We start from the raw sequence: 57,671 nt of genomic DNA on the forward strand, positions 1-57,671 counted from the left end.
TCAAAAGTAACTTCTTGACCTTCTTCTAAAGACTTGAATCCTTCGCCTTGAATAGCTGAGAAATGAACGAATACATCGTCTCCGCCTTCAACTTCGATGAATCCGAAACCTTTGTCAGCGTTAAACCATTTTACTTTACCGTTTTGCATGAAAAAAATCCTCCTAAAATGTACCTTTATGTACATATCCATTTTCACCATTTCACTAACAATCCAAAAGGCGTTAAAAAACTGCAACCTCTGAGAAGATTTAACATTGCTATCCCCTACTGAAGTTACAGCTTATTTAAATCTCTATGGTATTAAAAGTAAAATGGTTTAAATCCACTATATCACGTTACGAACATAAAAGCAAAGCATGTCAGTCATAATTTTATAGTTATAATCAACTGCTTATATTAACGTAACATGAATTGCTCAACACTTCAAACATCTTCCATCTCTTTGACAGCGCCAACGGTAGCCCCCGTTCGCTCTTTGAAGCAGAATATTGCCTAAATACGATCAAGCATGTCATCTTCTGAAATTTCTTTGTCACCTATGAGAGTCTGAATTTTACGTTGGAAAATATATCTATCATCTCGCTTGCTATTTATTCTTCTACCTGTTATGCTTAGGAAGAATTATTTTTGTTCGGTTTGTAAGATAACAAGTGTAAAAATGATTTTTCGTCTTGGTATTTTCGGAGAGCAAGGATAGTATTACATTGTGTGTGATTGCACACTAGGAGGTAACAACATGTTACAAGGTACAGTTAAATGGTTTAATGCAGAAAAAGGTTTCGGCTTCATCGAACGCGAAGGTGGAGACGATGTATTCGTTCACTTCTCCGCTATTCAAGGCGACGGCTTCAAATCTTTAGAAGAAGGTCAAAAGGTTACATTTGAAATCGTTCAAGGCAACCGTGGCGATCAAGCTTCTAACGTACAAAAAGCTTAATTAAAGCTGTGTGAAAAAGGCTCTGAAAATCAGAGCCTTTTTTTATTTGGAAAGGATTTTTCACAGTCAAAGGATTGCTGCTTCGGGAAAGAAATACTGAATGCTTGTTTAGTCCTTTTTCATTTACTATATCGTTTCTTCTTTACAATCCATCTTTTTCAGTATGCGGGTTCATGCTTGAAGCATACTATAGGCATGAACGAGATAAATAACCCGGATTTTAGTTCTATTGCTGCATTTGCGGCTGGTCAGGACCATGATCTCTTTAAACTGCTCTTCGGGACAAATGAATAAGGAAGGATGATATCATTGGCAGAAACAACATTATTTGTGCAAGAAGCAAAGTCCGCTCCCGCCATTCAGTCATTAGAAAGTACTTTAATTGACATAGCGGGCGTTGAACGAGCGTTAGCGGATGTAGAAGGAGGAAAAGTAAAGATTCAATTTGATGAAACAAAAGTTTCTGAAGAACGGATTGTCCTCACTCTTCAAGAGCACGGCTTCCATATTCATTCTCAAGAATAGAAATAATGCAGAATGGAATACCCAATCATCATTCTTTTCATGGACACTAGCAAAAGATATCTTGTTTGGCTGCATTTAACTGTTGAGATAAAGATCATAAAAGTATAGAATAGCTGTATTGAAACATAATGTAAGTCGATTCTTCATCATTCAAACTTCAGTTTGACATACATTATTCTTTATACTATAATAAAATCCTTGCGCTAAATTAAAGAAGCTTACATACCTGCGATGTGCGTATGCTCCTTGATGTCTCAAACCTATAAACATTTTTCGGGAATTCAATAATGCTGTTTTGCCAACATGCCTGCTTAGACAGGACTTTGAAAAAACAGCTGCGAATGCCCACCTGCGAGAGCGGGTTTTGAGACACCAGAGTTACGGCAGAGCGGGGAATTCATTTTACATATATAGGAATTTGAATGAATTCCTTTGGCAGATAAACTAGAAAACCCGCCTCTTTAGCAGGCGGGTTTTCTAGTTCAATCCATGTTCATTACATCCAAACGAAACTGATCTATCGGAACTTGGGCAAATGTTATTCTGCTATCCGCTTCATTCCCTTGCGGATCTTCTATTTGCGCCACTCTTTCAGTTGTATTCAGCCTGTTTTTCGTTTCTTGCTCCTGCTTGTTCATTTGTACATCTCCTTTTATTGTGCTCTTCCTAGTATGCACAAAAATAAGAAAAGACAGTAAGAAATCATATTTTTAAATATCTTCCTCCTGTAAAAACAGCAGAAACTGCCGCCACTGCTCCTCGGTAAAATATAATTCTTCTGTTATGCCAAACACGACTTCTCCCAGAAGAGAGAACCTACAATCCAGAAAGGAAAAACGAAACTCCTTTGGTATATAACCGCATTTATATAGTGAAGGGTCATCTAATAAGCCGTCCACTTCCCGTTCACAAATACCCCGAACCAAATAGTCCATTCGCAGCAGCGCTCTTTCCCGTTCAAATTCTTTCACCCGTTTCATCCATTCACTGCCTTTTTGTACATATAGAAAAAACACATCATCATTTCTCCCAAACCGTTCAGCCGCTTTCTGATAAAGCGCTTCTTTCCGCACCATTGCGCCTCCTCTCTTTTTATATTTCTTTACAGATATTATATATTGACAGATGTGTGCGCTGAAAACGCAAATATCTCAGATCCGTCCACATTCCCGATTACACCAACAACTTTCCCATATCGCGATAACTCTCCATACACATCCAAATTCCGCCAATCCCTGGCATGCATAATCAAATCAGCTATTTCCAAACCTAAAATGAGCCGCTTGGCAGTGTTTTGGCTCTTTTCGCATATGTGTGTCGGATAATACGATAATTTTCATATGCAATCATCACTTTTTTCATATTTGAACTACCCACCACTTACTCGCTAACGCTCCTTGAAGTGGGGGATTCCTAAGAACACTAGCCTATCGACCAGTTATGGATTAGGCCACCCCCGTCGCTCCGACGGTTGAGAGACGAATCGCTTCGTTTCTAAGATTCTGTCCTGCGTTCAAATCTCGATCGTGATGGGTTTCGCAAGATGGGCATGTCCACTCACGCAAATTGAGATTCTTCACGTCTTTATGTTTGTAGCCGCAACAGGAGCATAACTGGCTGCTTGCAAATGTCTTGGACACAGCGACGATTTGCTTGCCGTACCATTGGGCTTTGTACGCCAACATCGTGCGGAATTGCGACCAGCTTACTTCACTGATGGCTTTTGCAAGGTTGCCGTTCTTCAGCATGTTCGACACCTGCAAATCTTCTATCCCGATGAGATCATGGTTTTCGACCACATAGGTAGAGATTTTCTGCAAGTAGTCTGTTCTGGCATTCACAATACGTTCATGCATACGCGCAACTTTGATGCGTTGTTTGTTCCAATTGGCAGAGCCTTTTTTACGTCTGGATAGAATACGCTGGGCTTTCGCCAATTTGACTTCCAGCGTACGAAACCATTTTGGATTCGAGAATATTTCTCCTGTACTGAAAATGGCAAAGTCCTTGATTCCTAAGTCGACGCCAACGCTTGATCCCGTTTTCTGTTTGGGTTGTACCTCTACTTCTGCCAAGAGGGATACAAAGTATTTGCCAGATGGATTTCGTCTTACTGTGGCGCTCAGAATACGGCCTTCCACTTCACGGCTTTTGGCAAATCGAACAAGGCCCAGCTTAGGGAGCTTGATGTAATTGCCCTCTACCGCAATGTTTCCATTTGTATGCTTTGTGATATAGGATTGGACTTTATTTCGTTTGCTTTTGAAGCGCGGCGCGTCATTTTGTTTTTTGAAAAAGCGTTTAAAGGCATCGTCAAGGTTCTTGAGGGAAGATTGCAAGGCAACGCTGTCTACTTCTTTCAGCCATGGCACTTCTTTTTTAAGCGCTGTGAGCTGTTTCGAGCAAGAGTTGTACGTCAAACCTTCACCTGTTGCCTTGTAGGCATCATTCCACGCTGCAAGGAAGCGATTGAATACAAAGCGGCTGCACCCGATTGTTTTATTGATGAAGGTGGATTGTTCTTTATTTGGGTAGATACGGAACTTGTATGCCTTGTTGACTAACATGGTACTTCACCTCCTTTTTCCATATAGGTAGTATAACATGTACACACTGGAAAAATAAGGTAAATAAAAGAAAAAAACAAACGAATGTTCCGTTCGTTGCAAACACACGATTGGAAATCTACAAAGAACAGAAAGAGTTTGGCACTTGTGCACAAATGATACGGTATCTTCTGCAGATCGCACTCGAACAGTCGGACAAGGGATGGCATATAGCCATCCCTTGTCCGAGGGCGATTCATCCCCACCCTACTCATTGGGCTGTGCCCTTCCCATTCCTTGAGGATGGGGTCTTCTCGCCTACAAAAGATAAAAATATTTTTTTATAAATTTTCTTACTTTTCTAACTTTACAACAATGCATGATTGTTGTACAATCTATTCATATCACAACAAGATTCGACATTTTTTTTAACGGAAGGAGAGCATCATGAGCTTGTTCAGAAAAAAATCAATTCAAAAGCTTATTAGAGAATCTAGCGGCAGCGGCACTTCTCTGAAAAAAGACTTAGGGGCATTCGATTTAACAATGCTCGGTATCGGTGCCATCATCGGTACAGGAATTTTTGTATTAACAGGGGTTGCAGCAGCAGAGCATGCAGGTCCAGCACTTATTTTATCCTTTATTCTTTCTGGTTTTGCCTGTGTATTTGCGGCACTTTGTTATGCGGAGTTCGCATCCACAGTACCTGTATCCGGCAGTGCTTACACATACAGCTATGCAGCGTTCGGTGAGATTTTCGCCTGGATTCTAGGTTGGGACTTAATCCTGGAATATGGGCTTGCCTCTTCCGCAGTTGCGGCGGGCTGGTCCGGTTATTTCCAAGGGCTTCTTGCAGGCTTTGGCATTAAATTTCCGACAGCTTTAACAAGCGCGTATGACGCGGCAAAGGGTACGTTTATTGATTTACCGGCTGTCATTATCATTTTCATCATTACGTTCTTACTAACACGCGGTGTGAAAAAATCCGCTCGCTTTAACTCTATCCTGGTAATCATTAAATTAGCTGTAGTTCTATTATTTATCGGTGTTGGCGTTTGGTATGTAAAACCTTCGAACTGGACACCGTTCATGCCGTTCGGTTTCTCTGGCGTAGCGACTGGCGCGGCAACTGTATTCTTTGCTTACATCGGATTCGATGCAATTGCTACAGCTGCAGAAGAAGTTCGCAATCCGAAACGAAACATGCCGATTGGTATTATCGCTTCCTTAGCTGTATGTACAATTTTATATATCGTTGTTTCTTTAATTTTGACTGGTATCGTGCCATACGATCAGTTAAACGTGAAAAACCCAGTAGCATTCGCATTGAACTATATTCACCAAGATTGGATTGCAGGTTTTATCTCTGTAGGCGCAATCGTTGGTATCACAACAGTATTACTTGTTATGCTTTACTCGCAATCTCGTCTCTTCTACGCAATCAGCCGTGACGGATTGCTTCCAAAAATGTTCTCTCGTGTAAACAGAAAAACACAAACACCGGTCCTAAATTCTTGGGTAACCGCAGTAATAGTTGCTTTTTTTGCAGGCTTTGTGCCGCTCGGCAAATTAGCTGAGTTAACAAACATCGGAACACTGTTCGCATTCATCACAGTTTCCATTGGTATTCTCGTATTGCGCAAAACACAACCGGACTTAAAGCGCGGTTTCCAAGTACCATTTTCACCAGCCATTCCTATCCTAGCAGTAGTATTCTGCGGATACTTAGTTCTTCAGCTTCCAGCTGCAACTTGGATGGGCTTCGGCGTTTGGTTAGTGATCGGTCTAATCATCTATTTCTCATATAGCAAAAAGCATAGCTCACTAAACCAAAGAGAAAATGCAGAAGAAAAAGTAAGTTAAATATAATGACGTTAGAAACACCCGGTAACCCGGGTGTTTTTTATTTTTGTAATAACACCAATCGAAATGGATAAAGCTCCTCTATCAACCTATCCTCTTAAACAGCTGAGTCCTTTCTTAATTATCTCTCGCGTCTCTTCAGAAGAACTAGCTTTTGTATGTATTTATACTTGTGGGCGTAAAACCACGATACCTTTAGGTTCGTGGTAGTTCACCTGTTCTCAAAATAACTTTATTTATAACAAAAAGGCACTCACAATTGTAAAACTGCGAGTGCTGCTCGATTTATTTAATGCTTTCTAACGCTTCTACAAGCACTTTCTCAAGAAACTGCACATCTTCCTCCTTAATATTCAAAGGCGGAGAAAGAGTAAGCACGTTATTATAACCCGCAACTGTCGTACCGTTTTTGCCGATAATAACGCCTTTTTCTTTACATGCACCAATAACTCGATTAACGAGATTCACATCCAGCGGAACTTTCGTTGTTTTGTCTTCTACGAGCTCAATTCCAATTAATAAGCCTTTTCCGCGTACATCCCCGACAAATGGATGATTGGCAAGCTGTGCCTGAATTTCCTGTAACAGTTGTTTCCCTAACAGCTCAGATCGTTCAAACAAGTGCTCGCGCTCCATGATTTCCAAGTTTTTCAGCGCTACAGCACAAGCTGCCGGGCTGCCCCCGAACGTGTTGACATGGCGGAAATAATCATATTCCTCCGAACCCTTAAACGCATCGTAAATATCCTTTCTCACCGCGGTTGCAGAAAGCGGAAGATATGCGCTTGTCAGTCCTTTCGCCATCGTAATGATATCTGGTTTGACACCGTAGTTCATAAAACCAAACGCCTTTCCTGTTCTGCCGAAGCCGCAGATGACTTCATCGACAATCAGAAGCGCCCCGTGTTTTTCACACACTTCCTTGACGCCCTTCATGTAGCCGTCCGGCGGAATTAAGATTCCTCCCCCTGTAATAATCGGCTCCATAATGACAGCAGCAACCGTTTCGCTGAGCTCCCAAGTCATTGCATTATCAATGGCTTTTACGGATTCCATTTCATGGGGCGCTTTGCCGTCTTCATTATTGCGATAGCTGTCCGGCGGCGCTACATGCAAGAAACCCGGCGCCAAGGGCTCATACTTATATTTGCGCTGCGCTTGACCAGTAGCTGCCAATGCACCCATGGAATTGCCGTGATAAGCCCGGTAGCGCGATACGATCTTATAACGGCTTCCTTCTCCTTTTTGCTGATGATATTGACGGGCGATTTTGAAAGCCGTTTCGTTCGCTTCGGACCCGCTGTTGGAATAAAAAATAACGTACTCTTCCCCAAGCAGTTCATTCAGCTTTTCGGCGAGCTTGATCGCAGGCTCATGGCTTTGTGTCATTGGGAAGTACGCCAGCTCCTTTAATTGCTCGTAAGCTGCTTCCGCCAATTCTTCGCGTCCGTACCCTACATTTACACACCAAAGACCGGCCATCGCATCCAAATATCGCTTTCCGTCCTTGTCCGTTACCCACGCGCCTTCTGCCTTTTTTGCGACCATTGTTGCATCAGGACTGTACGGTCTCATGGCGTGCCACACGTATCGGGCATCCTTAGCCGCTAAATCTTCATTTTGTTTGATTTTCACCATAGTCCTCTCCTCCCTTATTAAATTAGAAGTCGAATCGGGATGTAATCATCTTTTTGCGCGTATAGAAGTTCACGCCATCTTTTCCGTTTACATGCAAGTCGCCGTAGAAAGAATCCTTCCAGCCGGAGAATGGAAAAAACGCCATTGTTGCCGGTACGCCGACGTTCACACCCAGCATTCCCGCATCCGCTTCTTCCCGGAATTGCCGAATCGCCTTTGCGTCCTTTGTATAAATGGTCGCACCGTTTCCGTATCGAGACTTCTGGATATATTCCAATGCTTCATCCAAGTTCTCTGCACGAAGCAAGCTTAGTACCGGTGCAAAAATTTCATCCTTCGCAATCGTCATCTGCGGCGTTACATGATCAAAAATTGTTGGCCCTAAGAAAATTCCTTCAGAGATTTGATCCATTTCCTTGCGGCCGTCCCGGATCAGCTGTGCTCCTTCTCGGACGCCTGTTTCAATATACCCGATTACTTTTTCACGATGTGATTGACGAATTACAGGCGTTAATAATACTTCTTCATCCAATCCGTTACCTATACTGAGTTCATCCGCTTTATCCTTTAGCGCTTTTACAAAAGCGTCGTTGTCTCCGACTACCACAACAGCGCTGCACGCCATACAGCGCTGGCCGGCGCTTCCAAAAGCAGATGAGATAATGTGGTCTGCCGCTTTATTCATATCAGTGTCAGGCATGACGATATGATGATTTTTTGCGCCTGATAAGGCCTGCACTCGTTTTCCTTGCGCCGCAGCGCGCTGATACACGTATTTCGCAACCGGCTGAGAGCCGACAAACGAAATGGCTTTTACGTCATCATGATCCAAAAGTCCATTTACAACATCATGCGCGCCGTGAACGATATTCAGCACCCCTGCCGGTCCGCCTGCCTTTGTAAATAATTCAGCAAGCTTGTTCGCCAAAATCGGCGTCCGTTCGGATGGCTTGAGCACAAATGTATTGCCGCATGCAATCGCAAGCGGGAACATCCATAACGGCACCATCATCGGGAAGTTAAACGGCGTAATACCTCCAACTACGCCTAACGGATAGCGGAACATTTCAGAATCGATGTCCTCTGCGATGCCAGAAAGCGATTCTCCCATTAAAAGCGAGGGAGCGCCTGCGGCGAATTCTACGCACTCTATGCCGCGCTGCACTTCTCCGTATGCTTCCTTATACGCTTTGCCGTTTTCTAGTACAATCAGCTTTGCCAGCTCTTCATGCTGCTCGGTTAATAAGTAATGATATTTAAATAGAACGCGGGCGCGTTTTGGAACGGGCACCTTTTTCCACTCTGCGAACGCTGTCTTTGCGGCTTGTACTGCTTTTTCCACATCTTCTTTTGTAGAGATTCCGACCTTGGCAAGCACTTCGCCAGTTGCAGGATTCGGAACATCCAGTACTTCACTGCCGCTCGCTTCTACCCATTGTCCGTTAATGAAATTTCTGAGAACCAATGTATCACTCTTTGTCGTTGCCATAAGTCCCCTCCTATATTTTTAATGGCTTTCTATCATTATCTCGTATATACTGCAGGCATTCATTAGACATAGTGTCAAACGCCTCTATCCTTTTCTTCTACATGTTGGTTAGTGTACAGACGTATAAATTTTCTGTAACATAGAGATAGCTTACTGGCTACTGATACATTTTTATACGATTCGTTAATATCAAATAATCGTAAGCCTGCAGCATAAATTCAATAACAAGCCTTTTTTCCGGCTTCATGAAATCTGCACCGAGCAGCTGCTCCAGCTTCGTGATGCGATGATACAGCGTTTGTCTGACAACGAATAATCGGTTTGCCGTTTCCTGCTTGGAGCCGTTGCAAGCCAAATAGACCCGCAGGGTTTCCATCAGATTTCCTTTATACTTTTGATCATAGCAAATGACAGGATCTAAGTATTCAAGGACAATTTCCTGCAAATCGCTATGCTTATGTATCATGGAAATCAAACGGTACATGTGCAAATCTTCATAGAAATGGCACTGCTTTCCTGTATTTTGTTGTACTTTAATCGCTTCCTTTGCTGTTAAGAAGCCTTTCGTGAAATCTTCAAGCTGTTCACTGAACTTTCCGACCCCAATCGTAACGGCAAGTTTTTGTTTCTTCATAAAATCGGATTGCATCAGTCGCTGCAGGCCGCTTTCAATCCGTTGTCTCATTTTGCTGTCCCGATTGTTTAATAGAACAAAAGCAAGTTCATTTCGTTTCTCTGTACAAAGCGCGGAAAACCCGAACTGTTCAAAGATTGTCCGGAATAGCAGTTTAAAATATATAAAATCGGTATCTAAATCTTGAAACTTGCAAATGCACACCGTTCCGCCTTTCGGTTTATGCGGCATTCGATGACTCACGAGAAACCCCATGATTTCATCTTCATCATGCTCCCCGGAAAGCCAGCTGTGCACCCACTCGTTTTCCTCTGCCCTTCTTTTCTCTTCTACATATAAATCACGAAGTAAATGCTGTGCAAGTGCTGTAGCTGTTCGATCCAGAATGAGCGTGTCGTATTCAGTGACTTCATCGGCTGTGTAAATAAAGAGGTCTGCATAATTTTGCCCGAGCAGCTGAATACATTGATGGGCTGTTTTGCGTTCATCAACACCTTTTACTCTCTCTACATTCTCATAAGGCAAAACATATTTTTTATTTCCATTCATTTGAAACACCACAGTATGACCGAGATGATGCTGCAGCAGCTCAAGAATCTCTTTGCAATTTCGGATAGACAGCAGTTTCTTGTTTAACACTTGCGAATATTGTTCAAGGTTTGAAATCATTTGATATTGCTGATTGATGAGATGAGAGTGGATATCGTGCGTAATCTCTACATACGGAACTTCCTGTTGAAAGAGCAGGATGGGAAATGCATGATCGTTTGCCAAACGGATGATGTCCTGCGGGATTCGGAAAGGGTGTCTTGTCATATCAATGCATAAACCGGATGCTTGCATTTCGAGAAGCTCTTGCAAAAACGAGAGGAACAATGCCGGGTCTTCTTTCCATCCTAATCCTGTTGATAAAACGAGCTCCTGCCCTTTTAAAAGTGTTTTGACGTTTGCCACTTCTAGTATATGCACCCATTTGACGGCACGCTGCAACCCTGCTTCTCCGGCAATTATTTCAGCTTTTTCAAAATGTTTTCGTTTTAAAATATCTGTCATCGTAAGCTGGAAGTGATGCTGCATATCTTCACCTCTTCTAAAAAGCATAATGAGTATACTATTCGTGTTTTTAAAAGAGCATTCCTTCTTTTCTCAAAATGAAACAGGACCGGCGTACATGCCGGTCCTGTTTCTTAGGAAACGCTGCTCATTTGTTTAATGAGAAGAGCCGAAAAATATTTGCGCGCATCCGCGGTCATGATATGCAGCGTTTGGGGTTCTTCTGCTTCTCCTTGCTTTTCAAAATCAACAAAAGCCCCGTCAAGCGTTTCCCGGATATTTGCAATCAAATAGCCCTTTTGAATGAGAAAATCAATTTTATCGCGCTCTGCCAAAAATTCCGTATGTGATGACATACAAAACACTCCTTTTCTTTAAATAGGCTGCTCTTTGCCGACAACCACTTCTTCCGTCACCGGACCTTTGATATTCGTGATTTTCTCATATTCACCTTCCCGTAAAACACTTTTATCATCTTTCATTAAATAAGCGTAAATGCCCATGGAAATGATTAATCCGAAGGCCAAAGCATTTTCCCATATGAAGTGCAGTCCTGAAATCATCAATCCGAGTATAGGAACAGCAATTCCGCAAATTAAGGCGTAAACCCCGTTTTTATTAAATCCGCTCGAATAGTTGTAACGTCCGCCAGGTTCATATAGTTCTTTGAGAACCATTTTTCTGCGGCGGACAAGCCAATAGTCCGCGATGGCGATTCCATCAATCGGTCCTAGCAAAGCACCGTATGTGCCAAGCCAGCCGAATATATAGTTTCCAAAGTTAGACATGATATACCACGGCTGCATCATAATGGCGAAAACTCCAGTAATAAGGACGCCAATTCCGAATGTAATCCGTTTTGGATGCAAATTCTCGATGGCACGGGCAGGAGCTACGATGTTAGCTCCGACGTTAATCGTTAGGGAAGAAATAACAATGACAACTGTTCCTAAAAAGATAACCAACGGCGGGAATTTAGCGAGCAGCTGTACGGGATCCCATATAGCCTGGCCGAATATAACGACAGTCGCTGATGTAACCGCAATACCGATAAAAGAAAAGATGGTCATTGTAATCGGAAGGGAGGATGCTTGAGCAACCATTTGCGATTTTTGACTTTTTGCATATCGGCAAAAATCAGGAATATTCAAGGCCAGCGTAGCCCAAAAAGAGATAACTCCCATGAGTGCAGGGAAAAATATTTTTAAAAACTCGCCCGTTGTTTCGAATTTAGAAGGAGTTTCCAAAATGGGGCCCAAACCTCCCGCACGGGTGAATGCCCAGCCAAATAGGACGATGGCTGCAACAGCTATGGTAGGGGCGGCGATTGCCCCCAATGTTTTAATCGCCTGTGGACCTTTATATGCCACACCGACATTTAATGCCCAAAACAGTGCGAACACTATGGCTGTATGTCCGGGTAAATCCGCCCAAGCCCGGAATGAGGCTGACAACAATGTATCGATTGCAGTGGTTCCAATCCATGTATTAATCCCGAACCATCCAGCAGCCACAACGGCACGGGCCAAGGCAGGAATGTGCGCCCCTTTTGCCCCGAACCAAAGCCGTGCGAAAACAGGATACGGAATACCAAACTTTGTCCCGGCATGAGCATTCAGTAGAATCGGAATAAGAACAATTACATTGCCAAGAAAAATCGTTCCGATAGCTTGCCACCAGTTCATTCCTAATGAAATCATCCCGCTGGCCATTGTGTAGGTCGGGATGCATAAACACATCCCGATCCACAAGGTAGCGAAATTCAATCCTTTCCATGAATGTTCCTGTAAGGTCGTCGGCCGCAAATCGTCATTCCACATCGGGCTGTCGCTTAACTTTTGAGCAGCTTCGTCTGTCAGGGTTACAATCCCGTTTTGTTCAATCTGTGTCTTCATAAAACCCCCCCTTTTTCAGAATAGATGAGATAAGGTGAAACTTCATTCTTGGAGCTCTTTTCTCCAAGAATGTTAGTTGAACCAATCGGGTTCTTACCGTCCGTTTTCCCTCTCGCTTTGGCCCCTTTGCTACGGACGGTTAGAACGAGATAAGGTGAAACTTCATCAGCCAATATCACTGTATGGATATAGTCTCTTGCTGTTTTAAAGTATCTTCGCCGTATTTTTTTCTCTTTAAATACGTTCCATAACCAGGCTTTCCGACAAATCGCTTGTCGCGCACAACAAATTCTCCGCGGCAGAGGACACTCACTGGTTCTCCAGTCACTCGCATACCTTCAAACGCGTTATAATCGACCGCCATATGGTGAGTGGCTGCCGAAATCACGCGTTCCGCGGTCGGATCGAAAATGACCAAGTCTGCGTCAGATCCCACTGCAACCGTACCTTTTTGCGGGAATAAACCGAACAGCTTGGCAATGCGAGTAGAGGTAATCTCAACAAACTGGTTCAAGGAAATTCTGCCTTTCTTTACACCTTCAGAGAACAGAACGCTCACTCGGTCTTCGATAATCGGCCCGCCGTTTGGAATTTTTGTAAAGTCTCCCCTTCCAAGCTCTTTTTGTCCTTTAAAATCAAAGGAACATTGGTCTGATCCGAGCGTTTGCAGCTGTCCGTTTTTCAGTGCGTTCCACAGCACCTCCTGATGCCATTTTTCACGCAGCGGCGGAGACCAAACGTACTTCGCTCCTTCAAAGTTCGGCTTCTCTAAATAAGATCGATCCAGAACCAAATATTGCGGGCACGTTTCTCCCCATACGTCCAGGCCTTTGTTTCTTGCTTCTGCAATTTTTTCAACCGCCTCTGCACAAGAAACGTGAACGACATACAGCTGCGAATCCGCTAAAGCCGTCAGCTGGCAAGCACGGCCCGTTGCTTCCCCCTCCACTTCAGGCGGTCTTGTTAACGCATGATAGATCGGCTCTGTTTTTCCTTCCTCCAACGCTTGCTTCGTTAAGTAATCGATGACATCGCCGTTTTCTGCATGCACCATGACGAGCGCCCCCAGCTTCTTCGCCTCAATGAGCGTGCGGTACAATGTGCCGTCATCCGCCTGGAATACGTTTTTATAAGCCATGAAGACTTTAAAAGATGTGATTCCTTCTTCAATGACTTGCGGCAGCTCGTTTAGGACGGCTTCATTGATTTCACCGATCATCAAGTGGAAGCTGTAATCGATGACTGCTTTTTCTTTTGATTTGTCATGCCACGTTTGAATTGAATTTTGCAACGACTCGCCTTTATTTGTTAAGCAAAAATCAATGATTGTTGTCGTTCCGCCAAAGGCAGCTGCCATCGTACCTGTTTCAAAATCGTCCTTTGTAACCGTTCCGCCAAACGGCATATCCAAATGCGTATGCGGATCAATCGCACCCGGAAAAATGTAACAGCCATTTGCATCTACTACTTCCGCGTCTTCTCTTGACAGCTGGTGTCCAATTGCAGAAATTTTTCCGTTTTCAATTAATACGTCTGCTTTGTATGTATCCGCAGCCGTGACAATGATTCCATTTACAATAATCTTTTTCACTGAATTTCCTCCTTTATCCTGATTCGTTCCACTACCATCAGCAGGAATGATCCTGCTGATGGTAGTTTCACTTTATTTCAAACTATCAATCTTACAGCTTGCAGATGCGGATAACGCTGCCTGACGCTCGTTCCAAGTCATCGGCGGCAGTTCGTTTTTCAGTTCTACCATCGAAATAGCTCCTTCTTCCGGACAGACGATCGAGCATAAATTGCATCCGACACAGTCCTCTTCGCGTACGCGCAAGTAGCTGTTTCCGGCAGTGTCTTTCAACATGTCAATGCACTGATGCGATGTATCTTCGCAAGCGATATGGCATTTGTTGCAGTTGATGCAAATATCCGTATTGATGCGGGCCACCACTTTATAGTTGAGGTCTAAATTGCCCCAATCTGAGTATCTCGGAACAGCCTTTCCGACCAAGTCCATCACAGAGGCGATTCCTTTTTCATCCAAGTAGTTATTCAAGCCGTCAATCATATCTTCTACAATACGGAAGCCGTGGTGCATAGCGGCTGTACACACTTGTACGCCAGTCGCTCCCATGAGCATGAATTCCACGGCATCCTTCCAGCTTGAAACGCCGCCCATGCCTGAAATCGGAACGGTGATATGCGGATTGCGCGCACATTCTGCCACCATGTTCAGCGCAATCGGCTTTACTGCCGGACCGCAGTAGCCGCCGTGCGCTCCTTTTCCAGCAACGTGCGGAATCGTATTCCATGAATCCAAATCAACTCCGGCCAAGCTGTTAATTGTATTAATCATGCTTACCGCATCAGCGCCGCCGCGAACCGCAGCTTCAGCTGTAACCGTGATATCTGTAATGTTCGGCGTAAGCTTGACGATAACCGGTGTTTTCGCTGCCTCTTTCGCCCAATGCGTTTGCTTTTCAACAAGCGCAGGCACTTGACCGGAAGCCGATCCCATGCCGCGTTCCGCCATTCCGTGCGGACACCCAAAGTTCAGTTCTAGCCCGTCGACGCCGACATCCTCCACACGTTTTACAATCTCATGCCACTTTTCCTGCTTCGGTTCCACCATAAGAGACGCGATGATTGGATGATTTGGAAAACGTTTCTTTGTTTCATAGATTTCTTTTAAATTCACTTCAAGAGGACGGTCCGTAATAAGCTCGATATTATTGAAGCCCGCCACACGCTGCCCGTTAAAGCTGACAGCTGCAAATCGGGATGATACGTTCAAAATCGGTTCTCCCAGCGTTTTCCAAACAGCGCCGCCCCAGCCTGCTTCAAACGCTCGTTGTACTTGATATCTGGAATTCGTCGGGGGTGCTGACGCGAGCCAAAACGGGTTCGGTGACTGTATGCCTGCCAAATTGATTCGTAAATCTGCCATAGCGTGTCTCCTCCTTAAGCTGTTTCAGCAGCTGTTTTTATTAATTGTTCATGAATAGCATAAGCTGTCTGCTTTCCTTGCTGCGCAGCCGTTACAACCATCGCTTCCCCTTGTCCTTTTCCAAATACAACGTCACCACAGGCAAAAACTTTAGGGTTGGAGGTTTGATACGTTTTCAAATCTACTGTGACAACGCCTGACTTATGCGCTAATGCAAACTCTTCGATCAGCTCAAGATGTCTGACTTGCCCGATCGCCTTAATAACGCCGTCTGCCGGCAATACAAACTCAGATCCTGCTACCGGTACAGGACGGCGTCTTCCATCCTCGCCTGCTTCTGTCAATTCCATTTTGATGCATTCAATGCCGATGACGTTTCCTTCTCCATTGCCGACTATGCGCTTTGGAGCCGTCAGCCATCTGAATTCAACGCTGTCTTGCTTGGCAAATTTATACTCGAAGTCATAAGCCGTCATTTCTTCTTTTGTACGACGGTATAAAATTTTGACGTTTTCAGCACCGAGACGGACAGAGCATGTAGCGGCGTCGATCGCTGTGTTGCCGGCACCGATAACAACCATCCATTTTCCTGCATATTCGCTCGGCAGCTCGTTGCCTTTTGTTTGTTTCACAAACTCAATCGCATCATGAACACCGTTCAGTTCTTCTCCTTCGATATGGAGATCAGGAACACGTCCCATGCCGATTGCCAAGACAACAGCGTCAAACCCATCTAATAATTCCTGTGCTGGAATATCTGTTCCGATACGCGTATTTGTACGAATTTCTACATTGAGCCTTCTGACTTGATTCACTTCCCAATGAGAAACAGCTTGCGGCAAACGGAACGAAACAATACCATACGTATTGAGTCCGCCGGCTTCTTGTTCCGCTTCGAAGATTGTAACAGCATATCCCATCCGAGCCAGCTCGCGCGCCGCTGAAAGACCGGCTGGACCGCTGCCGACAATCGCCACCGTTTTTCCGTTTTTGTTTCCTGCTTCAAATAACGTCTGTTCATTTTGAATGGCCCAGTCTGTTGCATAGCGCTGCAAATTGCCGATCATAATCGGCTTTGTAGAATGATTTAGCACGCACGCCTCTTCGCACAGCTCTTCTGTCGGGCATACACGCGAGCAGCTTGCGCCGACAGGGTTGGAAAGCATGATTGTTTTGGCGGAACCCTTTATATTTTCGGAAGCGATTTTCTTAATGAACGACGGGATGTCAATTCCAGTTGGACACGCTTGAATACAAGGTGCATCGTAACAATATAAACAACGATTCGCTTCTTCTATTGCTTCGCGTTTGGATAGACCAGCCTCTATCTCTTGAAAGTTTCTTTCTAACTGTGCTTTGTTCAACTCGCCCCAGCCCCCTCTTTCGTTTCTTCCTATAGAAAAAGGGATAGGATATTTATATAGAAGTCCTACCCCTTTGCTTTCTCTTTATGTATGTCTACAGATGCATCTCCCGGAACTTTAAGATTGGTTTGTATCAAACCAATCTTGACTTTATCTGTTATGCTCACTCCCCTTCCCTGTCATATATCTAGTGCAAAGCTTGTTTTAATTGTACTAATATTCTGAAAAATTAACATTAGACAATGAGTTAAAATGTTACATCCCCTCGTTTACCATTATGTAAAAGGGCAATGTCAGAAATTCTAACATTAACACCAAGCTTTTACAAAAAAAGACGGCATTCTTGCATATCATACAATCTTCCGTATACATTCATTTTCAGTTCATATTTTTGATCCTTACAAACAATATGGATAGAAAAGGACGCCTCTCATCAGGCGTCCTTTTGAAATAATTTTCGCAGTTTTTTATAAAAACGATACGAGTGACGTACCATATCCAAAAGCAGATAAGGTACAGGTATAGGATATTTATAGAAGAAGGGCAAGTAAATTTTATAATAAGCTCTTACTAAATCTCTCCACTTCGAGTCTTCTCCCTTTTTGTAAAAGTCGGATACATCGACCACATATCCTTTTCCGTCCTCCATCATTACATTTTTACCGTGAACGTCGTAAGGGTTTAAACCGCGCTTTCTTGCGTAGTCGAGCGCTTCATTAATATCCTCGATAACACTCTCCGGTATTCGAACACCTTTATGAAAAGCGTCATACAAAGTCATCCCTTTCAACCGCTGTAAAATTAAATAATAAGTTTCTTTATGAAGCAAGGATGAATAAGAGGGATGAACGCCGAGCTTTTCGTATACGGCGGCTTCCTTTTCAAGCCCTTCCACGTCGCGCGCATACACTTTCACAACCCATTCCTTATGCTGCTGATGCATAAACACCGCTGCATAATTGCCGGTACCAATACATTCCCATTCTTTCGGCACCTTCTTGACACGAATGGGATCGTGCGGTTTCTCGCTTCTTATATGCAAATCCTGAAGCAGTGTTGTTTCCACCAGTGCGGTAAAGCTTCGAAGTTCTTTCTCCATTTCCATTACATTACAGGTCATGCGCTATCGTATCACCTGCCCCTCCCGTTGTCATTCTAAACAAAACCCTCAGTTGCTATTATATGTCGAATTAAAATGCTTGCATGTAAATTGTACTATGTTCAAGAACGTTTTGTGAACATCTTTCATTTGGTGAGCATAGTCACAACTCCGTTCTTGTTTTTTCAGTATGATACAAGCAGAAGACAAAAGGAGGTTTTTTCATGGGTAAAGGCTGTCATTTATCCCAAAGTGCTGAAATAATGCTATGTCCTGCTTTGCAAAAATTAAAAGATGAGCATATACATTTAAATACTTTAAAGCTCGCATTATTTCAAAATTCATCTGCAATACAGGAAGAACCGAAAAATGCCTTTTTAAAAATAGCTGAGCTTCGTAAACAAGTTTTGGCGTTTTTATACGTACTAGAGCTGCATTCCAAAAAAGAAGAAGACGTTCTGTTTGAAATGATGGCAAACTATATCGGTAAAGAGATGGGACCGATTGCAGTTATGGAATACGAGCATGAGCAAGCCAAATTAAATATAGCGGCATTTCTGGAAAAAACTGATAACCCCTCCCTTGCATTGACAGAGGAAAGCACCGTTCGTCTTGTGCAGTTCATCATAAATGCGTGTACCATTTTGACAGATCACTTTATGAAGGAAGAACGAGTGTTATTCCCGATGGCTGAGCAGATGCTTTCATTGGAGGAAAAAGAGGAAGTGTATAAACGAGTTGAAGCTATGTAGCGATATATGGAAGCATCCTTTCACTAAGAAGGATGTTTTTTTCTGTCTAGACAAGATAAAAAATAATTGTCACAGCATGCAGGAAATTCGTAACAAAGTGTTAACGACTATTGTGAGCCGCATCACTCTCTCCCTCTTTCATCTTCGGTATGCTGAATTTGTAAATAAATCGGAGTCAGAGGTGACAGGAATGAATACACAATTCACAAGCGAATCTCGTGTTGGAGATGCTGTAGCTGTATTTCCAAAAGCAAGCGATCTTTTTAAAGCAAACCGGATCGATTTTTGCTGCGGCGGCAACAAAACAATTGAAGAAGCAACAAAAGATAAGTCCGTTTCTATAAATGAGTTACTTTTTACATTAAATTCTCTTTACAGTCAGTACACCGCATCCGAAAATGAGCAAAACTGGAATGAAGCAAGCTTTTCCGCCATTATCGATCATATTGTCCATACGCATCATAGCTATTTGAATGAGGAACTCCCGCAGCTCAGCCCGTACGTCACGAAGGTATTCCGTGTTCATGGACAACATCAGTCTCATCTCGCGCTAGTACATTCACTCTACCATCATCTTAAAACAGAGCTGGAACAGCATACAATAAAAGAAGAAGTCAGCATCTTCCCTCTCATTATGGAATATGAACAAAATCCTACGCCGGAAAACTTGGCAAAAGCAACTGCTGCTTTAGATGAGCTGGAATCTGAGCATGATCAAGCAGGCTCTATCATCAAGCAGCTTCGCGAAATCACATTTGACTTCACCCCCCCGGAAGGCGCTTGCCGTACGTATCAAATGGTATATAAGCGTTTGGAGGAACTGGAATCAGACTTGTTCCAGCATGTTCATCTGGAGAACAATATATTATTTAAACGATTATCAGCTCTATAAGCTGCTACTTCAAAGGACTCATTTCAAAAGAAATGGGTCCTTTTATCATTCACTTGCAAATCCATGTTCATAACATATTGAACATTATCAATATAGTAACTATAATTTGTTGTATAGCAGAGTTACAGAAAGGTGGTCCTATTGAAAAACAGAGTAGCTTTATACGATATCATTTTCTTTCTTGTATTCCCTCTGGTCGTCTGGAATTACGGCAGAGACATGATTGGCGATTATTATGCGATGCTGCTGTCATCTGCGCCCGGCATCATTTACAGCGTCTTCCGATTCGTAGCCTTGAAGCAGTTCAATGTATTCGGCATTTTCATGCTGGTGAATCTTGTTGTCGGGGCACTGGTAGATGTACTGGCCGGATCGGCTATTCAGCTGTTATGGAATAACGTTTATTATGCGTATACGCTAGGGGCCGTCTTCTTCCTTACAATCATCATCAAAAAACCAATCGCTTTATATTTTGCATTAGATATCGTGGAGCTGCAAGGACAAAACCGCCAGCACATGAAACCGTTATTTATGAAAAAGAAACTTTTTTCTATTTTTCAGCTCATCACGCTTGGCTTTGTTATTCGTGACATTGTGCTTGCAAGTATTAAAGTATGGCTTATTCTCCGCTACGGCGTGGACGCTTTTGACAAAGGCATTATACTGAGACAGGCCTTGAACTGGGCATTTTCAGCTGTCTTCGTACTAGGCTTTTTATATGTAGCGAAAGCAGCGCAGGAAGTGGCTCCGGACAGCGAGCAAGCATTGGAAGAAAGCAACTGAACACGTTCAGTTGCTTTTTTAATGGCTCAGGTTTATTGCGATATATAAACTTATGAAAATTTTTTCTTCATTCTCCAAACAAGATATGTATGCTGCTCTTCCTTCAATCTTTATTTCATTTCGCAAAACAAACACTCCCTTATTTTTGAGTTTGAGATGATTATGAATATCTACTAATAGCTTTTAAAACAAAAACATCTAAGGGAGTGGAGGATGTAGTAATCTTCGGTCTTTTAAAAGAGGAATGGAAAGAGAAAACACACTAGCTCTTTAGTGTGTTTTCTGCGTTTCACGATTTTCCTTGCGCCAATCAATCATCTCATGCCGCTTCCCTGTTTTCGTGAACCCGGCCTTCTCCAAAACACGGATTGAAGCCGCATTCGTTTCCAAGCATTCCGCGAGTACAGTTGAGACCTTCTCCGTGCCGAACGCCCACGTTACAAGCGCCGTTACCGCTTCGGTCGCATAGCCTTTTTTCTGAACGGCCGGCAGTATGCCGTAACCGATTTCCACTTCTCTTTCCTCATTCGGCTTTCCTTTAAAGCCAAGATCACCGACCACTCGGTTTGTTTCCTTTTCCATAACATACCACACGCCCCAGCCAGACATATCCGGATTTTGTCTGAGCTCCTTCAAATACATCATTATATGGTCGCCTGCTTCATAATCCTTCTCTTTCACTAAATCCCGCGTACATGGAAGGATTATGAGTCTATTTGTTGTGATTTGCATGTGTGATTCTCCTTCGTTTCATTTCTATCTTTATTTTATTTCTGTGCTGTTTCTTTTATATCCTTCTATTATTTAGTATTTCTAACAGCAATACAGTAAATGAAATTCGAAAACTATATATCTCACTTTAATATAAGGATGGTACTGCTTTAGCTTTTGTATTTCCGAATAAGATTGTATTTACAAAGTAACGGTCACTATCCATGTGGTGGTCGTTCTATTTAACTACGTTATCCTCACCACGATCTGCAGCTTTCTTATCCCAAATATAAGAAGAAAACTCTCGAGACGCTTATCTTCATATAGAACTTCATTGACTTTAACTTCAGCAAAACACCCTAATTTTCTATAAAATTCAATTGAAGTTCCATAACATCCGGATTGAAGTTATCATAAGTTGTTAATAACATTGAAATCCCCTCTGATTTTTAGGAATTTGAAAATATAATTTTTATGAAATTGAAGGAATTTCCTTTATTTTTGTCGAAATACATCTGAATACATAAATTACTGGAGATGAAATACTATGAAATTTGATGGAGCTATAGTTAGTGAGCAAGGTGTAAAGTTTGCAATTGCTGTTGTAGAAAATGGTGTATTTTATAACTCGGACAGTTACATTGATCAAATCCGAAACCGCTTTGTGCCTTATTTTCCAGATGTACCTATCCTGCTGATGAGTACAGATCGTAAAGGTAGAATCGTGTACCACGGCAGAACGGACCTTACATTAATTCTCGCAGGTCTCGATTTCAGGAAGATTAATTGGAAAAGATATAATGCAAATGACCTTAAAAGCCACCTTTAGTGAGGTGGTTTTTATGATAAGTAAGGACTGTTTCCCCCGCTTATCAATCAAGGCTGATTCACCGTGTTCCCGATATCGACGCATCCACACTTTAATCTGATCTTTGTCTACAATTCCCAACTCCGCTGCAACTTCTCGCTTCAATTTTCCCTCTATTCGCATACGAACAGCCTGTAACTTTGTCTCAAACGAGTAACTTTTGAACCTTTGTCCTTTTTTCGCCTTATTTACTTGATAAAGTACTTTATTGTACTGTCTGATCAGGTCCTGCACCGCTTCTCACTCCTTCCCCACCAAATCAAGTTTTTATCTTGTCTTCCCCTAAAAATTTTTCTATAAAAGCTATCCTATATTCAGAACATTCCCCCAAACCTCTTAACTTCCATTTGAATATCCTATTAAAACGAATATAAGGAAGTTGAAAATATTAGGAAATTCACATCTCCAAAAAGCAGATATCATCCTTGTTAAAGGGGCATATTTGATAGATACAGGGATTAAACTTATTACACACTCTCAATTTAGTCATGTTGCTTTAGTTTCCAATCCAGACACTATGGAAATTATTGAAGCAACGCCAATGGGTGTAATTCGGAATTCTATTAATCAATACACTGGCTACACGTCTGTATTTCGTTTAAAAACCCTTACTACTGGACAAGCAGCAAATATTGTAAAGTATGCAGAACAACAACTTGGTAAACCCTATGACTTCGGAGAGATTGTACACCAGTTTCTTAGGTATATCTTTCATGTCCCTGATAACCATGTAGAAAAAACACGTTTTATCTGTTCAACATTAGTAAATGCTGCATATTTAAGCGAGAGAATAAAATTAACGAAGCAAAACTTACCTTCCCCTGAAGATATCTACGAATCTACTTTATTAACCAAGGTAGCCGATATATAAGTCTTGTGAACTCCCCTATTAGGGTGGTTCTTGTCCTTTTATTCATATATATTTCCTTTTATTGAGCTGTTTATCCGTTTCATGCAAAATGGATTTTTTATAAAGGAGTCTGGCAGCGGTATATTCCAGAGCACTTTATTACAAGCGTCCTTAATCACCTTTATGTAGTTGTCGGCGTCTGGCTTGGATATAGGACGCAAGATACCTTGTTCAGCTTGCAGCTTCTTTTTGTTAGAAACACATGTGCCAATGTTAGCAAAGCGGTTTTCCTTTATCGAAAAACCGCTTTATATCAACTATTTATAGTAGCCAGATTGCGAATCATGTGGTATCTTGTAGAAAAAGGAGGGATTTTCTCATGAGATACGCAATTGTTACTGGAACGTCCCGCGGTCTTGGAGAAGCTGTCGTGCGTCAGCTTCTGGAACAAGAAGTGATTGTATTTTCTATTTCCAGAAGCCGCAATATAGAGCTTGAGGAAATGGCAAAGGAAAACGGAACGTTGTTTTATCCTTTCAGCTTTGATTTGCATACCTCATATGAAATTGAAGAGCTAATGAATGAGGTATTCTCACTCATGGATGTTGACAGCGCGAATGCCATTTACTTAATCAACAACGCTGGCATGCTTGCGCCAATGAAGCCGATTGAACGCGCTGAAGCAAGCACACTCATTGAGAATGTCCACGTGAATTTGCTTGCGCCGATGCTGTTGACTTCTGAGTTTCTAAAACGCACGCACGAAGCTCCTCTGGATAAGCGCATTGTGAATATCTCGTCCGGCGCCGGGAAGAATCCGTACTACGGATGGGGTGCATATTGTACGACAAAAGCAGGTATTGATATGTTTACGCGTTGTGTAGCTATGGAAGAGGAAGGAAAAGAATACCCTGCAAAAGTGATTTCCTTTGCGCCAGGTGTAATAGATACAGATATGCAGGCAGAAATACGCAATACGAACAAAGAAGATTTTACTAACTTAGATCGGTTTCTTGCCCTAAAAAAAGAGGGAAAACTGCTATCTCCGAATTACGTTGCGCAAGCGGTTGTTAAGCTGTTGGAAACGGATGATTTCGAGCACGGCGGAATCGTTCGCATCGATGAAAGAGATTAAAGAACTATGGTACAGTACGGTTAAATGTATATGCCGTATATGCCCACAACGAAAAAGCTATCAGATTATACGCAATTGGCTTTAGCAATCTTTGCGCTATGGAAAGGCCCATTTAACTACGCTGCGAGGTATTCATGGCTTAAAGTCTACACCATGAATTAAAAAAGGAAGCCTTAGATTAATAGGCTTTCTTTTTTTGCTTGCTATTGGTTTAAAAATGAATCTTTATTTTTAATTTCAAGCTTAATTTTTGTAAGGAATTCATCAAACAATACTGCTTCAGATGTATCCTCGCCATATTTACGAACGTTTACAGCCCCATTTTCGGCTTCTTTATCTCCAATTACAAGGATATATGAAGTCTTTTTAACTTGCGCCTCCCGAATTTTATATCCAAGTTTTTCATCACGCATATCCAGCTCAACCCTTATGCCGGCATTTTGTAATTTTTCTTCAATCTCTTTGGCATATTGTTGATGCGCTTCAACTGATACAGGAATAATCTTCGCTTGGACAGGAGCCAACCAAACTGGAAAAGCTCCAGCGAAGTGCTCAATCAATATTCCAAGGAATCGATCAATGGAACCGAATACAGCGCGATGGATCACGACAGGATGCTGCTTTTCATTTTTAGCATCAATATAATGCAAATTGAATTTCTCCGGCATTTGGAAATCGAGCTGGACTGTACCGCACTGGTGGCTTCGCTTCAAAGCATCCTTGATGTGAAAATCAATTTTCGGGCCGTAAAACGCACCGTCACCTTCATTAACCTTATAGTTGTAGTTTAATTGCTCAAGTACATTTTGCAGAGCGCCTTCCGCTTTTCTCCACAATTCGTCGTCTCCCATCGAATTTTCCGGTCTTGTGGACAACTCTATCTCGTAATTAAAACCAAGTGTACTGTAAACATAGTCAATTAGTTTGATTACCGACTTAATTTCACTTTCAATTTGTTCAGGTGTAACGAAAATATGGGCATCATCTTGACAAAATGTACGAACTCTCAATAGTCCGTTAAGGGCGCCGCTGAACTCATGACGGTGAACTTGACCGAATTCAGCCATCCTGATCGGCAAATCACGGTAAGAATGCAGTTTATGTTTAAAAATGAGCATATGGCCGGGACAGTTCATCGGCTTTAGCGCAAAGCTTGTATGATCGACCTCTGAGAAATACATATTTTCTTTATAATGGTCCCAATGCCCGGAGTTTTCCCATAACCTTCGATTCATCATGAAAGGCGTGCGGACTTCTTCGTAATTATGCTGCTGTTGAAGTTTTCTCAAGAAGAATTCCAGTTCATTTCGCAGCGCCTGACCCTTCGGCAAATAAAACGGCATGCCCGGCGCTTCTTCAGAAAACATGAACAGCTCTAACTCATTACCGAGCTTCCGGTGATTTCGCTTTGCAGCTTCCTCTAGAAATAAAAGATGTTCGTTCAATTCCTTTTGGGAAGGAAATGCGATGCCGTATATTCGCTGAAGAACTTGATTGTCGCTGTCACCGCGCCAATATGCTCCTGAAACATGAGTTAATTTGAAAGCTTTAATAAATCCAGTCGAAGGCAAATGCGGTCCGCGGCATAAATCTACAAATTCGCCTTGCTTATAAAGTGTGATGTTTTCATGAGCAGGAATATTTCGCAAAAGTTCTAACTTTAGATGGTCATTCAAATCTTGAAAAATCTCTTCTGCTTCATTCCGAGTAACTTCAATTCGTTGCATCTCCAAGTTTTCGTTAATAATTTTTCTCATTTCATTTTCTATACGAGGTAGCTCTTCAACAGCAATACTGTTAGGAAGGTCTATATCATAATAAAATCCGTTTTCGATAACAGGACCTACTCCCAATTTTACATTGCCATACATTCTTTTTATTGCTTGTGCCAAAACATGGGCAGCTGTATGCCTCAATATTCCTAAGCCGCTTTTTGAATCTAAAGTTAAAATCTCGATTTTTGCGTCTTCATGTATGCTTCTGCGCAAATCGAACAATTGACCATTGACTTGTCCTGCAATAGCTTTCTTTCTTAAACCTGGGCTAATTGACTCCGCAATCTCTTCCAATGTGATCCCTTTTGAATAGTCCTTTTCACAACCATTCGGAAAGATGATTTTAATTACCTTTTCACTCATCATAACCACTCCATTCCAAATTGTTTAATAAAAAAACACACCCATCCCTAAAAATAGGGACGAGTGTGTTAATACCCGTGGTTCCACCCAGATTCCCATCAAAACCTTTTCATAAGGTTACAATGGCTCCATTCGCTGTAACGCAGCGTCTGCGGTATTGGATACTGTTATTTCCCCAATACAACTCGAAGGCGGTAAGTCATTCCCCTGCGTTAGGAAGATCTCAGCATTTCTTCCTTCTCTGTAAAACCGTCAAGAATGACTCATGTCCTTTTCATCGCTTGTTTATATTCAATTCAAAACAAAAACACACCCATCCCTAAAAATAGGGACGAGTGTGTTAATACCCGTGGTTCCACCCAGATTCCCACCAAACCTTTTCATAAGGTTACAATGGCTCCATTTGCTGTAACGTAGCAGCTACGGTATTGGATACTGTTTTTCCCCAATACAGCTCGGAGGCGGTAAGCTATTCCCCTGCGTTAGGAAGATCTCAGCATTTCTTCCTTCTCTGTAAAACCGTAAAGAATAGCTCGTGTCCTTTTCATCGCTTGTTGTTTAGTATATTGATTTATAATATACAACATCATAGTTAAATTTTCAAACTTTTTCCATTCACACTTGCACTAGTGTTTCGATTTTTAAACTGCATAAGAAACATCCTTTAAAAATCCTCTCCAAATATTTCATCACCATTCACGAAAAAGAGACCGCTCATCCGGCATGAAACAAACAGTCTCTCACTATTAAATAAAATATACTCGTGCTTCATAAGGCTGCAATTCAAACTTATATACGCTAGTATGCGATTTTACTTGATAGTTGTTTAATGCCATGTTGCTTGAGGATAATGCACAGCTTGTGCATTCGTAGTTTGCTTTTTCTTTTGTTAAGTTTGCGATTACGACCGCTTGCTTATCGCCCAGCGTTCTTGTGTAAGCGTATACTTGCGTATCTTCCAGCATGATTAAATCATATGTGCCGTATATAAATACTTCATTTTCCTTGCGAAGACGAATCATATCTTTATAGAAATTCCAGATGGAGTTCGGATTTTCCATATCATTCTTTACGTTGATTTCTGCATAGTTTTCATTCATGCCAATCCATGGCGTGCCTGTTGTAAAGCCTGCGTTTTCGCTGTCATCCCATTGCATCGGTGTACGTGAGTTGTCGCGGCAGCTGTTCCAGACAACTTCCATAATATCTAAATGAGAGCGCCCTCTTTCACGTTCCACACGATAGAAGTTTTTGATCGCTACGTCGTCGTATTCTTCGATGGATTCAAAGTGAATATTTGTCATCCCAATTTCTTGTCCTTGATAAATGAACGGTGTACCTTGCATTAAGAAATACATCACCGCAAATGCTTTGGCACTCTCTACGCGATATTCCTGATCATTGCCCCATGTAGATACAACGCGCGCTTTGTCATGGTTTTCAATGAATAATGCATTCCACCCATGGTTTTCTAATCCCTTTTGCCATTTCGTTAAAGTTTTCTTCAAGGATACAACATCGATTTCGCCGACTTTGCTTTTATCCCAAAGATCCAAATGCTCGAATTGGAAGACCATGTTGAATTTCCCTTTTACTTCACCGACCCACTCTTCTGCTTCTTCTACAGTCACGCCATTCGCTTCGCCGACTGTCATAACGTCATATTTAGCAAACGTTTGCACTTTGAGCTCTTCTAAAAACTCTTGAATGCCTTCTTGGTTCATATGGCAAGCAAAGGACGAAACGTAATCTAAGTTATTCGGATTTGGCAGATCCGGGAAGCCTTCACGCTTTTTAATATGGGAAATGGCATCTACGCGGAAGCCGTCAATTCCCTTACCAAGCCACCAGTTCATCATGTCATACAGCGCAAATCGAACATCTTTATTTTCCCAGTTCAAGTCAGGCTGCCTTTTGGAAAACACATGCAAAAAGTATTGCTTTGTCGCTTCGTCATATTCCCATGCAGAGCCGTTGAAGATACTTTCCCAGTTGTTTGGCTCTTTGCCGTCTTTGCCATCGCGCCAAATATACCAATCGCGCTTTGGATTATCTTTAGATGAACGAGACTCGATAAACCACGGATGCTCATCGCTCGTATGATTGATAACAAGGTCAATAATCAGTTTCATGCCACGCTTGTGAACCTCTGCCAGAAGCTGATCGAAATCCGCCATGCTGCCGAATACTTCCATTATCTCTTGATAATCGCTGATATCGTAGCCGTTGTCATCGTTCGGAGATTTATAGAACGGACAAATCCATATGACATCGATTCCAAGCTCCTTCAAATAATCAAGCTTCGAGATAATTCCCTGCAGATCGCCGATTCCGTCTCCGTTAGAATCCATGAAGCTTCTTGGATATATTTGATAAGCTGCCGCTTCTTTCCACCAGTGTTTTGTCATTGTTTGCTCTCCTTATTTCCTATGTTGTCACAATAGAACATACTGCAAAATGCACGAAAAACCTCAATAGCAAAGTAGCAGGAAAATGGAGTGTTTTCATCCTTTTTTCCTCAGCTGGGTTATTTTTTGAAGTATACAACCGCTTCATACGGCTTTAATGCGAACGCCTCTTTTGCTTCTTCCGGATAATTGGTGATAAGTATAGCCGCTTTCTTTGTTTCTTCAAGAAGCGCCGCATCCTCGATTGTTTGATTTTCGCCGCTGAAATTACATAAAACAATCAGCTTTTCGTTATTCCATGTACGTTCATAAGCGAATACAGCCGGATGCTCGCGGTGCAGCAGGCGGAAATCGCCTTCTGTCATAATATCCATTTCCTTGCGCAAGCTGATCAGCTTTTGATAGTAGTAGAAAATGGAGTGTTTGTCCTCCAACGCCTGCTTCACATTGATTTCTGTGTATCTTGGATTCATGCGGATCCAAGGTTCGCCAGTTGTGAATCCTGCATTTTCGCTGTCATCCCATTGCATCGGCGTTCTTGCATTGTCGCGCCCTTTTACATAGATAGATTCCATAATATCTTCATACGCAAACCCTTGCTGCGTGCGTTCTTTATACATATTTAATATTTCTACGTCGCGGTAATCTGCTAAGTGTTCAAAGCGTACGTTTGTAATGCCGATTTCTTCGCCCTGGTACACATAAGGAGTTCCTTGCATCATGTGAAGACACGTCGCCAGCATTTTTGCCGATTCTGTCCGGTATTCCTTGTCATTTCCGAAACGGGATACGATGCGCGGCTGATCGTGGTTGTTCCAGTATAAGCTGTTCCAGCCCTTGCCGTGCAATCCGATTTGCCACTTTGCCAAATTATCTTTTAAGTCAATTAGTTCAAGCTGCTTTAAGTTCCATTTTCCGCCCGGCGCGCTGTCAAGATCCATATGCTCAAACGTGAAAATCATGTTCACTTCTTTACGTTCGGGATTTGTATAAAGAACTGCGTCCTCAGGCGTTGTTCCCGGCATTTCCCCTACTGTCATAATATTGTACTTGGATAAAACTTCACGATGCATTTCTTGCATAAATTTATGGATGCGAGGTCCGTTTAAGTAATATTTCCCGCCGTCTGCGTACAACTGTCCTGGCTGCAGGTCCCCGTCAGGCAAGCCCGGCACTTTTGAAATAAAGTTGACTACGTCCATACGGAAGCCGTCGATTCCTTTATCAAGCCAAAAACGCATCATTTTGTATACTTCTTCGCGCACCTTCGGGTTTTCCCAGTTCAAATCCGGCTGCTTTTTTGTGAAAATATGCAAAAAATATTCTTCTGTCGCTTCGTCATACTCCCATGCGGAACCGCTGAACACGGAGCCCCAGTTGTTCGGCTCTTTGCCGTCTTTTCCGGGACGCCAGTAATAGAAATCGCGATACGGATTGTCTTTGCTGCTGCGGGACTGTACGAACCAATCATGCTCATCAGACGTATGGTTCACAACCAGGTCCATCACAAGCTTTAGACCGCGCTTGTGCATTTCGGCAAGCATCAGATCAAAATCCTCCATTGTGCCGAACTCATGCATGATGTTTTCATAGTCGCGAATATCATAGCCGTTATCATCGTTTGGAGAATCATATACAGGACTCAGCCAGATTACCTCTACGCCAAGCTCTTTCAAATAATCAAGCTTTGAGATAATCCCTTGAATATCCCCAATACCATCTCCGTTTGAATCCATAAAGCTGCGCGGATAAATTTGGTACACCGTCGCTTTTTTCCACCATTCCACATTATTTTCGGCAAACGTTTGCATTTTCAACAGCTCCTATTCTTTTATTTTATATAAAAACTATATGAAGTTTTAACCAACTGACAAAAGTTCTTCTATACATTCCTTACATCACGTATGAAAAATGGAAATCCAACCAGAATAATGTGAAAGGAGGGAGATATATGTTACTGAATTTTATACTCGGGCTTCTTCTTCCGCTTCCGGCAGGCATTTATTTATATAGGAAAGATAAAAAAATCCTATTATGCACATTCCCTTTCACCAGTATGATTGCATTCCTAATCAATGAACTGGGGTTTTATTTCGGATTCTGGAATGTCCTGCCGATTATCGATGGGCATAAATCTTTTTCAGCACTGCCGCTTGATATGGGGCTCTATCCGGTTTTGGGAACATTGATGGTTTACTCCATTAAGCTGAAAAACAAAAACCCTTTTATAGTCATCCTCCTTGTCGCCCTTTTTACAACACTGCTGGAATACTTATTGGTACAGGTTGGAAGAGTAACTTATGGCAATGGCTGGAACATCTTTTTTACTTTCTTTTCGTATCTAATACCGTACGCAGTGGTTTACTTATATAACATATTATTAGAAAGAGTTATAAGAGAACCTTAAGATACAGCAGCAAAAAAACGAGAGATTCTAGATACTCTCGTTTTTTTGCCTGTAAAAATTATTATTTCCCCATCTCCGAATCTCAAATCAACCATGTCTCCCTTTCACTTGAAGTTTATATCGCCAAATAATTGATAGTTCACAATTGCTTAACCGCAAAAACTCATAATAAAATTACAATTCGAAAAATTTTTATTCACAAATAACAAAAATTATGTTAGACTAAGCTAAAATTCAGAGGAAAAGGGAGCAATGAGCTATGTTTAACGTAACTTTATTTGCACAACTGCATCATCATACATAAACCCTTGAACCTTGCGTAAAAAAATTACGCGTAGGTACAAGGGTTATTCCCGTTGTACCTACGTTGCTATTAGAGCCATGTAGGTATTTTTATACCAGCATGGCTCTTTTTGTTTTTTACAGCATGAAGTTAATGGTTTTAACAAGGTGTTGGATGGTGCAGATTCAACAACGAATGTTACAACACAAATGAATAAAGGAGAAATGAAAAATGGAAATGAAAAAATGGGGATTATGGATTTTAACTGCGTTTGTCGTAGGGAATATGGTAGGCGGAGGCATTTTCATGCTTCCATCAAATTTAGCGCAAGTAACCAGTCCGATGGGATCGATCCTAGCTTGGGGCGCTACAGGATTAGGCGTATTTATGATTGCGCTTGTATTCGGAAATTTAGCAATGAGAAAACCTGATTTAAAATCAGGACCGCAAAGCTATGCACAAGCGATGTTTTCTTCTCCTAAGGCTGGAAAAGTTGCTGGATACAGTATGGCATGGGGCTATTGGGCAGCGAACTGGGCCGCTACAGCTTCAGTTATTATTTCTTTTGCCGGGTATTTGTCAACGTTCTTTCCGGTAATGCAAAGCAAAACAATATTGCTTACTATCGGATCATTCGAGCTGGAACTTGGAAAATTTGTAACATTTCTCATTTGTACAATCATGTTGTGGGGCATTCAAATCATTCTTTCTCAAAATTTAAACAGTGCCGGAAAAGTGAACCTTATGGCTACTGTCACGAAGATCATCGGGTTCGCGCTGTTTATTGTTTTGACTGTTTTTGTTTTTGATGCAGCAAACCTTGGAAACGGTGCATCATTTGTCAATGAAAGCGGAAAATCAGTATCTTTAGGCGGTCAAGTGAATGCCGGTGCTATCGCAACGCTGTGGGCATTCATTGGAATTGAATCTGCCGTTATGTTATCAAACCGTGCTAAATCTCAGCGTGACGTTAAGAAAGCGACTATGATCGGTCTTCTTATCGCTATGATAATTTATGTAGGGATTACCTTATTGACGATGGGCGCACTGCCTGAGGAAGCGCTCAAAACTTCGCAAAAGCCGCTTGTAGATGCTTTAGCAGCTGTAGTTGGAAGCAAAAGTGCTTCTGTTATGGCCTTTCTTGCTCTTATTTCTTTATTCGGATCAACAGTAGGATGGATTGTAGTGAGCTCAGAGGTTCCGTACCAAGCGGCCAAAAGCGGATTATTCCCGATGTTTTTTGCTAAAACTAATAAAAAAGGAAGTCCGGTAAACTCATTAACGCTTACGAATGTAATGACGCAAATCTTCCTGTTCTCTACAATTTCCGGGACTGTTACACAAGCCTATAATTTTGCGATTGTAGTAGCTACACTAGCATACTTGATTCCATATCTCGTGACTGCCGTTTATCAATTAAAGCTCGTTATTACAGGCGAAACGTACGATATAATAAAAGGCTCCCGCAAGCTTGATGGATTTGTTACAATCCTTGCACTTATTTACTCTGTTTGGGTGATTAAAACCGGTACAGCAGATATGAAAACTTTCTTGTTAGGAATAGGGTTATTCGCTTTAGGATTAGTCTTATATCCTTTTATCATGAAAAATTCACCTGCAGCCGAAACAGATGCCTCTAATATAAGTAATCGAGCTTCATGAGGCTTATCATATACGCATTTTGATAATTCGGAAATAGATAACCAACAAAGGGTATTAGCATCATCAATATATTGAATGCTAATATCCTGCATTAATCTCATACAAATATGGGTATACAAGTATACGGTATTTGTGTAGAGTCTCGATGATTCATATAGACCAGAAAGGGTGCACCTAGTTTGAATTACTTTTCCGTAAACTTAATTCCAGGTTATTTTCGAGATTATAATGAGCAATCCAGTTTGCCGGCACGTGGCCTAATTTTGCAATCCTTGCTCTTACGTGCTACAGATTGTTATGTTTACGGGCTTGAGAAAGGTTCGGGGTTGTTGCAACAATGCTCTGACATCCTCTCTCCTACCCGAAACAAATATAAAGTGGATTTGGAGCAAGAAGTCATAAAAGGATATGAACAATTATGGAATATGCAAGGATGGGGTAACGGTTCAATTGTAATTGTGATGGAGTCAAAACAATTTAAAGGTGCAGATATCTTTCCTTACTGTTATAATCCCGATGTTCTGGACACTTCTAATACAGGAGAGATTCCTGCCGCTGTCAGGTATTGTAAGGATGCGGCTAAACGTAATAAAGTTGCACTTTGTTTATCAGTTTCCAATGGAACAGAGTATATGACTGTTTATGCACCAGGTGGCATTCTAAAAGAATTGTTCGATCTTGCAGTTCAGCAATGTTTGAAATCTAAATCTGATACTTTATATAAACAGCAAAAAAAACAGAGAAGCCTATCAAGATAATAAGCAATAACTTGAACGATTTAGAAAAAATGATAAAACTTATACAATAAAAGAAAGAGGTGACGGAGTATATTTCCGTCGCCTCTTTTCGTGTGCTACTTCACATCGTAACCTTGATCTTCAATCGCTTCTTTCAGCTTTTCTGCGTTTACTTTTGCCTCATCGTAATTTACATCTACAATACCTTCTTGCAAATGCACTTCTACATTTGATACGCCTTCAATCTCTGTAAGAGCTTTCGTTACTGCCATTTTGCAGTGACCGCAAGTCATTCCTTGTACATTTAATGTGATTGTCATAATAAATTCCTCCTAGATTTTTTGTATGTTATATTTTCACGCGTTTCAAACGAAGCGCGTTTGTCACAACAGATACGGAACTGAATGCCATCGCTGCTCCTGCAACCCATGGCTCCAACAGTCCGGCCGCAGCTATAGGAATACCGATTGCATTATAGAATAAAGCCCAGAATAAGTTTTGACGGATGTTTCTCATTGTTTTGCGGCTCAAATCAATGGCTTTCGGAATATGAGCCAAGTCTCCGCCCACTAAGGTGACATCAGCAGTCTCGATCGCGACATCAGATCCTGTGCCGATAGCCATACCAATGTCTGCTTTCGCAAGAGCTGGCGCATCGTTGATACCATCACCAACCATTGCTACTCGTTTGCCTTGTTTTTGCAATTCTTCGACGATGTTTGCTTTGTCCTCCGGAAGTACCTCTGCGTACACACGGTCCAAATGCACTTGTTTAGCAATTGCTTCAGCTGTACGTTTGTTATCTCCCGTTACCATGTATACTTCTATACCCATTTGCTTCAATGTTTGTATGGCTTCTTTTGAGCTTCCTTTTACAGTATCTGCAACAGCAATAATCCCTGCAAACTGTTGATTGATTGCAACAAGCATCGCTGTTTTGCCCTTCTGTTCAAGCTCCACCATTTTATTCTCATGCTGCGCCACTTCCACAGAGCGTTCTTTCATCAGCTTCCGCGTTCCGACAAAAACCGTTTTTCCGTCAACTACAGCTTCAATTCCATGACCGGTGATAGCGGAGAAATGCTCTAGCTGTTTCACAGAAATGGCTTTCTTCTTTCCATATTCCACAATCGCATGAGCCAATGGGTGTTCAGAAGCACTCTCGGCCGAAATGGCATAGTCTAGCATACCTTCTTGGAATTCCACAACATCCGTCACTTCCGGTTTTCCTTTTGTGACTGTCCCCGTTTTATCCAGCAGTACCGCATTGACTTTATGTGCCCCCTCCAGGTATTCACCTCCTTTAAAGAGAATACCCTTCTCTGCGCCTTTACCTGTGCCGACCATAATAGATGTCGGTGTCGCAAGACCGAGCGCACATGGACAAGCGATTACAAGAACTGCAATGGCCACTTCAAGCGCCTTTGGCAAATCACCAGGTATTACGAAGAAATACCATGCAACAAAAGCGACTGCCGCAATGCCTACAACAATCGGTACGAAGATACCGGAGATAACGTCAGCCATGCGTTGAATAGGCGCCTTCGATCCTTGCGCCTCCTCCACGATTTTAACGATACCGGCAAGGGCTGTGTCTTTCCCTACCTTTTCCGCACGGATTGTAAGCACACCGTTCGTGTTAATGGTCGCACCGATAACAGAATCATCTTCTTTTTTGTCAACTGGGATGGATTCTCCTGTGATCATGGATTCATCTACCGCTGATACCCCGCTTATGACAATACCGTCTACTGGTATCTTTTCACCCGGCTTGACGAGAATCGTGTCGCCTATTACAACTTCCTCCAACGGAATCTTCACTTCTTCTCCGTCACGAATGACAAGAGCTTCTTTGGCCTGCAGGCTCAACAACTTGGAAATCGCTTCCGTTGTTCGCCCCTTCGCCAGTGATTCAAAGTATTTTCCGACAAGCACAAGCGTAATCAACACAGCACTCGTTTCGAAATACAGGTTTGGCATATAGTCAGGATTTCCTAATGTTTTGAAAGCCTCGAACAAGCTATAAAAGTAAGCTGCTGATGTCCCGAGCGCAACGAGTACATCCATGTTGGCGCTCTTGTTTCGCAGCGCACGGTACGCACCTGTATAAAAATGACAACCTATATAAAATTGAACTGGTGTTGCTAAAAGGAGTTGGAGCCATGGATTCATCAAAATATGCGGCAGCGGCAATCCCGTATCAAACGGCATGTGTCCAATCATCGTATACAATAAAGGTAGTGACAGAATGATTGAAATCATAAGTTGTCGTTGTTTTTGTTTCAACAGTTCTTCTCTGCGTTCTGTATGATCTTCCTTTTCGTTTCGGACTTGCCCCTTGTAGCCAAGCTTTTTGATTTTCTCCAAAATGTCTTCTATAGAAACAGTGCCTTCGTTGTATTCTACAACAGCACTGTTTGTCGCTAAATTGACAGCGGCATTCGTAACACCTTCCATACGGTTTAATCCTTTTTCAATCCGAGTTGCACACGCCGCGCATGTCATACCTTCAATGTCTAGCGTTACCTTCTCTGCCACAACGCCGTACCCTAAATTTTCAATTTTCGTTTGGATATCAGTTACACTTTGTTTAGATGGGTCATACTTAACTGCGGCTTTTTCCATCGTTAAATTGACATTTGCTTCGACTCCATCCATCTTGTTCAGCACTTTCTCGATTCGGGTTGAACAAGCGGCACATGTCATACCTGTTACTCCAAGTGTAACGAGCTTTTGTTCACTCATAATGCCATCTCCCCCTTATTTTGAGAACTGCTTAATCACATGCATGAGCTCTTGAATTGATTCTTCTCCGTTTCCTTCACGAAGAGCTTTTGATACACAATGCTTTGTATGGCGTTCTAACAAATTAAAACCCACCTTATTTAAGGCTGCATTAATCGCTGAAATTTGAATCAAAACATCAACACAATAACGGTTATCCTCTACCATCTTTTGTACGCCGCGCACTTGCCCTTCAATACGTTTTAAACGCTTGATGATGCTTTCGATCTCTTCTTCCGTTCTCGGGATCATCTTTGGATCTATATTGTTATCTTCACAATGATTCATTTTTATCACCTCATTTATTAGCATGGTTATCTTTGATTACAGTATACGGGTATGGGGTATATGATGCAACCTTAAAAATCAATTATGCAGAAAACTTGCAGAAACGGAAAAGATAATACGCACCTGCCTCAACATATGATGAAGAGTGAATGAAAGGACAGGCAGGTATTAGAAATATATACCATCAGTCTTGGCACTTTGCTTTATCTCTGTTTTAACCGCGTCATACCTTTCTAATTCTAAAGATACCCTAATGGAGTATATGGTATTCATCATGTCCTTTGGCATGAGCATCGGTTTGAGTATCGGATTTTATCTCGGAATGATTCTCAACGTACATACATCATTGCTTTTTATTTATACTTTCAGCTGGGGTTATCATTCTTCTGACTGTTTTTATAACATTTCAGGACTTCCATTCAAACGGACCTCCTCAACACGAACAACACAGGCTTCATCATTAACACATGCTGGCAATAAATATCCTCAACGTTGACTAATCTAGAGATATTTCCCAACTATATATGAGTGCATTATAATTTCGACATGTCCATGTGCTATGTGTAACCAAAAGGGAATATTGTATGCTTCTTCTCTCTGGTTTACCCTTGCATGAACCACTACAAAGGTTTAACCGTTTCTGCACGTCGCCGGATGATCTCTCCCCACCATCAAAAGACGTTTTTTATTCACATGTATATAGAACCATCTGATCCATTAACAACAACCTTTTTACGAAAAAAGCCTTGTTTTTTATATCTCTTATATCTCATAAAAAAAGCATCCCAGCTATACACTGGGATGCAACGTATTAGTGACCTCCATGCCCCTCTCCAAATGTGTAACATTATAGGGATTTCTTGTCATACCAGCATTCTCACTATTTTTATTGCTTTTTAATAAAAAGGAGGCGCAGGTTTTATGCAATATTTTGTTTTTGTTTTGCTTTATTTAATCGGCTGTTCTTATAACCATACGTAGAGTAAATGACGAGACCGATTACTAACCAAACGACAAATCCTTTCCATGTGAATGCTTGAAGCTGAAGCATCAGATATACACAGAAGATAACCGCTAAAGCTGGTATAACAGGAACCCACGGTGTTTTAAAACCGCGTTTTAAATCTGGGCGTGTTTTACGTAATACAGCCACCCCAACCGAAACAGTTGAAAAGGCGAATAATGTCCCTATATTTGTCAACTCAGCCAATTTATCAAGCGGGACAAGTCCAGCGAATAAAGCAACCAATAAACCCGTTATCCACGTACTAGCTATAGGAACCTGTGTTTTCGGATGAACTTTGGACAAGCCCTTCGGAAGAAGTCCATCTCTGCTTATAGAGTAGAACAGACGCGTCTGTCCAAACATCATAACTACCAAAACAGTTGTAATACCAACGATTGCCCCAAGGGAAATAAATCCGGCAGCCCAATCTTGATGGATAAATGATAACGCGAATGATACTGGATTTTTAACACCTAGTTCACCGAATGGAACAATCCCGGTAAGAATCAAAGAAACAATAATGTAAAGAACTGTGCAAACAGATAATGCTGTTATAATCCCGATCGGAAGATTGCGCTGTGGATTTTTAACTTCCTCAGCAGCAGTAGACACCGCATCGAAACCAAAATATGCAAACACAACGGTTGCAGCTCCTGCCGTTACCCCGGAAAAACCAAACGGCATAAATGGTGTCCAGTTTGTCGGTTTTACGTACCATACTCCTACCCCAATAAACAGAATCACTACTGCTAACTTAATGATAACCATGATTGCGTTGAATTTAGCAGATTCCTTAACTCCCTTAGAAAGCAGGAAAGTAATCAAGAATACTATGATCACAGCAGGCAGATCAATAAAGGTGCCTTTTGAAGCATCAAATGCACTCGATAAGGCAGCAGGTAAATGAATGCCGAATCCTGACAATAATCCTTGAAAATAACCAGACCATCCGCTTGCAACTGCCGAAGAGGCAAGTCCATACTCCAGAACTAAATCCCATCCTAAAATCCATGCGATCAATTCACCAAAAGCAACATAGCTATAGGTGTAAGCGCTTCCAGCTTCGGGAATCATGGACGCGAATTCAGAATAACACAGTGCTGCAAACGTACATGCTAAGCCGGCGATAATAAAGGATAAAATAAGAGCTGGACCAGCATATTTCGCGGCCGCAACACCTGTCAGTACAAATATCCCTGTACCAATGATGGCCCCTATGCCCAACATCGTAAGGTCGAATGCACCTAGTACTTGCTTAAGTGAATTGTTCGAATTTTCGCTCGCTATAGATTTTTTTCGAAATAATTCCATATGACCCTCCTATTTAAAGATAATATCGACAAATGTCGTGATCTTTTTCTGTTTTCTATTCTACTCACACTATTATTTTTTGTAAAGTGTAAATTTTCGAAAAATTTTACCTAAACTTAGAAAAGGAGTTCTAATGCAAAAAATCTACTTTTTGGAACGTTTTTCACAAATTGAAAACTCCCTGCTACTCATGGGCAAGGAGCTTTTTGTGATTAGAAAGAAGAAATGTCCATAGGATTTTTCTATTACACCTAAAAACTTATTCTCTTTTATTCTGACTCCTTAATCTTGGGGAGGATGTGACGATAAGGTACTGGTGATAACAAAACTATAGAAGTATTTAAATGTCCATAAGGCATTAATCGGTCTATCAGCAATCTCATGCTTTCCATATCAGCTACAGCCGCCTTTAGAAAATGACTACCAACTCCTGTTACACGATGACATTCAATGATATCTGAATCCTGTCTAACTACTTGTTCGAACTCATGAGCAGATACTTTAGGTTCACTTACTTGAATAAAGAGCAGTACCCCTCGTCCAACTGCAGCTGGGGACACCCTAGCGCTAAATCCTTCAATAATCCCCTTTTCTTGCAAGCGATGCAAGCGTTCAGAAATGCTCGGCCGACTGAGTGCTAATTTCTTTGATAATTCGCTCACAGTCATACGTCCGTCCATTTGGAGAAGCTCCAGCAAATTAATATCCAATTGATCCATTAAATCCCTACTTTCAAAATGAAGGAATATACTCCTATTTTTATTCAAAATAAAGTATAAAACTCCAGAAAATATTCGTTTTGTTATGTGAATTGAATCATTAATATTCTATCATTAAATTATTAAATAGAAAATGAAAATTTAAAATTTTCAAATATTAAAGGAGGGAATTTCTTTAATTTTCACTAAAGGAGCGCAAAAATATGATTAAAATAATAAATATATTGTTTGGATGTCTAATTACAAGCATAGGCGTATTGCTTTTAAGACATGCTCATATAATTACTGGAGGAACAGCCGGACTTTCATTGAGCCTTTCCTATATTTTAAATATGCCTTTTGCTACTTTATTTTTTGCTGTCAATATACCCTTTTATGTTTTTTCTTTTATAAGAATGGGATGGAAATTCACCGTGTCTACGATATTTGCCGTTACAATTTTATCCTTAATGACCGGCGTAGATCGGTGGTTACCTCCTTTTTCAATTCCTGCGTTGCTTGGTGCTGTTGTAGGCGGCATAATTATAGGATTTGGATTATCTATTCTATTTTTAAATAACTCTTCACTTGGTGGAGCCAATATTCTCGCTCTATTTTTACAAAAAAGATTCAATTGGAATCCAGGGAAGATTAATTTTCTGTTCGACTTTTTAGTCGTTATTTCAGGTATTTATTCTGTAGGAGTAACGAAGGGTATCTACTCTATTTTATCTATTTCCATTATTTCTAGTATCATTAGTTATTTTAAAAACAAAATAGCGAATAGAGATACAGCTGAAAAAGATGCTAAAAATTATTCTCTGAAATCAAAAATGAAAAGGGTAGGTTAATAATGATACTATCCCTCTTGTGTAAACAGTTAGTAACCTATACTCTCATAAACAAAACCCCTTCAGTTCAACGCGAGGGAACCGAAAGGGTTTTTGGTTCGGAATTACTCCGGCATATTTGGAACATTCGGATTTGGCTTGTAAGTTGATTGGAAATCGGCATACTTCACTTCTGTCACCATTCCGGAAGAAGCATGGTGCAAATCATGACAATGGAACATCCATTCGCCCGGGTTGTCAGCGATAAACGCTACCTCGTACTCTTCACCCGGTTTTAGGTTAAGCGTGTCTTTCACAATCGGAGACCCTTCCACCGGCTTTCCATTCTTGCTTAATACCTGGAAGAAGTGACCGTGCAGATGCATCGGGTGATCGTCCATCATCGAGTTGTTTTTCAACTTCACTTTGACAAGATCCCCTTTCTTCACTTGAATCGGATCGATATTCGGGAACGTTTTTCCGTTAATGGTATACACCATGTTTTTCCCATCCATCTGCGTGTTCAAATCCATTGTATAACTGACATCATACTTCTGATCCAATGTAAAGGCTCCTGCTTTCTTTGTTCCGTAAGCTGTCAAGTCTACTTTCGGAAGTTCTTCTTTCTCGGTTGCTTTGTCTTTCATTTCTGTGCTGCCTTCATATTCAATCACAGCCTTCATGCCTTTTGAACCTTTCATGTTTCCATGACACTCAATATACCACTTACCAGGATTGTTGGCTGTGAACTCTACATCGTACCGCTCACCTGGCGCAATCGCCAGAACCTGATCTTTGATTACTTTTGGATCGTTAATCGGCTGTCCGTCTGTCGCAATTACTTTCACATCTTGGCCGTGAATATGAATATTATGCGACATATAGCCGGCATTCACAAATCTGAGGCGAACTTTATCGCCTTGCTTCACCTTCAACGGCTTCACCAAGTCTCCGCTTTTTCCGTTAATGGTGAACAAGTCATACATGCTCATATCATGCCCGGCCATATTCATATCATTTGAACTCTTTTTGTTATCATCCATTTTCATGTCACCATGATCCATACCGCTCATATCATCTTTGTTTGAACCTTCCATGTTCATACTTCCATGGTCCATTCCTGCGTCTTTGTTGTTCGTGTCGTTATCTTTGCCGGCAGTGCTTTTGGTCATTTCCTTGAGCTGCTTATTGATTTCTTTTTGATCTGTGACCCACTCATCCAGCATTAACGTGTAATCTTTGTCGTATTGTTCTGCAGGATCCTCCACTACCAAAGAGCCATACAATCCTCGGTCAAGCTGATTTACGGAATCTTGATGGGAATGATACCAATACGTACCTGGTGTATTCGCAACAAATTCATACGTAAAGCTCTTTCCTGGCATCACTGCGTCCTGCGTGACTCCCGGAATACCGTCCATATTGTTTAGAACAGGATATCCATGCCAGTGAATGGAAACAGGAGCAGATAATTCATTTTTCAAGGTAACCTTTACCTTCTCTCCCTTTTTGACGCGAATCTCAGGTCCCGGCGCTGAACCATTAAATGTCCAAACCGGCACGACAACACCGTTGCTTAACTGTTGTTTTTCTTCTTTCGCCACCAATGTTACTTCCGGTCCGTTTATCACCTTTAAAGGCTGAACGGCTGTTTCCTTGGCGTTTGATTTGCTTTGATTCATATTTTTATGATCCATTGTTCCATTCGTCGCTGCAGAACAAGCGGTAATCAGAGAAATTGCAGAAACTGCAATGGCCGTCATAAACGACTTCTTCATCTTTGTTCCCCCTCCCCTTCTTCTCGCTCATTATACAAAAACATTTTCGAGAAATTATGGAGAAAAAAGCTTTAAAAATAAAAAATGAACTGCATAATTTCTGCACGTTTTTACTGTACACTATGCTTAAGATACACATGAGAGGAGAAACAATATGATTGAAGTATTGCTTGTGGATGATGAGCCGCGTATGCTGGATTTATTATCGTTATATCTGACACCAAGGGGATATCACTGTATTAAAGCAACATCTGGACAACAAGCAGTTTCCTTATTAGAACAAAGACAGTTTCGATTGGTGCTGCTAGACGTCATGATGCCTGAAATGGATGGTTGGGAAACTTGCAGAAAAATCCGCGAAATCAGCACAGTTCCCATCATTATGGTAACAGCGCGCAACCAAACACCCGACGTGATTCAAGGGTTAAAGCAAGGTGCCGATGATTACGTCACAAAGCCATTTCATGAAGAAGAACTATTGGCGCGAATCGAAGCGGTTCTGCGAAGAATGCACAGCTATTTGAAAGTGGAATTCAAGGGATTAGTATGGGATGAATCCAAACACCTTGCCTCCATGAACGGCAAAGAACTGTCCCTTACCCCTATCGAATTCTCGTTGTTGGGACTCTTTTTAAACAATAATGCATATGTGTTTAGCCGTGAGCAGCTAATAGAACGCATATGGGGAAATGATTCAGATACAGAAGATCGCACAGTCGATTCTCATATACGCAACTTACGTGATAAACTAAGAAAATCGGGATTCCCAATCGAACAGCATCTAAAAACTGTATACGGTATTGGTTATCGCTGGACGAATGAGGAATAGCATAACGGAATTGCAAGGATCGTGAAAACATGAAACATATCTCAATTAAATTAGGTTTTTATTTTTTAATCTGTGTCACATTGATTGAAGTCATATTGTTTGCTTTATTGTACTACAGTCTAGTCAACACGCGCGTTGATGAAGAAGTTGCCTCTCTTCTTACGCGCGGCAACAGCCACCGCGATGTGTTGGAGAAATATTTCGATCCGCAAACGATTATGCATGTCGCATTAATGGAGTCAGAAGCAGAAACGAAAGTGGTCATAACATCCAATGATGGCAGCATACTGGCGAAGTCCAACAATGTAGACCCGGCAATGGAAGAACATCTCTATAAAAAGATGGGGCCCGTACCGAAACAAGGAACTGTCATAGAAAATCATTGGAAAACGTCAAATTATATTTGTACTGTCAGCCCTATCCAAATTCAAGGAGACACAAAGGGCTATGTATACATGTTCTTAGGAACAGATTCTATTAAAGAAATGATTCAACGATTAACGAATCAATTTTTATTGATTGCTGCTATCACATTTCTATTAACTGCTGTAACTATGTTTCTCTTATCCCGTATCCTTACGCAGCCGTTAATACGCATGAAAAAAGCGACAGAAAAGTTAAGCAAGGGTGATTTGTCCGTTTCTTTGAACATGAAAAGCAATGATGAAGTGGGGGAATTGGGGCAATCGATTCAAACGCTGGCAAATGATTTGAATTACATGAAGAAAGAAAGAAGTGAATTTTTGGCGAGTGTAGCTCATGAGCTTCGTACACCGTTAACTTATGTAAGAGGCTATGCGGATATCGCAATGAGAGATACACTGTCTCAGGAAGAACGCAATACATATTTGACCATTATTAAAGACGAAGCCGATCATTTGACGGGTTTGGTTCAAGATTTATTTGAGCTCGCACAGATGGAGAAACATAATTTTATCATCGAAAAGCAAGAGACCAATATCTATGATTTTTTAGAGAAAATTGTGGCAAAGGTGCAGCCTGCCTACGAAGATAAGCAAATTCAAATTGTTTTATCTTGTCCGAAGGATCTTGCGGCTCCCATTGATCAAAAACGGTTTGAACAGGTGATCATGAACTTGCTGAACAACGCATTTTTTCACTCTGAGCCAAACTCCACTACATCTATTACAGTTACAAATTGCAAATTAAACATACAAATTGGCATTCAAGACGAGGGAGAAGGAATTCCTCCTAAAGATCTTCCCCACATCTTTGAGCGATTTTATAGAGTAGATAAATCAAGGACACGAGCGACCGGAGGAAGTGGATTAGGCCTTGCCATTGTAAAGGAGATTGTTGAACTTCACGGAGGAACTATAACTGTAGAAAGTAAATTAGGGGAAGGGTCTGCCTTTACCATTACATTAAAAAAATAGCAATGTCCCCTTATTTTAAAGAAGGAAAAACTATAACACTTCCTGCACTTTCTCAGAAGAAAATGAGCTTCTTAAGCAGCACCTGCACGTCAAAGTTCATGCAGGAATCTGGAACGGAGCTAAATCTGACACAGTAAATCCTGTGTAATTTTTCAAAGCAAGCCGTTCTCTTCATAACATTTGGATACTTATCCTTCATAGCTTTTTCCATTCTTATAACAAGCAGATCAGCAACTTACAGAATGCTGATCTGCTTGTTTCTAGGACTGCAGAAGCTGTTGAATTAACTCATTCAACATAGTTTCTGCCTCGCTCATTTTGTCTTTGCTGCTCGTAAGCTTCTCTTCACACGCCTGCAATCCGGCATACCTCTGCTCCAGCATACGTTCCACCTCACGCACATTCGGTCCCCCCAGTACACGGCGGCGCTCCACGAATACTTGCGGTGACACGATGGCATTCCATTCATCCTCCGACAAAGATGTTATCTGCAAAAGCGCATTCACCTCGCATACGCTCAGTTCATACAGCTCTTTCTTTTCCTTAATGCACTCCTTTGCAATCACGCTCGCCAGTTTATGAGCGCGGCGAAGCGGGATGCCTTTATCGCGAGTCAATACATCCGCCAGTTCTGTTATCGTAATCGCGTTGCGGGATGCCCGCTGCTCCAGCTTCTCTTTATCAATCTTCATCGTACGCACCACTGCGTTCATTAAACAAATCACACGCTGTGCTTTTTCAAAGCTGCGGTATAAGTGCGGTTGCAAATCATCCTCTGTGTCGACAATATCGCCAAAAGGTGTATTATGAATCATATGAAACACTGCCAATGCTTCCGCATAAGAGCTGCTTGCAAGAGCCCGCGAATGCTCAATAGAAACAGGGTTTCTTTTTTGCGGCATGATGCTGCTGATTTGGACATATGGATCTGCAACGACGATGCCCCCGAATTCCTTTGTTGCCATCATTAAAAAATCTTGAATCCAGCGGCCGCTGTTTGTCATGAGCATCGCGATTGCCGCTGCCGTCTCCAATAAGTAGTCGGCACCCGCGATGGCATCGTATGAATTTTCTACGAGACCGTCAAACCCCAAAAGCTCCGCCACACGATGCCGATTAATTGCAAATCCTGTTGTGGACAGCGCCGCAGCTCCAAGAGGAGATTGATTTACTGTTTTGTACACAGCCCACAGACGCTGTAAGTCACGATACAGTACATCGTAAATAGCGAGAAAATAATGCCCTAATGCAGTGGGCTGCGCCGGCTGCGTATGCGTATATGCAGTGACAATTGTATTTTTATGCTCCTCGGCCTGTTCGAGCAAGCTTTCTCCGAGCATGATGGCATGCCGGATCAGCTCTGTAATATGTCTTCGCAGCACCATCCGATACATCGCCACTCCCATGTCGTTCCGGCTGCGGGCGATATGCATGTTCCCAGCTATTTCATCGCCAATCGCTTTTTGTATGCGATCTTCAATTAAGAAAAACAAATCCTCATATTGCGGGTCATATGCCAACGAACTGAAATCTTCTTGTTCCACCTCGCATATTCCCTTCAAAATCCGCTTTGCATCGCCCTGCTCTATAATTCTCTCTTCCGCCAGCATGATCATATGAGCGCGATGAATCGCGAACATTTCTCTGTACAAATAATCACGCTGATCCTCAAATACAGGATGAAGCAACCGCTCTGCATATGTTTTTCCAGGAAACACGTTCCCTTCCTTACTGACAAACACATCCTTTGACTCTTTCATCGCTTTCCCCTCCAAGCATTTCGATTACTACTATAGTAAGAAAAAGTGCCCGGAATGTGCTTCTATCACAAAAAAACGATGCGGCTGCATCGTTTTAGCGCTGAAAATTCGGATTAGTCAAGACTTGCATATAAAACGCGCGGAGCTTGCTGCGCAAGCTGGGCACGTCCACTCACGCAAATTGAGATTCTTCACGTCTTTATGTTTGTAGCCGCAACAGGAGCAGAGCTGGCTGCCACAATAGTTCCATAAAATAATAGTTGTTCCAATGAGCATGATGAAGCTAAGCTGCGTATCCGATAGAACGCCGGCACAAAAACCACAGATTAATACATATATTGATTGGAGTATTTTTCCTAAAGAAAAAACTCACAGAGTAATCTGTGAGCCTACGATTGCTTTTGCTTATGACGAGAAGAGCTCGCCTTTGTACCCGTTTCTGAAGTTGTCGTTCCTTGTCCTTGCACTTGAGCAGAACCTAGTTGTACGCGAGATGGATCCTTTTTTCTTTTGCCCATAACTCTCACCTCCGCTCTTACCTTCCCCTTTTGTCTGTTTTTTTATTCTTTCTATGGAATATATTACAAACATTTCGTATATGTAACAGATTTGAAATTTGAATTTTCTAACTATTTTATATATTATTTACCTTAGAGTCCTTCAACCGGTTGCTCCTCCCATGCAGGACAAGCATGGTGCTTCCATGCACAATAAGAAACTATTAAGGGGGTTGTTTCATGAGTCAAGTAGCTGTTCAAATTCATGAAAAGGTTGCGAAGTTTTTACAAGGTACGAAAAAGCTGTACATTAATGGGTCATTCATTGAAAGCGCTTCCCAAAAAACATTTGAAACACCAAACCCTGCAACTGGTGACACATTAGCTGTTGTATACGAAGCTGGCCGCGAAGATATTAACAAAGCTGTGCTGGCGGCACGTCAAGCATTTGATGAAGGTCCTTGGTCCAAGATGTCTGCGGCGACTCGCAGCCGTTTGATGTATAAGCTCGCTGATTTAATGGAAGCGAATCAAGCAGAGCTCGCGCAGCTCGAAACGCTTGATAACGGAAAACCGATCAACGAAACTTCAGCTGCGGACGTTCCGCTTGCGATTGAGCATATGCGCTACTATGCAGGCTGGGCAACGAAAATCGTCGGTCAGACGATTCCGGTGAACGGCAACTATTTTAACTATACACGTCATGAAGCAGTCGGTGTTGTCGGACAAATCATTCCGTGGAACTTCCCGCTGCTGATGGCAATGTGGAAGCTTGGCGCTGCACTTGCGACAGGCTGTACGGTTGTATTGAAGCCGGCAGAGCAAACGCCTCTTTCTGCATTATATTTGGCTGAGCTCATTGAAGAAGCTGGATTCCCGAAAGGTGTCGTCAATATCGTACCTGGATTCGGCGAATCTGCTGGTCAAGCGCTCGTCAACCATCCGCTCGTTGACAAAATCGCATTCACAGGTTCCACGGAAGTCGGCAAAATCATTATGAGACAAGCTTCTGAGTCGCTAAAACGCGTTACGCTTGAGCTTGGCGGCAAATCTCCTAACATCATTTTGCCGGATGCAGATCTTTCCCGTGCGATTCCGGGTGCTTTAAATGGCGTTATGTTCAACCAAGGACAAGTGTGCTGCGCCGGATCCCGTCTCTTCATTCCGAAGAAAATGTTCGATAACGTAGTTGCTGATCTTGCGCTTTACTCCAAGAATATTAAGCAGGGCGCAGGTATCGATCCGCAAACGAATATTGGACCGCTCGTTTCCGAGGAGCAGCAAAAACGAGTTCTCGGCTATATCAATAAAGGAATTGAAGAAGGGGCAGAGCTCGTAGCGGGCGGCACGCAACCATTTGATAACGGCTATTTCGTCTCTCCTACTGTATTTGCGGCGGTAAAAGACGAAATGACCATTGCAAAGGAAGAAATTTTCGGACCGGTCATCGCGGCAATGCCGTTTGAAGATTTGGACGAAGTGATTGAGCGTGCGAACCGTTCCAACTATGGACTCGCAGCAGGCGTTTGGACAGAAAACATTAAGAGCGCGCACTACATCGCAAGCAAACTTCGCGCCGGCACGGTATGGGTGAACTGCTATAATACGTTCGACGCAGCATCTCCATTTGGCGGCTATAAGCAGTCCGGCCTCGGACGCGAAATGGGCTCTTACGCACTGCAAAACTATACGGAAGTAAAGAGCGTTTGGGTGAATATGGATTAATAAGAATGACCTCCAGCAGCATGCTGGAGGTTTTTTATACGAAATCGAGCATTGTTGTTTTAAGCAAGCATGTTTCCCATTTCGTAAGCTTCAAATCCGCTATGACGGGCGCTTGAAACAGCACATCGTAGTTGATTTGTTTAAAATGCTTGTAGTCTGTGATGCGCTTCAGCAATTTGTCTTTGCGAATGGCCGCTTGAAACATCTCATATTCCTCCTGCAGAGTTTTGTACAGCCAGGTTCGCTTCATGCACTGGCTTACGCTCATGGATTGACGGTGCTTCTCATCAATATAGTCCCTGTATCTCCGCTTCACTGCGAAATGCATGGATGAAGCTCGTATGCACTGCTTCTTGATACGAAAGTATATATCTGTAACATCGAGATTGTGCTTCCCTTTGTGCTTAAGTAAGCACGGAGCATCTTCTGTCAATCGTTCCAGCTCTTCAGCCGTAAAAAACAAGGACGCTTCCCTTTTCGCAGTGCTTGTACAATCTGAAGAATGAAATAGATTAAATACTGGATTCATCGATCCGAACATCCTCCGTATTGTTCCTTCCTTTGCCTTTTCAGGCCTGAAGTTCCCTTTCCATTTCTTACTAATCAATTCAGAAATCGATTTGTACGGCGGCTGCGGCGTGCCGTGAACCAGCACGCATAAACTTTCTCCCAAACGAAAGAATTCTGCTTCCAATTCTCGCCGCTCAGGATAACTCTTATATCTGTCCCGATATAAAAGCCGGCATAAATCCGGCGTAATGGTTACATATTTGCAAGCAAGAATCTGAAAGCCTTTCTGCCGTAGAAACGACAAAATTTCTTGTTCCAAATGTAAATACACCGCGTCCGGCTTGCATATTACGAACCCTAAGTTGTCCCAATTCAATATCTATATCTCCTTTCTACCATATGTAATAATGTATGGTAAAAAGGTAAAGTTGCTTATGCAAAAAGGTAGATTTCATAAGATGCTTATAGATTAATTATTATATATAAGTCCACTTTGTTATTCCGACATATCTATTTGCCACGTAGAACAAAAGGGAAACTGCGCTCGCTCCCTCTCTATGATTTACCCCTGCGTGGGCCACGAAAAGGGTTTGACCGCTTCTACGCTTAGTCGGATGCTCTCTCCCCCCTAAAAGAAACGTTTTTATGTCGATTTTTTTAGTTGCATTTATATATAAACAGAAACTTACATAGAAAATTTATCTTCCCCAATTTCATAAATCTTCCTCCAACAAAAAGAGAGCCATTTCTGACTCTCTACTGTTTTATAACTTATGGATGGCTTCAATAATTTCTTGAGTTAGCTGAAAAATATCTCCTGCTTTAGAGATAACTGCTGTGTAGTTATCACCTTGTACAAAAGTTATATCATCCTGCATAAATACTTCAATCTCTACCTCACTAGGCGGCATAGAGTTGATAATATCTATGATCTTATCCCCATATCCAAAAAGCAGTTGAATGGCTTGAGCCTCAGGACTATGAGGCAATAACTCCTGCCCCCCAACAACACTAATACTATTTGCTACTACTGACATAACATTACCTCCAACTATCAGAATACCTTACTATTTCCACATGTATGGAACTTTTCCCTTCCTTTATACTAGTAACTTCTGAGAAAAAGGCCTATATAAAAGCCTTCATAGAAAATACCTGCATACCCTTGAAAAATTCCTCTTTAAATTTTGGAAGTTTATTACCTAGTCTATTAGACTTAGATCCTCCTAAATATTGCCGCTATCGCAATATTGTCAACCAAGTATTCATACCGCGCTGACTTCAGCAGATGGCACCTCGCATTACAATCATCACCCAAGGACTGCTGGAAGCTTTAAAAGGAAAGGGACCATTCTTATGGACTGGTCGCTTCATTTTTGTATATCACTACCTTAGTTTTCACTCTACATCTGCAAGCCGCCGCTTATATTCAGCACTTCTCCTGTTATGTATGACGCCCAATCCGAAGCCAAAAATGCCGCTGCATTCGCAACATCCCGAGAAGTGCCAATTCGCTTCAGCGGAATGGCCGCAATCATTTTATCTTTAATCGAGTCCGGAATCGTTTTTGTCATTTCCGTATCCATAAAGCCCGGACAAATCGCGTTGCACGTTACATCGAATGCCGCAAGCTCCTTTGCTGCTGTTTTCGTCAAGCCGACAACGCCTGCTTTGGCTGCAGCATAGTTCGCTTGCCCGATATTCCCTTCCCGGCTGATGGAGGAAATATTAATAATACGGCCGCTTCTTTGCTCGCGCATATGCTGCACAGCCGGCTGCATGCAGTTGAATACGCCTGTTAAATTCACTTGAATCACGCTGTCCCACTGCTCGCCATCGAGCTTATGCAGCATACCGTCGCGTGTAATGCCGGCATTGTTTATTAAAATATCAATTTTTCCGTATGCTTCAACCGTATATTCCACGAGCTTTCTTGCATCGTCACGGTCTCCCACATTGCATGCGAAAAACGAAGCGGCGTACCCTTTCTGTTTGAGCTCCTCTGCCGTTTCTCTCGCTCCTGCTTCATTAACATCGCTAATTATGACCTGTGCTCCTAATGAAGCAAGTTTTTCTGCAATTCCTTTTCCAAGACCGCGCGCCGATCCAGTTACGACTGCGCATTTGCCATCCAATCTTATCATTCCTACACTTCCTTTATCATTTAATATCTCTTATTTCTTTCGCTTCTGTTCTTTTGTTTTCCTTGTCATTTTTGTGAAAAAACAAATGAAATTGGATAAAGCATCCAAGAGAAGGCAAACTAATGCTGTACATATAGGAAAGGAGGCTTCAACAATGGCTAAGAAAAAAGCAATGCGCAATGTACAGTCTGACGGACGCGATGTGGAATTCTCTCAAGAACTGGCAGATCAAGATGATTTAGAGGCGCAAGCACGCTCTCAAGCAGCTGATGCGCGCCAAAAGAAAAACATGAAGAACGAGTAAGAGAAGGCATTTGCCTTCTCTTTTCATTTCATATAATGCGCCAAAGCAAGAAGCGGGAATAAGTGATTGTAGCTGTGATACCGAATGTAAAAGCCGCCCGGCAGCCCAAGGCCAGTCGGATATGTGAGCGCCGTTTCACTCAGTTCGTTTTGCCGCAGCAAAAACGCAGCGCCTCTCTGAACGGATGATGCTTCTTTTCCTTTTACCGCCATAATGGCATCTATTGCCCATGCCGTTTGCGAAGGCGTACTGAACGAAAACGGCATAAAGCGCTTTTTCTCGCTGCTTTGGCACGATTCTCCCCAGCCACCGTCACTGTGCTGGATAGATTCGAGCCAACGCACCGCTTTTTGGAGTGCTGGATGGTTTGCTGAAACACCTGCCGCGCGCATGCCCGTTACAGCCGCCCACGTACCATATATATAGCAAATACCCCATTTTCCGTACCATGAGCCATCTTCTCTTTGGTTTTCAACCAGAAACTCCACTGCCCTCTTCACAATGCGATGCTTTTCGTTCATGCCCGCATAGGTGCCAAGAAACTCCAGTACCCTTCCTGTTATATCAGCAGTGGAAGAATCAATGATGGCATCTTCCGCATTATCAATCGGAAGCAGCGTCAGCCATTCGTTATCTGCACCTTTCTCAAACGCCCCCCAGCCCCCGTCTTTGTTTTGCATCTGAAGAAGCCAATTCAAGCCCTTTTTCCACGCTGTCTCATACTTGGCTTCCCGTGATGCCTGACGTGTAATGGCGCGCAGCGCTGCTGATGTATCATCATTATCCGGCACAAACGTGTTCATATCCGAAAATCCCCAGCCACCCGGCTCTGCTTTCGGAGCATGAACAGCCCAATCTCCTTTTTTCGTATGCTGTCGCAGCAGCAAGTACTCGTTCGCAGCTGTAATCATCGGATCTTGCGGCGGCACACCGGCTTCCTGTAAAGCATAGCTGAGTAAGGCTGTATCCCAAACTTCGGACGGCGAGTTTTGCAGATGAAGGCCTCGTTCTGTTTCATAGAAATATGTAGACAATCCTTGTAAAGCTTGTGAAATAACAGGTGCATCCTCCTTATATCCAAGTGCAAGCATGGCATAGATCATGTAAAAAGTGGCACTCGCATAGCTGTAAAGCGTTCCGTTTTCTTCTAAGCGCTTTAGCATAAAATCCTCTGCCGCCTGATAGCCTTTTTGGTGGATTTTCACCGGATACGATGCAAGCTGTTTTCCTTCCTTTAAGAGAGTATCAAGAAAAGGAACACGGTCTTGTTTAAACCAATCCGGATTTTCGCCAAGCAAATGACTTAAATCAGGCACATGCTCCGCTTCCGCCACAAAGCGCTTATTCATGCAAACGATCAGCGGTGTAAGATGTATGCGGGCGTAATTGCTCAGCTCATATATAGAAAACGGCGCAGACGGAGGCAGCAAAAAGATGGTCATTGGAAGAGAAAGCCGCTTCGGATACGGATATTGTCCGAACAATGCAAGCATGAATTTCGTCATGAAATGCGTGCGTGCCAATCCGCCCCTCGCTTTTATAAAATCCTCCGCCCGTCTCATGTTCGAATCGCTTTTAGAAAAACGGCCGGACATTAATAACGCCATATATGCCCCGATTGTCGCAGACAGATTGCCGCCTTGCTCATCCTTATACAGCTTCCACGCGCCGTTTGCGTCCTGCAGACCGGCAATGCGCTCTGTTAATCTATTCATCAGCCTATCTTCTTTTTTATGTAAAGCTTGAAGCGTCATAATCATGAAGCAATCTGTCAAAGGCGCTCCCTCGAAGCAAAAACGCCACGTTCCGTCAGCATATTGCAGGCGCCGCAAGTCCGCTATGCGTCCTTGGATATGTTCATGCAGTTCCATAGTTCCCCTCCTATCCGTATACGATATTCAGGAACGCACATGCATATGAACAAAATAAAAAAGCAGCCGAAACAGCTGCTTTTTAGTAATACCAGGCGGCCACGGCGGCGCCTAAAACGGCACCGACAACGACTTGGTACGGCGTATGACCGACGAGTTCATTCAATTGTTTATAATCCTTTGCTCTTCCGTGAAAGAAATCATTCAAAATTTTCGCCTGTCTGCTTACCGCAAGACGAACACCAGACGCATCATACATCACGATGACAGCGAATATAACTGCCAGGGCAAATGATGTGCTTGCGACTCCTTCCTGAAAGCCAGTGGCGGTTGCCAAGGCTGTAACAGTAGAGGAATGCGAGCTTGGCATGCCGCCGGATGAGAAAAACTTTGCAAAATCCACCTCTCTTGTCTTAATTAAAACAATTACTACCTTTGCAAATTGTGCCAAGAACCAGGCAATGACAGCCGACATAAGCGGACCGTTGTCCAAGATATGCTCCATCATAAGCGCCCCCCTACGAAAGAACTTTTTCTTTATCATAGTGTTTCATAGAAAAAAAGGCAAATGTTTCCGTTAAACCGCCTCTTCGTTTTGCAGCACAGTCCAGTTGATGACGAAAATGTGCTTTTCTTTTAAAATAGCCTCCAGCCGTTTTCGTACAAGCCCGGCATGACTTGCATCCGTTCCGGGAAGAAGCACATACAGCATGTGTGTCACGCTATTGTACGCCACCTGATCTAATTCGCACAGCTCTTTGGCCAATACATCCTGCAAAAACGGCAAATGTTTTTCTTCTAAGCCGCGCACGTACATGCCGATACATACGAACGGCTGCTCAAACAGATGCAGTCGCTCCCGTTCAAGATCTATATACTTTTGAAATGATGTCATATGATGAATGCGTGTGCCCGGATATAAGTCATCCCGTTCCCGCTGTTTTTCTGCTTTTTCATAATGATATACGATTATATGCAAAAGCGATTGTAAAAACGTTACGTTCAAATCTGCAGGACGATATCTATCCATATTTGGTATTATCATCACTTTTTCAATCTGATCCTTCACCACAAGCGGAATTGCCAGCATGGGCGCATCCTCTTCCCCCGGTTGTTTCCATGTAGCAGTCCGGCTGTTCAACATTCTTTCATAAAAAGATGATTGCTCAAGATAAACAATTGGCGGCATATAACCCAAACCGATGCGCACTTGCATTTGCAACGTATGCTGTGGAGAATCGAGATGATAGATTGCGAAGCTTTCAGCTTGAAAATACTCTCGCAAGACTTTAGCGCACTCGTTCAGCACACGATCTGGATGATTTTGTTCCAAAGAAGCGGCAAGTTCATAAGCTGCGATCATACTCGCTTCCCCTTGCAGCAGCTGCTTATGCAAATGCTTGTTTTCTTTTTCCAGACGAACAAACTCCTCTTCAAACAAAAGCTTCTCTTGCGCAAATTCATGCTCCAGCGTATGTAAATCGCCGTGCTTCCTATGAAATACAGAGCCGAATAAATAGGCGCATGCGATCAGCCCGATAATTATAAGGGCGGCTTCCTTCCCTTCTGCACTGCCGGACGGCACATTTTTGACGAGCATAACCGTCAGGCTCAGCAAAAGCGAAGAAATGATACCGCTTTTCCATCCGTTTTGCAGCGTAATGTAAAGTACACAAAACATACCAACAGCCGCTAACATAAGGGTATTTCCCCAAATGGCCGCCGCCAGCGCCAAAACAAACCCTGCCAATATTTCTAATACTTGTCTTCCTGCTTGTTTTCCCATCGTATCCTCCGCACTCACAAACTAAGGATGCCAACATCTTCCTTATTTTTATAGTAATATAGAAATGTATAATTTTTCTATATATTTTTAAAAATTTTCATAAAAAAGCCCGGGGTTCCCCCGAGCTTTATGACGCCTTCGCAGATTTATTTTTTCCAAACTTCGGCTGCAGACTAACCATAAGCTTCGTCTTCGCGAACGAAAACGTCACAAGCGCCATCCAAATAAAGAAGAACGCGGTCAAATGGGCTTTTGTGAAATGCTCGTTATATAAGAATATACCTAAGCATAAGCTGATGGTCGGGGCGATATATTGCAAAAAGCCTACCATAGACAAAGGAATGAGCTTCGTTCCCTTCGCAAAGTAGAGAAGCGGCAATGCAGTTGCGACGCCGCTGCCCACCAATAAGAGACTTTCAGAAAAGGAACCCGTTCCAAATGAAATATTTCCGTTTACTTGCAAATACACTAAGTAGATAAAAGCAACCGGCGTAATAACAAGCGTCTCTAATGTCAAACCAATCATAGAATCGAAATTTGTAAGCTTTTTCGCCAAACCGTATATACCGAAGCTGACTGCAAGGCTTACCGCAATCCATGGGAACGAACCGTACTGAACAGTCAGCACTGTTACGCCAACAGCCGCTAACGCCACCGATAAAAGCTGCCAAAAGTTTAGCCGCTCCTTCAATACGACCATGCCAAGCAAAATGCTGACGAGCGGGTTGATGTAATAACCAAGACTTGCTTCAATAATATGATCATGGTTCACCGCCCATATGTAAATGAACCAGTTCACACTAATTAATAAAGATGCAATAATTAACATGATGAAGGATTTCGGATTGCGAAGCAGCCTCTTCCATTCCGTCCGAAATTGACCCATTCGTTTACTAATGCTTAATATGATCAGCATAAATACAAATGACCACACAACGCGGTGCGCTAGTATTTCTTCAGCCGAAACGCCTTGCACGAGCTTCCAATAGAGCGGAAGTATCCCCCACATCACATAAGCGCCACCAGCATAGATTATGCCTTTTTTTTGCTGCGATGACTGATTCTCCATGCTATTCCTCCTACTCTCTTTACCTAACATTCATTATATAAGCGCCGCTCTCTTTCATACAACAGCTTCTTTTCTCATTTTCCCGACAAAGCAGCAAGCAGGCTTTCCTTACTTTGCAAACAACTTCACGTATTCGCCGTAGCCTTCCTTCTCCAGCTCTTCTTTTGGAATGAAACGAAGCGCCGCGGAGTTGATACAATAGCGAAGGCCCCCTCGGTCGCGCGGTCCGTCGGTGAAGACGTGGCCCAAGTGCGAGTCCGCATCCTTGCTGCGCACTTCTGTGCGAATCATGCCGTGCGTCAAATCACGCAGTTCCTTCACTTGCTCATCTTTTAACGGCTTTGTAAAGCTTGGCCAGCCGCAGCCGGAATCGTATTTATCAAGCGAGCTGAACAGCGGCTCTCCGGAGACGATATCCACATATAATCCCTCACCCTTATAATCGTGAAATTCGTTTCGAAACGGTGGCTCCGTTCCGTTTTCTTGCGTGACCCGATATTGAATCGGCGTCAGCTTGCGAAGCGCCTCTTGCTTTTTAGATTGGTCCATATGTATCCCTCCTCTTATATGGCACTCATTATACCGAAAGAAGCTGGAAAAGAAAAACAATGCGCCTTAGCGCATTGTCCATAACGCAGCGGCCGTAAGCAGTGCCAAAAGCGGAATGCCGACCACAAATTGCATCTTTTGTGTTTTATGGCGAAACGTATACATGCCGAGCCATGCGCCGAACGCTCCGCCGATGGCCGCTGCAAAAAACAGCATGCTTTCGGAAATACGCCACTCTTTCCGTTTTGCTTTTTGTTTATCGTTGCCCATTAGGTAAAAAGCCCATATGTTCACAAGTAATATGTATATCCACTTCATCCCTATCTCTCCTCTGCTTCCTTCATTGTATCATAAAAAGAAGCATGCAGGGATTTGCATGCTAGCAGTTGTTTAAGTACAAAAACACCCTCCCATAATCTATGGTAAGGGTGCCTGATATACCGCTTATACGTTCGCCTTCGTTTCCTCATGCACCTCTTGGACGCCGAGCATATGCAGCCATTTTTTGTAGGAGGCACTGTTTTCGTCCACATAGCCTTTTGCATACGAACGATTCCACAAATGCTCGATAAAAATAGCCGCTTCCTTCCGTGCGATGCCTTCCGCTCCTGCTCCGTAGTAACTTTTAAAATAGCTCTCTATTTCATCAAGCAAAAGACGAAGCAATTCATCGGACGTTTCTTCAAGCGTCGCATCCCGCTTCGCTTCGCTGCCGTACATGAGGACAACGTCTAAAATATTGTGAATGAACTCTTTGCGCAGCCATTTTAAATCCTGAGCGCCCGTTACAAACGGATGCGTATATAAATGTCCGCCTGCCTGCAGCGCCGCTTCCTGCTCCTGCTCGAAGCGGGAAATGATGTTTTCATAAATGAACGGGTTATGCAACAGTCCTCTGTGCAATTTATAGCCCTC

Annotated in this window: 54 protein-coding genes, 1 other RNA gene, 3 pseudogenes and 1 other annotated feature (1 of these 59 running past the window's edge); of the genes and pseudogenes, 19 read left to right on the plus strand and 39 right to left on the minus strand. The window is 42.4% G+C overall.

The annotated features are described in order from the left end of the window. On the minus strand, nt 1-149 hold a 149-nt coding region (gene cspD / locus H540_RS0107200; RefSeq protein ID WP_028400056.1), incomplete at its 3' end, for a cold-shock protein CspD. A 588-nt stretch (nt 150-737) separates the two neighbouring features. Between cspD (H540_RS0107200) and cspD (H540_RS0107205) the strand changes: the two genes are divergently transcribed. The 3 genes from cspD (H540_RS0107205) to ssrS all read left to right on the plus strand — a co-directional run bounded on the left by cspD (H540_RS0107205) (nt 738) and on the right by ssrS (nt 1,862). After that, complete coding sequence (cspD, locus tag H540_RS0107205) at nt 738-938, plus strand: cold-shock protein CspD (RefSeq protein ID WP_028400057.1); 201 nt, start codon at nt 738-740, stop codon at nt 936-938. 309 nt (nt 939-1,247) lie between these two features. Then, the gene (locus H540_RS0107210) at nt 1,248-1,463 is read left to right on the plus strand and encodes a heavy-metal-associated domain-containing protein (RefSeq protein WP_028400058.1); all 216 of its coding nucleotides are present in this window, start codon (nt 1,248-1,250) and stop codon (nt 1,461-1,463) included. Nucleotides 1,464-1,683: 220 nt separating this feature from the next. Further along, a non-coding RNA gene (gene ssrS, locus H540_RS31890) (6S RNA) lies at nt 1,684-1,862 on the plus strand. A gap of 83 nt (nt 1,863-1,945) precedes the next feature. On the opposite strand, the gene H540_RS33030 is transcribed toward ssrS, so the two are convergent. The 3 genes from H540_RS33030 to tnpB form a co-directional block, all read right to left on the minus strand. Further along, the gene (locus tag H540_RS33030; RefSeq protein ID WP_155890971.1) at nt 1,946-2,101 is read right to left on the minus strand and encodes a hypothetical protein; all 156 of its coding nucleotides are present in this window, start codon (nt 2,099-2,101) and stop codon (nt 1,946-1,948) included. Between the two features lie 72 nt (nt 2,102-2,173). After that, nucleotides 2,174-2,539, minus strand: coding sequence for a hypothetical protein (locus tag H540_RS31335; protein ID WP_051317019.1), 366 nt, complete (start codon nt 2,537-2,539; stop codon nt 2,174-2,176). A 369-nt stretch (nt 2,540-2,908) separates the two neighbouring features. Further along, nucleotides 2,909-4,030: an IS200/IS605 family element RNA-guided endonuclease TnpB gene (gene tnpB / locus H540_RS0107230; RefSeq protein WP_028400059.1), complete on the minus strand. Its 1,122-nt coding sequence runs from the start codon at nt 4,028-4,030 to the stop codon at nt 2,909-2,911. Between the two features lie 426 nt (nt 4,031-4,456). Here tnpB and bcaP (H540_RS0107235) point away from each other — a divergent pair, with 426 nt between their 5' ends. Next, nucleotides 4,457-5,872 carry a branched-chain amino acid transporter BcaP gene (bcaP, locus tag H540_RS0107235; protein WP_028400060.1) on the plus strand — a complete coding sequence of 472 codons (1,416 nt, stop codon included), beginning with the start codon at nt 4,457-4,459 and terminating at the stop codon, nt 5,870-5,872. A 285-nt stretch (nt 5,873-6,157) separates the two neighbouring features. Here bcaP (H540_RS0107235) and H540_RS0107240 read toward each other — a convergent pair whose 3' ends face one another. The 9 genes from H540_RS0107240 to H540_RS0107285 form a co-directional block, all read right to left on the minus strand. Then, complete coding sequence (locus tag H540_RS0107240) at nt 6,158-7,510, minus strand: aspartate aminotransferase family protein (protein WP_028400061.1); 1,353 nt, start codon at nt 7,508-7,510, stop codon at nt 6,158-6,160. A 22-nt stretch (nt 7,511-7,532) separates the two neighbouring features. After that, nucleotides 7,533-8,999, minus strand: a complete 1,467-nt coding sequence (locus tag H540_RS0107245) for a CoA-acylating methylmalonate-semialdehyde dehydrogenase (protein WP_028400062.1) — start codon at nt 8,997-8,999, stop codon at nt 7,533-7,535. Between the two features lie 157 nt (nt 9,000-9,156). Next, entirely contained in the window at nt 9,157-10,710 is a 1,554-nt protein-coding gene (locus tag H540_RS0107250; protein ID WP_028400063.1) for a PucR family transcriptional regulator, read from the minus strand. Between the two features lie 110 nt (nt 10,711-10,820). Beyond that, nucleotides 10,821-11,042 (minus strand): hypothetical protein, encoded by a 222-nt coding sequence (locus tag H540_RS0107255; RefSeq protein WP_028400064.1) that lies wholly within the window; start codon nt 11,040-11,042, stop codon nt 10,821-10,823. A gap of 18 nt (nt 11,043-11,060) precedes the next feature. Further along, nucleotides 11,061-12,581, minus strand: a complete 1,521-nt coding sequence (locus H540_RS0107260) for an NCS1 family nucleobase:cation symporter-1 (protein ID WP_028400065.1) — start codon at nt 12,579-12,581, stop codon at nt 11,061-11,063. 175 nt (nt 12,582-12,756) lie between these two features. Then, entirely contained in the window at nt 12,757-14,172 is a 1,416-nt protein-coding gene (hydA, locus tag H540_RS0107270) for a dihydropyrimidinase (protein WP_028400067.1), read from the minus strand. Between the two features lie 72 nt (nt 14,173-14,244). After that, nucleotides 14,245-15,531 (minus strand): NAD-dependent dihydropyrimidine dehydrogenase subunit PreA, encoded by a 1,287-nt coding sequence (gene preA, locus H540_RS0107275; protein WP_028400068.1) that lies wholly within the window; start codon nt 15,529-15,531, stop codon nt 14,245-14,247. A 14-nt stretch (nt 15,532-15,545) separates the two neighbouring features. Continuing rightward, nucleotides 15,546-16,895 (minus strand): NAD(P)-dependent oxidoreductase, encoded by a 1,350-nt coding sequence (locus H540_RS0107280; protein WP_028400069.1) that lies wholly within the window; start codon nt 16,893-16,895, stop codon nt 15,546-15,548. Between the two features lie 433 nt (nt 16,896-17,328). Next, nucleotides 17,329-18,000 (minus strand): serine/threonine-protein kinase, encoded by a 672-nt coding sequence (locus H540_RS0107285; RefSeq protein ID WP_028400070.1) that lies wholly within the window; start codon nt 17,998-18,000, stop codon nt 17,329-17,331. A 218-nt stretch (nt 18,001-18,218) separates the two neighbouring features. Between H540_RS0107285 and H540_RS0107290 the strand changes: the two genes are divergently transcribed. The 3 genes from H540_RS0107290 (at nt 18,219) to H540_RS0107300 (ending at nt 20,421) form a co-directional block, all read left to right on the plus strand. Beyond that, a complete protein-coding gene (locus H540_RS0107290) occupies nt 18,219-18,746 on the plus strand; it encodes a hemerythrin domain-containing protein (RefSeq protein WP_028400071.1) in 528 nt (175 codons plus the stop codon). A gap of 190 nt (nt 18,747-18,936) precedes the next feature. Beyond that, nucleotides 18,937-19,638, plus strand: coding sequence for an iron-sulfur cluster repair di-iron protein (ric, locus tag H540_RS0107295; RefSeq protein WP_028400072.1), 702 nt, complete (start codon nt 18,937-18,939; stop codon nt 19,636-19,638). A 141-nt stretch (nt 19,639-19,779) separates the two neighbouring features. Beyond that, nucleotides 19,780-20,421, plus strand: coding sequence for a VC0807 family protein (locus H540_RS0107300; protein WP_028400073.1), 642 nt, complete (start codon nt 19,780-19,782; stop codon nt 20,419-20,421). 270 nt (nt 20,422-20,691) lie between these two features. On the opposite strand, the gene H540_RS0107305 is transcribed toward H540_RS0107300, so the two are convergent. Continuing rightward, entirely contained in the window at nt 20,692-21,153 is a 462-nt protein-coding gene (locus tag H540_RS0107305; protein WP_028400074.1) for a GNAT family N-acetyltransferase, read from the minus strand. A 127-nt stretch (nt 21,154-21,280) separates the two neighbouring features. Next, nucleotides 21,281-21,439, minus strand: a pseudogene (locus tag H540_RS34435) (PBSX family phage terminase large subunit); the annotation flags it as partial. A 240-nt stretch (nt 21,440-21,679) separates the two neighbouring features. Here H540_RS34435 and H540_RS33775 point away from each other — a divergent pair. Beyond that, on the plus strand, nt 21,680-21,961 hold the full coding sequence (locus H540_RS33775) for a hypothetical protein (protein ID WP_162144528.1): 282 nt from the start codon (nt 21,680-21,682) through the stop codon (nt 21,959-21,961). On the opposite strand, the gene H540_RS31895 is transcribed toward H540_RS33775, so the two are convergent. After that, nucleotides 21,884-22,234, minus strand: a complete 351-nt coding sequence (locus tag H540_RS31895; RefSeq protein ID WP_281172468.1) for a helix-turn-helix domain-containing protein — start codon at nt 22,232-22,234, stop codon at nt 21,884-21,886. The two genes, H540_RS33775 and H540_RS31895, sit on opposite strands and share 78 nt — an antisense overlap. A 145-nt stretch (nt 22,235-22,379) precedes the next feature. Between H540_RS31895 and H540_RS0107315 the strand changes: the two genes are divergently transcribed. Continuing rightward, entirely contained in the window at nt 22,380-22,871 is a 492-nt protein-coding gene (locus tag H540_RS0107315; RefSeq protein ID WP_028400075.1) for a YiiX/YebB-like N1pC/P60 family cysteine hydrolase, read from the plus strand. 38 nt (nt 22,872-22,909) lie between these two features. Here H540_RS0107315 and H540_RS35480 read toward each other — a convergent pair whose 3' ends face one another. Then, nucleotides 22,910-23,146, minus strand: coding sequence for a RusA family crossover junction endodeoxyribonuclease (locus H540_RS35480; RefSeq protein ID WP_081415050.1), 237 nt, complete (start codon nt 23,144-23,146; stop codon nt 22,910-22,912). Between the two features lie 83 nt (nt 23,147-23,229). Between H540_RS35480 and H540_RS0107320 the strand changes: the two genes are divergently transcribed. Beyond that, entirely contained in the window at nt 23,230-23,985 is a 756-nt protein-coding gene (locus H540_RS0107320) for a (S)-benzoin forming benzil reductase (protein WP_028400076.1), read from the plus strand. A gap of 203 nt (nt 23,986-24,188) precedes the next feature. On the opposite strand, the gene thrS is transcribed toward H540_RS0107320, so the two are convergent. The 3 genes from thrS to H540_RS0107335 all read right to left on the minus strand — a co-directional run bounded on the left by thrS (nt 24,189) and on the right by H540_RS0107335 (nt 30,342). Further along, the gene (thrS, locus tag H540_RS0107325) at nt 24,189-26,123 is read right to left on the minus strand and encodes a threonine--tRNA ligase (protein ID WP_028400077.1); all 1,935 of its coding nucleotides are present in this window, start codon (nt 26,121-26,123) and stop codon (nt 24,189-24,191) included. Nucleotides 26,124-26,175: 52 nt separating this feature from the next. Further along, nucleotides 26,176-26,410 (minus strand) — a binding site (T-box leader). Nucleotides 26,411-26,869: 459 nt separating this feature from the next. Then, nucleotides 26,870-28,531 carry a glycoside hydrolase family 13 protein gene (locus H540_RS0107330; RefSeq protein WP_028400078.1) on the minus strand — a complete coding sequence of 554 codons (1,662 nt, stop codon included), beginning with the start codon at nt 28,529-28,531 and terminating at the stop codon, nt 26,870-26,872. Between the two features lie 119 nt (nt 28,532-28,650). Then, the gene (locus H540_RS0107335; protein ID WP_034670520.1) at nt 28,651-30,342 is read right to left on the minus strand and encodes a glycoside hydrolase family 13 protein; all 1,692 of its coding nucleotides are present in this window, start codon (nt 30,340-30,342) and stop codon (nt 28,651-28,653) included. 140 nt (nt 30,343-30,482) lie between these two features. Here H540_RS0107335 and H540_RS0107340 point away from each other — a divergent pair, with 140 nt between their 5' ends. The 3 genes from H540_RS0107340 (at nt 30,483) to H540_RS0107350 (ending at nt 33,641) form a co-directional block, all read left to right on the plus strand. Then, nucleotides 30,483-30,938 (plus strand): CBO0543 family protein, encoded by a 456-nt coding sequence (locus H540_RS0107340; RefSeq protein WP_028400080.1) that lies wholly within the window; start codon nt 30,483-30,485, stop codon nt 30,936-30,938. A gap of 514 nt (nt 30,939-31,452) precedes the next feature. Next, entirely contained in the window at nt 31,453-32,883 is a 1,431-nt protein-coding gene (locus tag H540_RS0107345) for an amino acid permease (RefSeq protein ID WP_028400081.1), read from the plus strand. Between the two features lie 179 nt (nt 32,884-33,062). After that, nucleotides 33,063-33,641: a hypothetical protein gene (locus H540_RS0107350; protein WP_028400082.1), complete on the plus strand. Its 579-nt coding sequence runs from the start codon at nt 33,063-33,065 to the stop codon at nt 33,639-33,641. Nucleotides 33,642-33,736: 95 nt separating this feature from the next. Here H540_RS0107350 and copZ read toward each other — a convergent pair whose 3' ends face one another. From copZ to H540_RS0107365, 3 genes are read right to left on the minus strand one after another with little or no spacing between them, the layout of a single operon-like run. Beyond that, the gene (copZ, locus tag H540_RS0107355; protein ID WP_028400083.1) at nt 33,737-33,940 is read right to left on the minus strand and encodes a copper chaperone CopZ; all 204 of its coding nucleotides are present in this window, start codon (nt 33,938-33,940) and stop codon (nt 33,737-33,739) included. A 28-nt stretch (nt 33,941-33,968) separates the two neighbouring features. Next, entirely contained in the window at nt 33,969-36,365 is a 2,397-nt protein-coding gene (locus H540_RS0107360) for a heavy metal translocating P-type ATPase (RefSeq protein WP_028400084.1), read from the minus strand. A 15-nt stretch (nt 36,366-36,380) separates the two neighbouring features. Further along, on the minus strand, nt 36,381-36,692 hold the full coding sequence (locus H540_RS0107365) for a metal-sensing transcriptional repressor (RefSeq protein WP_028400085.1): 312 nt from the start codon (nt 36,690-36,692) through the stop codon (nt 36,381-36,383). A gap of 178 nt (nt 36,693-36,870) precedes the next feature. Between H540_RS0107365 and H540_RS35485 the strand changes: the two are divergent. Next, nucleotides 36,871-37,050 (plus strand): annotated as a pseudogene (locus H540_RS35485) (hypothetical protein); the annotation flags it as partial. 561 nt (nt 37,051-37,611) lie between these two features. Here the strand turns inward: H540_RS35485 and bcaP (H540_RS0107370) are convergent. Continuing rightward, nucleotides 37,612-39,009, minus strand: coding sequence for a branched-chain amino acid transporter BcaP (bcaP, locus tag H540_RS0107370; RefSeq protein ID WP_028400086.1), 1,398 nt, complete (start codon nt 39,007-39,009; stop codon nt 37,612-37,614). Between the two features lie 269 nt (nt 39,010-39,278). Beyond that, nucleotides 39,279-39,728 carry an Lrp/AsnC family transcriptional regulator gene (locus H540_RS0107375; RefSeq protein WP_028400087.1) on the minus strand — a complete coding sequence of 150 codons (450 nt, stop codon included), beginning with the start codon at nt 39,726-39,728 and terminating at the stop codon, nt 39,279-39,281. A 203-nt stretch (nt 39,729-39,931) separates the two neighbouring features. On the opposite strand from H540_RS0107375, the gene H540_RS29155 reads away from it, so the two are divergent. Then, the gene (locus tag H540_RS29155) at nt 39,932-40,558 is read left to right on the plus strand and encodes a YitT family protein (RefSeq protein WP_034670522.1); all 627 of its coding nucleotides are present in this window, start codon (nt 39,932-39,934) and stop codon (nt 40,556-40,558) included. A gap of 104 nt (nt 40,559-40,662) precedes the next feature. Here the strand turns inward: H540_RS29155 and H540_RS0107385 are convergent, their stop codons facing one another. Further along, entirely contained in the window at nt 40,663-42,315 is a 1,653-nt protein-coding gene (locus H540_RS0107385; protein ID WP_028400088.1) for a multicopper oxidase family protein, read from the minus strand. Nucleotides 42,316-42,469: 154 nt separating this feature from the next. Here H540_RS0107385 and H540_RS0107390 point away from each other — a divergent pair, with 154 nt between their 5' ends. Next, the gene (locus tag H540_RS0107390; RefSeq protein ID WP_028400089.1) at nt 42,470-43,144 is read left to right on the plus strand and encodes a response regulator transcription factor; all 675 of its coding nucleotides are present in this window, start codon (nt 42,470-42,472) and stop codon (nt 43,142-43,144) included. A gap of 29 nt (nt 43,145-43,173) precedes the next feature. Next, nucleotides 43,174-44,541: a sensor histidine kinase gene (locus H540_RS0107395; protein ID WP_028400090.1), complete on the plus strand. Its 1,368-nt coding sequence runs from the start codon at nt 43,174-43,176 to the stop codon at nt 44,539-44,541. Between the two features lie 260 nt (nt 44,542-44,801). On the opposite strand, the gene argH is transcribed toward H540_RS0107395, so the two are convergent. From argH to H540_RS31915, 3 genes and pseudogenes are all read right to left on the minus strand, one after another. After that, nucleotides 44,802-46,301, minus strand: a complete 1,500-nt coding sequence (gene argH / locus H540_RS0107400; protein ID WP_028400091.1) for an argininosuccinate lyase — start codon at nt 46,299-46,301, stop codon at nt 44,802-44,804. Between the two features lie 117 nt (nt 46,302-46,418). Further along, nucleotides 46,419-46,559 (minus strand): annotated as a pseudogene (locus tag H540_RS31910) (IS200/IS605 family element RNA-guided endonuclease TnpB); the annotation flags it as partial. Between the two features lie 131 nt (nt 46,560-46,690). Next, on the minus strand, nt 46,691-46,819 hold the full coding sequence (locus H540_RS31915) for a YuzL family protein (RefSeq protein WP_081415052.1): 129 nt from the start codon (nt 46,817-46,819) through the stop codon (nt 46,691-46,693). 219 nt (nt 46,820-47,038) lie between these two features. On the opposite strand from H540_RS31915, the gene H540_RS0107410 reads away from it, so the two are divergent. Then, nucleotides 47,039-48,523 carry an aldehyde dehydrogenase family protein gene (locus tag H540_RS0107410; protein ID WP_028400092.1) on the plus strand — a complete coding sequence of 495 codons (1,485 nt, stop codon included), beginning with the start codon at nt 47,039-47,041 and terminating at the stop codon, nt 48,521-48,523. A gap of 34 nt (nt 48,524-48,557) precedes the next feature. Here H540_RS0107410 and H540_RS0107415 read toward each other — a convergent pair whose 3' ends face one another. The 3 genes from H540_RS0107415 to fabG all read right to left on the minus strand — a co-directional run bounded on the left by H540_RS0107415 (nt 48,558) and on the right by fabG (nt 51,177). Then, nucleotides 48,558-49,409, minus strand: a complete 852-nt coding sequence (locus tag H540_RS0107415) for a nucleoside-diphosphate kinase (protein WP_028400093.1) — start codon at nt 49,407-49,409, stop codon at nt 48,558-48,560. 388 nt (nt 49,410-49,797) lie between these two features. Further along, nucleotides 49,798-50,070, minus strand: a complete 273-nt coding sequence (locus tag H540_RS0107420) for a hypothetical protein (protein WP_028400094.1) — start codon at nt 50,068-50,070, stop codon at nt 49,798-49,800. A gap of 366 nt (nt 50,071-50,436) precedes the next feature. After that, nucleotides 50,437-51,177: a 3-oxoacyl-ACP reductase FabG gene (gene fabG / locus H540_RS0107425; protein WP_028400095.1), complete on the minus strand. Its 741-nt coding sequence runs from the start codon at nt 51,175-51,177 to the stop codon at nt 50,437-50,439. Nucleotides 51,178-51,331: 154 nt separating this feature from the next. Here fabG and H540_RS0107430 point away from each other — a divergent pair, with 154 nt between their 5' ends. Next, complete coding sequence (locus H540_RS0107430) at nt 51,332-51,481, plus strand: YfhD family protein (protein ID WP_028400096.1); 150 nt, start codon at nt 51,332-51,334, stop codon at nt 51,479-51,481. Nucleotides 51,482-51,504: 23 nt separating this feature from the next. Here H540_RS0107430 and shc read toward each other — a convergent pair whose 3' ends face one another. From shc to H540_RS0107465, 7 genes are all read right to left on the minus strand, one after another. After that, on the minus strand, nt 51,505-53,352 hold the full coding sequence (gene shc, locus H540_RS0107435) for a squalene--hopene cyclase (protein WP_028400097.1): 1,848 nt from the start codon (nt 53,350-53,352) through the stop codon (nt 51,505-51,507). Between the two features lie 82 nt (nt 53,353-53,434). Then, on the minus strand, nt 53,435-53,857 hold the full coding sequence (locus H540_RS0107440; protein ID WP_028400098.1) for a divergent PAP2 family protein: 423 nt from the start codon (nt 53,855-53,857) through the stop codon (nt 53,435-53,437). A gap of 72 nt (nt 53,858-53,929) precedes the next feature. Continuing rightward, nucleotides 53,930-55,138, minus strand: a complete 1,209-nt coding sequence (locus tag H540_RS0107445) for a hypothetical protein (RefSeq protein WP_028400099.1) — start codon at nt 55,136-55,138, stop codon at nt 53,930-53,932. 127 nt (nt 55,139-55,265) lie between these two features. Then, nucleotides 55,266-56,207, minus strand: coding sequence for an EamA family transporter RarD (gene rarD / locus H540_RS0107450; protein WP_028400100.1), 942 nt, complete (start codon nt 56,205-56,207; stop codon nt 55,266-55,268). Nucleotides 56,208-56,315: 108 nt separating this feature from the next. Next, a complete protein-coding gene (gene msrB / locus H540_RS0107455) occupies nt 56,316-56,756 on the minus strand; it encodes a peptide-methionine (R)-S-oxide reductase MsrB (RefSeq protein ID WP_028400101.1) in 441 nt (146 codons plus the stop codon). 66 nt (nt 56,757-56,822) lie between these two features. Beyond that, entirely contained in the window at nt 56,823-57,074 is a 252-nt protein-coding gene (locus H540_RS0107460; RefSeq protein ID WP_028400102.1) for a DUF1294 domain-containing protein, read from the minus strand. Nucleotides 57,075-57,200: 126 nt separating this feature from the next. Beyond that, a protein-coding gene (locus H540_RS0107465; RefSeq protein ID WP_028400103.1) for a tubulin-like doman-containing protein crosses the window boundary here: on the minus strand, nt 57,201-57,671 show its 3' end. It continues 2,889 nt past the right edge of the window; 471 of the gene's 3,360 nt are visible here — the last part of the coding sequence; its start codon lies off the right edge, out of view; the stop codon is at nt 57,201-57,203.

The sequence above is a fragment of the Ectobacillus panaciterrae DSM 19096 genome (assembly GCF_000430785.1).
GTDB lineage: Bacteria > Bacillota > Bacilli > Bacillales > Bacillaceae_G > Ectobacillus > Ectobacillus panaciterrae.

Bases quoted from the DNA above. Each gene is read 5' to 3' on its own strand.
- H540_RS33775 (WP_162144528.1), top strand. From the start codon at position 21,680: ATGAAATTTGATGGAGCTATAGTTAGTGAGCAAGGTGTAAAGTTTGCA.
- H540_RS0107245 (WP_028400062.1), bottom strand. From the start codon at position 8,999: ATGGCAACGACAAAGAGTGATACATTGGTTCTCAGAAATTTCATTAAC.
- H540_RS0107365 (WP_028400085.1), bottom strand. From the start codon at position 36,692: ATGAATCATTGTGAAGATAACAATATAGATCCAAAGATGATCCCGAGA.
- preA (WP_028400068.1), bottom strand. From the start codon at position 15,531: ATGGCAGATTTACGAATCAATTTGGCAGGCATACAGTCACCGAACCCG.
- bcaP (WP_028400060.1), top strand. From the start codon at position 4,457: ATGAGCTTGTTCAGAAAAAAATCAATTCAAAAGCTTATTAGAGAATCT.
- H540_RS0107440 (WP_028400098.1), bottom strand. From the start codon at position 53,857: ATGGAGCATATCTTGGACAACGGTCCGCTTATGTCGGCTGTCATTGCC.
- argH (WP_028400091.1), bottom strand. From the start codon at position 46,301: ATGAAAGAGTCAAAGGATGTGTTTGTCAGTAAGGAAGGGAACGTGTTT.
- H540_RS31335 (WP_051317019.1), bottom strand. From the start codon at position 2,539: ATGGTGCGGAAAGAAGCGCTTTATCAGAAAGCGGCTGAACGGTTTGGG.
- copZ (WP_028400083.1), bottom strand. From the start codon at position 33,940: ATGACAATCACATTAAATGTACAAGGAATGACTTGCGGTCACTGCAAA.
- H540_RS31915 (WP_081415052.1), bottom strand. From the start codon at position 46,819: ATGGGCAAAAGAAAAAAGGATCCATCTCGCGTACAACTAGGTTCTGCT.
- H540_RS0107430 (WP_028400096.1), top strand. From the start codon at position 51,332: ATGGCTAAGAAAAAAGCAATGCGCAATGTACAGTCTGACGGACGCGAT.
- bcaP (WP_028400086.1), bottom strand. From the start codon at position 39,009: ATGGAATTATTTCGAAAAAAATCTATAGCGAGCGAAAATTCGAACAAT.
- H540_RS0107250 (WP_028400063.1), bottom strand. From the start codon at position 10,710: ATGCAGCATCACTTCCAGCTTACGATGACAGATATTTTAAAACGAAAA.
- H540_RS0107360 (WP_028400084.1), bottom strand. From the start codon at position 36,365: ATGAGTGAACAAAAGCTCGTTACACTTGGAGTAACAGGTATGACATGT.
- H540_RS0107345 (WP_028400081.1), top strand. From the start codon at position 31,453: ATGGAAATGAAAAAATGGGGATTATGGATTTTAACTGCGTTTGTCGTA.
- H540_RS29155 (WP_034670522.1), top strand. From the start codon at position 39,932: ATGATTAAAATAATAAATATATTGTTTGGATGTCTAATTACAAGCATA.
- H540_RS0107460 (WP_028400102.1), bottom strand. From the start codon at position 57,074: ATGAAGTGGATATACATATTACTTGTGAACATATGGGCTTTTTACCTA.
- H540_RS0107290 (WP_028400071.1), top strand. From the start codon at position 18,219: ATGGGTAAAGGCTGTCATTTATCCCAAAGTGCTGAAATAATGCTATGT.
- H540_RS0107240 (WP_028400061.1), bottom strand. From the start codon at position 7,510: ATGGTGAAAATCAAACAAAATGAAGATTTAGCGGCTAAGGATGCCCGA.
- H540_RS0107335 (WP_034670520.1), bottom strand. From the start codon at position 30,342: ATGCAAACGTTTGCCGAAAATAATGTGGAATGGTGGAAAAAAGCGACG.
- H540_RS0107320 (WP_028400076.1), top strand. From the start codon at position 23,230: ATGAGATACGCAATTGTTACTGGAACGTCCCGCGGTCTTGGAGAAGCT.
- H540_RS0107390 (WP_028400089.1), top strand. From the start codon at position 42,470: ATGATTGAAGTATTGCTTGTGGATGATGAGCCGCGTATGCTGGATTTA.
- H540_RS0107340 (WP_028400080.1), top strand. From the start codon at position 30,483: ATGTTACTGAATTTTATACTCGGGCTTCTTCTTCCGCTTCCGGCAGGC.
- H540_RS0107305 (WP_028400074.1), bottom strand. From the start codon at position 21,153: ATGCAAATCACAACAAATAGACTCATAATCCTTCCATGTACGCGGGAT.
- H540_RS0107260 (WP_028400065.1), bottom strand. From the start codon at position 12,581: ATGAAGACACAGATTGAACAAAACGGGATTGTAACCCTGACAGACGAA.
- shc (WP_028400097.1), bottom strand. From the start codon at position 53,352: ATGGAACTGCATGAACATATCCAAGGACGCATAGCGGACTTGCGGCGC.
- rarD (WP_028400100.1), bottom strand. From the start codon at position 56,207: ATGGAGAATCAGTCATCGCAGCAAAAAAAAGGCATAATCTATGCTGGT.
- H540_RS0107385 (WP_028400088.1), bottom strand. From the start codon at position 42,315: ATGAAGAAGTCGTTTATGACGGCCATTGCAGTTTCTGCAATTTCTCTG.
- H540_RS0107285 (WP_028400070.1), bottom strand. From the start codon at position 18,000: ATGGAAATGGAGAAAGAACTTCGAAGCTTTACCGCACTGGTGGAAACA.
- H540_RS0107255 (WP_028400064.1), bottom strand. From the start codon at position 11,042: ATGTCATCACATACGGAATTTTTGGCAGAGCGCGATAAAATTGATTTT.
- ric (WP_028400072.1), top strand. From the start codon at position 18,937: ATGAATACACAATTCACAAGCGAATCTCGTGTTGGAGATGCTGTAGCT.
- H540_RS0107420 (WP_028400094.1), bottom strand. From the start codon at position 50,070: ATGTCAGTAGTAGCAAATAGTATTAGTGTTGTTGGGGGGCAGGAGTTA.
- H540_RS0107395 (WP_028400090.1), top strand. From the start codon at position 43,174: ATGAAACATATCTCAATTAAATTAGGTTTTTATTTTTTAATCTGTGTC.
- H540_RS0107375 (WP_028400087.1), bottom strand. From the start codon at position 39,728: ATGGATCAATTGGATATTAATTTGCTGGAGCTTCTCCAAATGGACGGA.
- tnpB (WP_028400059.1), bottom strand. From the start codon at position 4,030: ATGTTAGTCAACAAGGCATACAAGTTCCGTATCTACCCAAATAAAGAA.
- cspD (WP_028400057.1), top strand. From the start codon at position 738: ATGTTACAAGGTACAGTTAAATGGTTTAATGCAGAAAAAGGTTTCGGC.
- H540_RS0107445 (WP_028400099.1), bottom strand. From the start codon at position 55,138: ATGGGAAAACAAGCAGGAAGACAAGTATTAGAAATATTGGCAGGGTTT.
- msrB (WP_028400101.1), bottom strand. From the start codon at position 56,756: ATGGACCAATCTAAAAAGCAAGAGGCGCTTCGCAAGCTGACGCCGATT.
- H540_RS0107330 (WP_028400078.1), bottom strand. From the start codon at position 28,531: ATGACAAAACACTGGTGGAAAGAAGCGGCAGCTTATCAAATATATCCA.
- H540_RS0107410 (WP_028400092.1), top strand. From the start codon at position 47,039: ATGAGTCAAGTAGCTGTTCAAATTCATGAAAAGGTTGCGAAGTTTTTA.
- fabG (WP_028400095.1), bottom strand. From the start codon at position 51,177: ATGATAAGATTGGATGGCAAATGCGCAGTCGTAACTGGATCGGCGCGC.
- H540_RS33030 (WP_155890971.1), bottom strand. From the start codon at position 2,101: ATGAACAAGCAGGAGCAAGAAACGAAAAACAGGCTGAATACAACTGAA.
- thrS (WP_028400077.1), bottom strand. From the start codon at position 26,123: ATGAGTGAAAAGGTAATTAAAATCATCTTTCCGAATGGTTGTGAAAAG.